Origin of the sequence: Delftia sp. RIT313, from assembly GCF_000632165.1 — a bacterium.
Lineage (GTDB): Bacteria > Pseudomonadota > Gammaproteobacteria > Burkholderiales > Burkholderiaceae_C > Comamonas > Comamonas acidovorans.
In genome coordinates, this window is sequence record NZ_JFYT01000112.1 from 111,941 (window position 1) to 153,780 (window position 41,840).

The 41,840-nt window shown below is 68.6% G+C and carries 38 protein-coding genes (1 of these 38 cut by a window edge); 17 read left to right on the plus strand and 21 right to left on the minus strand.

Annotation, left to right across the window (positions count from 1 at the left end; translation table 11 throughout):
• Nucleotides 1-550, plus strand: the 3' portion of a protein-coding gene (locus tag BW39_RS29130; RefSeq protein WP_043825783.1) for a Bug family tripartite tricarboxylate transporter substrate binding protein. Its footprint begins 467 nt before the window's first position; only the last 550 of its 1,017 coding nucleotides appear in the window; its start codon lies beyond the left edge, outside the window; it ends in the stop codon at nt 548-550.
• On the plus strand, nt 550-1,758 hold the full coding sequence (locus BW39_RS29135; protein WP_043825785.1) for a CaiB/BaiF CoA transferase family protein: 1,209 nt from the start codon (nt 550-552) through the stop codon (nt 1,756-1,758). The genes BW39_RS29130 and BW39_RS29135 overlap by 1 nt, the downstream gene beginning before the upstream one ends.
• 28 nt (nt 1,759-1,786) lie before the next feature.
• Here BW39_RS29135 and BW39_RS29140 read toward each other — a convergent pair whose 3' ends face one another.
• The gene (locus BW39_RS29140) at nt 1,787-2,515 is read right to left on the minus strand and encodes a Crp/Fnr family transcriptional regulator (protein WP_012203091.1); all 729 of its coding nucleotides are present in this window, start codon (nt 2,513-2,515) and stop codon (nt 1,787-1,789) included.
• Between the two features lie 319 nt (nt 2,516-2,834).
• Here BW39_RS29140 and BW39_RS29145 point away from each other — a divergent pair, with 319 nt between their 5' ends.
• The 8 genes from BW39_RS29145 (at nt 2,835) to BW39_RS29180 (ending at nt 12,533) form a co-directional block, all read left to right on the plus strand.
• Entirely contained in the window at nt 2,835-4,772 is a 1,938-nt protein-coding gene (locus BW39_RS29145) for an AMP-dependent synthetase/ligase (protein ID WP_043825786.1), read from the plus strand.
• Between the two features lie 14 nt (nt 4,773-4,786).
• The gene (locus BW39_RS29150; RefSeq protein WP_012203089.1) at nt 4,787-5,572 is read left to right on the plus strand and encodes an ABC transporter ATP-binding protein; all 786 of its coding nucleotides are present in this window, start codon (nt 4,787-4,789) and stop codon (nt 5,570-5,572) included.
• A gap of 10 nt (nt 5,573-5,582) precedes the next feature.
• Nucleotides 5,583-6,512, plus strand: a complete 930-nt coding sequence (locus BW39_RS29155; protein ID WP_012203088.1) for a branched-chain amino acid ABC transporter permease — start codon at nt 5,583-5,585, stop codon at nt 6,510-6,512.
• A 21-nt stretch (nt 6,513-6,533) separates the two neighbouring features.
• Entirely contained in the window at nt 6,534-7,598 is a 1,065-nt protein-coding gene (locus BW39_RS29160; protein WP_012203087.1) for a branched-chain amino acid ABC transporter permease, read from the plus strand.
• A gap of 79 nt (nt 7,599-7,677) precedes the next feature.
• The gene (locus BW39_RS29165; protein WP_013804351.1) at nt 7,678-8,994 is read left to right on the plus strand and encodes an ABC transporter substrate-binding protein; all 1,317 of its coding nucleotides are present in this window, start codon (nt 7,678-7,680) and stop codon (nt 8,992-8,994) included.
• 173 nt (nt 8,995-9,167) lie between these two features.
• Nucleotides 9,168-10,001, plus strand: a complete 834-nt coding sequence (locus BW39_RS29170) for an ABC transporter ATP-binding protein (RefSeq protein WP_013804352.1) — start codon at nt 9,168-9,170, stop codon at nt 9,999-10,001.
• 53 nt (nt 10,002-10,054) lie between these two features.
• Entirely contained in the window at nt 10,055-11,302 is a 1,248-nt protein-coding gene (locus BW39_RS29175; protein WP_043825788.1) for a phenylacetate--CoA ligase family protein, read from the plus strand.
• 241 nt (nt 11,303-11,543) lie between these two features.
• The gene (locus tag BW39_RS29180; RefSeq protein WP_012203083.1) at nt 11,544-12,533 is read left to right on the plus strand and encodes a tripartite tricarboxylate transporter substrate-binding protein; all 990 of its coding nucleotides are present in this window, start codon (nt 11,544-11,546) and stop codon (nt 12,531-12,533) included.
• A 108-nt stretch (nt 12,534-12,641) separates the two neighbouring features.
• On the opposite strand, the gene BW39_RS29185 is transcribed toward BW39_RS29180, so the two are convergent.
• Together BW39_RS29185 and BW39_RS29190 are read right to left on the minus strand one after the other, a co-directional pair.
• Nucleotides 12,642-13,157: a hypothetical protein gene (locus BW39_RS29185; protein WP_043825789.1), complete on the minus strand. Its 516-nt coding sequence runs from the start codon at nt 13,155-13,157 to the stop codon at nt 12,642-12,644.
• Between the two features lie 64 nt (nt 13,158-13,221).
• Nucleotides 13,222-14,124, minus strand: coding sequence for a LysR family transcriptional regulator (locus BW39_RS29190; RefSeq protein ID WP_043825791.1), 903 nt, complete (start codon nt 14,122-14,124; stop codon nt 13,222-13,224).
• A gap of 148 nt (nt 14,125-14,272) precedes the next feature.
• On the opposite strand from BW39_RS29190, the gene BW39_RS29195 reads away from it, so the two are divergent.
• Entirely contained in the window at nt 14,273-15,256 is a 984-nt protein-coding gene (locus BW39_RS29195) for an aldo/keto reductase (RefSeq protein ID WP_043825793.1), read from the plus strand.
• A 21-nt stretch (nt 15,257-15,277) separates the two neighbouring features.
• Here the strand turns inward: BW39_RS29195 and BW39_RS29200 are convergent, their stop codons facing one another.
• The 3 genes from BW39_RS29200 to BW39_RS29210 are packed head-to-tail and all read right to left on the minus strand — an operon-like array spanning nt 15,278 to nt 17,602.
• Nucleotides 15,278-15,607, minus strand: coding sequence for a DUF1840 domain-containing protein (locus BW39_RS29200; protein WP_013804357.1), 330 nt, complete (start codon nt 15,605-15,607; stop codon nt 15,278-15,280).
• Nucleotides 15,608-15,640: 33 nt separating this feature from the next.
• Entirely contained in the window at nt 15,641-16,969 is a 1,329-nt protein-coding gene (locus tag BW39_RS29205; RefSeq protein WP_043825796.1) for a class I SAM-dependent methyltransferase, read from the minus strand.
• Nucleotides 16,970-16,993: 24 nt separating this feature from the next.
• A complete protein-coding gene (locus tag BW39_RS29210) occupies nt 16,994-17,602 on the minus strand; it encodes a hypothetical protein (RefSeq protein ID WP_043825798.1) in 609 nt (202 codons plus the stop codon).
• 22 nt (nt 17,603-17,624) lie between these two features.
• Between BW39_RS29210 and BW39_RS29215 the strand changes: the two genes are divergently transcribed.
• On the plus strand, nt 17,625-18,896 hold the full coding sequence (locus tag BW39_RS29215) for an aminopeptidase (RefSeq protein WP_043825800.1): 1,272 nt from the start codon (nt 17,625-17,627) through the stop codon (nt 18,894-18,896).
• Here the strand turns inward: BW39_RS29215 and BW39_RS29220 are convergent.
• On the minus strand, nt 18,848-20,275 hold the full coding sequence (locus BW39_RS29220) for an ATP-binding protein (protein ID WP_043825802.1): 1,428 nt from the start codon (nt 20,273-20,275) through the stop codon (nt 18,848-18,850). The genes BW39_RS29215 and BW39_RS29220 overlap by 49 nt on opposite strands.
• Nucleotides 20,268-20,942 (minus strand): response regulator, encoded by a 675-nt coding sequence (locus BW39_RS29225; protein WP_013804362.1) that lies wholly within the window; start codon nt 20,940-20,942, stop codon nt 20,268-20,270. The genes BW39_RS29220 and BW39_RS29225 overlap by 8 nt, the downstream gene beginning before the upstream one ends.
• Before the next feature lie 135 nt (nt 20,943-21,077).
• Between BW39_RS29225 and BW39_RS29230 the strand changes: the two genes are divergently transcribed.
• On the plus strand, nt 21,078-22,844 hold the full coding sequence (locus tag BW39_RS29230; protein ID WP_043825804.1) for a phosphoethanolamine transferase: 1,767 nt from the start codon (nt 21,078-21,080) through the stop codon (nt 22,842-22,844).
• Nucleotides 22,845-22,868: 24 nt separating this feature from the next.
• On the opposite strand, the gene BW39_RS29235 is transcribed toward BW39_RS29230, so the two are convergent.
• The 6 genes from BW39_RS29235 to BW39_RS29260 all read right to left on the minus strand — a co-directional run bounded on the left by BW39_RS29235 (nt 22,869) and on the right by BW39_RS29260 (nt 27,751).
• On the minus strand, nt 22,869-23,393 hold the full coding sequence (locus BW39_RS29235) for a nucleoside deaminase (protein WP_081816314.1): 525 nt from the start codon (nt 23,391-23,393) through the stop codon (nt 22,869-22,871).
• 14 nt (nt 23,394-23,407) lie between these two features.
• On the minus strand, nt 23,408-24,175 hold the full coding sequence (locus BW39_RS29240; RefSeq protein WP_012203071.1) for an ABC transporter permease: 768 nt from the start codon (nt 24,173-24,175) through the stop codon (nt 23,408-23,410).
• Between the two features lie 16 nt (nt 24,176-24,191).
• A complete protein-coding gene (locus tag BW39_RS29245) occupies nt 24,192-25,034 on the minus strand; it encodes an ABC transporter ATP-binding protein (RefSeq protein WP_012203070.1) in 843 nt (280 codons plus the stop codon).
• A 69-nt stretch (nt 25,035-25,103) separates the two neighbouring features.
• On the minus strand, nt 25,104-26,141 hold the full coding sequence (locus BW39_RS29250) for an ABC transporter substrate-binding protein (RefSeq protein ID WP_043825805.1): 1,038 nt from the start codon (nt 26,139-26,141) through the stop codon (nt 25,104-25,106).
• Nucleotides 26,142-26,196: 55 nt separating this feature from the next.
• A complete protein-coding gene (locus BW39_RS29255; RefSeq protein ID WP_043825807.1) occupies nt 26,197-26,712 on the minus strand; it encodes a nucleoside deaminase in 516 nt (171 codons plus the stop codon).
• A 10-nt stretch (nt 26,713-26,722) separates the two neighbouring features.
• A complete protein-coding gene (locus tag BW39_RS29260) occupies nt 26,723-27,751 on the minus strand; it encodes an ABC transporter substrate-binding protein (RefSeq protein ID WP_043780730.1) in 1,029 nt (342 codons plus the stop codon).
• A 597-nt stretch (nt 27,752-28,348) separates the two neighbouring features.
• Here BW39_RS29260 and BW39_RS29265 point away from each other — a divergent pair.
• A complete protein-coding gene (locus tag BW39_RS29265; protein ID WP_043825809.1) occupies nt 28,349-29,371 on the plus strand; it encodes an isopenicillin N synthase family dioxygenase in 1,023 nt (340 codons plus the stop codon).
• 227 nt (nt 29,372-29,598) lie between these two features.
• Here the strand turns inward: BW39_RS29265 and BW39_RS29270 are convergent, their stop codons facing one another.
• From BW39_RS29270 to BW39_RS29285, 4 genes are all read right to left on the minus strand, one after another.
• A complete protein-coding gene (locus BW39_RS29270) occupies nt 29,599-29,853 on the minus strand; it encodes an acyl-CoA-binding protein (RefSeq protein ID WP_012203065.1) in 255 nt (84 codons plus the stop codon).
• Nucleotides 29,854-29,968: 115 nt separating this feature from the next.
• The gene (locus BW39_RS29275; protein WP_043825812.1) at nt 29,969-30,748 is read right to left on the minus strand and encodes an ABC transporter ATP-binding protein; all 780 of its coding nucleotides are present in this window, start codon (nt 30,746-30,748) and stop codon (nt 29,969-29,971) included.
• A 61-nt stretch (nt 30,749-30,809) separates the two neighbouring features.
• Entirely contained in the window at nt 30,810-32,018 is a 1,209-nt protein-coding gene (locus tag BW39_RS29280) for a M20 aminoacylase family protein (RefSeq protein WP_043825815.1), read from the minus strand.
• A gap of 26 nt (nt 32,019-32,044) precedes the next feature.
• Nucleotides 32,045-33,202: an ABC transporter substrate-binding protein gene (locus BW39_RS29285; RefSeq protein WP_013804370.1), complete on the minus strand. Its 1,158-nt coding sequence runs from the start codon at nt 33,200-33,202 to the stop codon at nt 32,045-32,047.
• A 198-nt stretch (nt 33,203-33,400) separates the two neighbouring features.
• Between BW39_RS29285 and BW39_RS29290 the strand changes: the two genes are divergently transcribed.
• Complete coding sequence (locus BW39_RS29290) at nt 33,401-35,479, plus strand: molybdopterin-containing oxidoreductase family protein (protein WP_043825829.1); 2,079 nt, start codon at nt 33,401-33,403, stop codon at nt 35,477-35,479.
• Nucleotides 35,480-35,569: 90 nt separating this feature from the next.
• Complete coding sequence (locus tag BW39_RS29295; RefSeq protein ID WP_043825833.1) at nt 35,570-37,327, plus strand: ABC1 kinase family protein; 1,758 nt, start codon at nt 35,570-35,572, stop codon at nt 37,325-37,327.
• Nucleotides 37,328-37,566: 239 nt separating this feature from the next.
• Here the strand turns inward: BW39_RS29295 and BW39_RS29300 are convergent, their stop codons facing one another.
• The 3 genes from BW39_RS29300 to BW39_RS29310 form a co-directional block, all read right to left on the minus strand.
• Complete coding sequence (locus BW39_RS29300) at nt 37,567-38,541, minus strand: Bug family tripartite tricarboxylate transporter substrate binding protein (RefSeq protein WP_016446620.1); 975 nt, start codon at nt 38,539-38,541, stop codon at nt 37,567-37,569.
• Nucleotides 38,542-38,622: 81 nt separating this feature from the next.
• Complete coding sequence (locus BW39_RS29305; protein WP_043825818.1) at nt 38,623-39,636, minus strand: TraB/GumN family protein; 1,014 nt, start codon at nt 39,634-39,636, stop codon at nt 38,623-38,625.
• A complete protein-coding gene (locus tag BW39_RS29310; protein WP_034390060.1) occupies nt 39,633-40,655 on the minus strand; it encodes a fumarylacetoacetate hydrolase family protein in 1,023 nt (340 codons plus the stop codon). The genes BW39_RS29305 and BW39_RS29310 overlap by 4 nt, the downstream gene beginning before the upstream one ends.
• 126 nt (nt 40,656-40,781) lie before the next feature.
• Here BW39_RS29310 and BW39_RS29315 point away from each other — a divergent pair, with 126 nt between their 5' ends.
• Entirely contained in the window at nt 40,782-41,561 is a 780-nt protein-coding gene (locus BW39_RS29315; RefSeq protein ID WP_012203056.1) for an IclR family transcriptional regulator, read from the plus strand.
• Nucleotides 41,562-41,840 lie beyond the last annotated feature (279 nt).

The window sequence follows — 41,840 nt, forward strand, 5'->3', positions numbered from 1 at the left end:
ACTGGTGGCGGCCGACAAGGCCAGGCCCGGCACGCTGTCCTTCGGCTCGGCCGGCACGGCCACGCCCTCGCACCTGGTCTGCGAGATGGTCAACCACCGGCTCGGCACGAAGATGCAGCACCTGCCCTACAAGGGCAACGCCCCGGCCGTCAACGACCTCATGGCCGGCCACATCCCGGTGATGTGCAACAACCTGGGCGGCACCCTGCCCTACATGCAGGGCGGGCAGATCCGCATCCTGGCGCAGACCGGCAAGAGCCGCTCGCCCGCAGCGCCCGACATTCCCACCTTTGCCGAGCTGGGCGTGGCCGGGCTGGACACCGGCCTGTGGGTGGGCCTGGCCGCGCCCAAGGGCACGCCGCAGCAGATCGTGGCCACGCTCAACCAGGCGCTGGCCAAGACCATGGCCTTGCCCGAGACACGCGACAAGCTGGCGCGCCTGGGTGCCACGCCGCTGCCCACGCAGACTGCGGACTTCCACAAGCGCGTGGCCGAAGACCGCCGCGCCTGGGAGCCCGTGCTGAAGAACGTGGACCTGAAAGGCAACTGATGCAGCGCCAAGGCTATCCGCTGGAGGGTGTGCGCATCCTCGACATGGCCACGGTGCTGGCCGCCCCCTTCTCGGCCACCCTGTGCGGCGACCTGGGTGCCGACGTCGTCAAGCTGGAACTGCCCGGCGGCGGCGACACGCTGCGCAGCCTGGCCCCCGTGCACGACGGCCACGCCGTGTTCTGGAAAACCGCCAACCGGGGCAAGCAGGGCATCTCGCTGGACGTGCGCAAGGCCGAGGGCCGCATGCTGTTCCTGCGGCTGATCGAGGATTTCGACGTGCTCGTGGAGAACTTCCGCACCGGCACGCTGGACCGCTGGGGGCTGGACCTGGCCACCTTGCATGCCCGCAACCCGCGCCTCATCGTGCTGCGCCTGACGGGCTTCGGCCAGACCGGCCCCTATGCGCGCCGGCCGGGCTTTGCGCGCATCTTCGAGGCCATGAGCGGCTTCGCCCACCTCACGGGCGAGGCGGGCGGCCCGCCCCAGCACATGAACTACCCGCTGGGCGATGCCGTGGCCGGCCTGTTCGGCGCCTTCTCCATCGCGGCCGCACTGGCCGAGCGCAACGCGCAGCCGCATGGCGAACAGCGCGGCGTGGAGATCGACCTGTCGGCCACCGAAGCCATGCTGCGCCTGCTGGACCCGCTGGCGGCCGAGTACCAGCTGGGCGGACAGGCACGCAGCCGCACGGGATCGTGCGCGGGCTACACGGCGCCCTCCAACGTCTACCGCACGCGCGACGGCGCCTGGCTCACCGTGGTCGCCACGGGCGACGCCATCTTCGCGCGCCTGTGCCAGGCCATGGACCGCGCCGACCTGGCCGCCGACCCGCGCTTTGCGGACAACGCCGCGCGCATACGCCACCTGCAGGCGCTGGATGCGCTGATCGTGCAATGGTGCGCAGCCCTGGACTGCGCCCAGGCCATGGCCGCGCTGGCCGCGCACGACATCCCGTTCAGCAAGGTCTGCTCGGCCGAGGACGCGCTGCAGGACCCGCATTTCGTGGAGCGCGGCAGCTTCATCACCGTGCCCGACCCCGACCTGGGCCCCCTCACCGCCCCCGCGCCCGTGCCACGCTTCACCGGCCGCCAGGCCCCTTCGCCACGCAGCGGCCCGGCCACCGGCCAGGACAATGCATGCATCTATGCGGAGTTGGGGCTGGATGCGCAGCAGCAGGAGAGGCTGCGGCGCGAAGGCGTGATCTGAGGCCGCAAGTGGTTGGCAGTGGGCGGCGTCAGGCCGCCCGCCGCGCCGCCGCAAACAGACCGCTGCGCAGCGCTTCCAGGTCAAGCACGCGCAGGCCGCCGTACTCCACGACGATGGCATTTTCGCGCTGCAGCACGGACAGCGCCTCGTTGACACGCTGGCGCGACAGGCCCACCAGGTAGGCCAGTTCCTGCTGGGTGATGCGCAGCACCTCGCCCACGCCCGGGTACAGCAGCGGGTGAAAGAGCGCGGCCAGGCTGCGGGCCACGCGCAGGTCGGGGTTGGTGAGGCGGTCGATTTCGCGGGCCGAGATGAACTGGCCCAGGCGCTCGTTGAGCTGGCTCATGACGAAGCGGTTGAAGCCGATGGAGTGGTCCAGCAGCCAGTGGAAGGTTTCTATGGGCAGGCCGCCGACCACGCTGCGGCGTATGGCCTGCACGTTGTAGCGGTAGGGCTCGCGCTTGACGGCCGTGCCTTCGCCGAACCAGCCGCCCGGGGGCAGGCCGGCCAGGGTCATGCTGGCGCCATCGGCGCCGTCGGTGTTCATCTTGAGCAGGCCTTCGACCACGCCGAACCAGTAGGTGGGCGCGCGGCCGGTGCGGCAGACATAGTCGCCGGGCTGGGCGTCGCCGACGACCAGCGCCTTCTGGGCCCGTTCGCGCTCGGCGGGCTGGAGTACGGCCAGCCAGGGAATGCCTTCGAGTTCCTCGGGCCGGGGCGCGCGGCGGCGCTGGTGCAGTGACAGTTCTTGGCTCATGGAGTCGCGGCGAGGGTGCGCGGATCAATCATCAAAACCACCCAAGCATTGCCCGAGCCCGGTGGCTGGCGTGAGCGGGATTTCCAGAAGGACCGCGGCACGCGCACATTCCCGGATGCGCAAGCCCCCAAGCGGGACATGAGACCGTTTTGGCACCTTTTGTTACGGCGCGTTTTCCCGATGATGAGTTTCCCGCGGATTGTCGTCAAACAGACACCACGGCGTCAAAGCCAGTCCTAGGATGCAGTCCAAGCCGGTAGGTCACAGCCTGGGCATCTGCACCATGCGACCACCATTCACGAACATCCAAGGACATGGAATGACGACCACGTTCCCGCACCTGCTGCTCCAGCATGCCGCCCAGCGCCCCCAGGCGCCGGCGCTGCGCGAGAAGGAATACGGCATCTGGCAGACCTGGAGCTGGAGCGAGGCCGCCGAGACCGTGCGCCACATGGCCTGCGGCCTGGCGGCCCTGGGCCTGGCGCGCGGCCAGAATCTGGCCTTCATCAGCGACAACCGGCCCCATGTCTACATGGGCTTCATTGCCGTGCAGGCGCTGGGCGGCGTACCGATCCCGCTGTACCAGGATGCCGTTGCCGCCGAGATGCGCTTCGTCATCGAGGATGCCGAGATCGACTTCGCCTTTGCCGAGAACCAGGAGCAGGTCGACAAGCTGCTGGAGGTGCGCGAGAGCGTCTCCGGCCTCGGCCACATCATCTATGACGACCCGCGCGGCCTGCGCCACTACGACCAGCCCGGGCTGATCAGCACCGAGGCGCTGCTGCAAAAAGGCAAGGAGTGGGATGCCGCACACCCGGGCGCCTGGGATGCGATGCTGGCCGCGCTGTCGCCCGACGATGTCTCGGTCATCCTCTACACCTCGGGCACGACCGGCAAGCCCAAGGGCGTGTGCCAGACGCACCGCAGCTTTGGCGAGTCGGCACGCGGCGGCGTGCAGGTGGACCGCCTGGGCCCCGGCGACAACGTGATCTCCTACCTGCCTCCGGCCTGGGTGGGCGACCACCTGTTTTCCTTCGCGCAGTGGCTGGTGGCGGGCTTCACCATCAACTGCCCGGAGTCGGCCTCGACCGTGTCCATCGACCTGCGCGAGATCGGCCCCAGCTACTACTTCGCGCCACCGCGCATCTTCGAGGGCATGCTGACCTCGGTGTCCATCCGCATGGAGGATGCCGCGCCCTTCAAGCAATGGATGTACGGCCGCGCCATGGCCGTGGCGCGCCGTGTGGGCTCGGACATCCTGGACGGCAAGACGGTGGGCACGCTGGACCGCCTGAAGTACGCGCTGGGCGACCTGTGCATTTACGGGCCGCTGCGCAATGCCATGGGCCTGTCGCGCATCCGCGTGGCCTACACGGCGGGTGCGGCCATCGGGCCCGAGCTGTTCCGCTTCTTCCGCTCCATCGGCATCAACCTCAAGCAACTCTACGGCCAGACCGAGACCTGCGCCTATGTGTGCATACAGCGCGACGGGCAGGTGGAGCTGAGCAGCGTGGGCCAGGCCGCACCGGGCATCGAGCTGAAGATCGCCGACAACGGCGAGGTGCTGCTCAAGGGCGTGTCCGTGCTCAAGGAGTACTACAAGCGCCCCGACGCCACGGCCGAGGTGGTGGATGCCGACGGCTGGTTCCACACGGGCGATGCCGGCGTGATCGATGCCAGCGGCCAGCTGCGCATCATCGACCGCGCCAAGGACGTGGGCAAGACCAGCCGGGGCGCCATGTTCGCGCCCAACTACATCGAGAACAAGCTCAAGTTCTTCCCCCAGATCAAGGAGGCCGTGTGCTTCGGCCACGGCCGCGACCAGGTCTGCGCCTTCATCAACATCGACTACGAGGCCGTGGGCAACTGGGCCGAGCGCCAGGGCCTGCCCTATGGCGGCTATGTGGACCTGGCATCGAAGGCCAAGGTGCTGGAGATGGTGGCCGACTGCGTGGCCCAGGTGAACGCCGACCTGGCCGCCGAAGCCGGCATGGCCGACACGCAGGTGGCGCGCTTCCTGGTGCTGCACAAGGAGCTGGACCCCGACGACGACGAGCTGACCCGCACGCGCAAGGTGCGCCGCGGCTTCATTGCCGACAAGTACGGCGTGCTGGTCGATGCGCTGTACACGGGCAAGCGTGAGCAGTTCATCGAGACCCAGGTCAAGTTCGAGGACGGCCGCACCGGCAGCGTCAGCGCCACGCTGTCCATCATCGATGCCAAAACCCATTCGGTGGCTGCCACCGCCAGGGCCTGACCGGAGCCGCTGACATGACCCACAAGAAGATCGGCGATGTCATCCTCGACATCAAGAACATCAGCCTGCGCTTCGGCGGGGTGAAGGCGCTGACGGACATCTCGTTCGATGTGCGCGAGCACGAGATCCGCTCCATCATCGGCCCCAACGGCGCGGGCAAGAGCTCCATGCTCAACTGCATCAACGGCGTGTACACCCCTTCCGAGGGATCGATCACCTTCCGGGGCAAGACCTTCAGCCACATGAACAGCCGCCAGGTGGCCGAGATGGGCGTGGCGCGCACCTTCCAGAACCTGGCGCTGTTCAAGGGCATGAGCGTGATCGACAACATCATGACCGGCCGCAACCTGCAGATCAAAAGCGGCATCCTGATGCAGGCCCTGCGCCTGGGCCCGGCCCAGCGCGAGGAGATCCGCCACCGCGAGTTCGTCGAGCACATCATCGACTTCCTGGAGATCCAGGCCTACCGCAAGACCCCCGTGGGCCAGCTGCCCTACGGCCTGCAAAAGCGCGTGGACCTGGGCCGCGCCCTGGCCATGCAGCCGCAGGTGCTGCTGCTGGACGAGCCCATGGCCGGCATGAACGTGGAGGAAAAGCAGGACATGTGCCGCTTCATCCTCGATGTCAACGACGAGTTCGGCTCCACCATCGTGCTGATCGAGCACGACATGGGCGTGGTCATGGACATCAGCGACCGGGTCGTGGTGCTGGACTACGGCAAGAAGATCGGCGACGGCGCACCCGACGAGGTGCGCCAGAACGAAGACGTGATCCGCGCTTACCTTGGCACAGGCCATTGAGGGGACTGACATGGGATTTTTTCTGGAAACCTTGTTCGGCGGCCTCATGGTGGGCACGCTGTACGCGCTGATCGCCATCGGCTTCGTGCTGATCTTCAAGGCCTCGGGCGTGTTCAACTTCGCCCAGGGCGCGATGGTGCTGTTCTCGGCCCTGGCCATGGCGCGCTTTTCCGAGTGGATTCCGAAGTGGATCGGCATGGAGCCGGGCTGGTTCACCAACCTGCTGGCCATCTGCGTGTCGCTGGCCATCATGGTGGTCGTGGCCTGGGTGATCGAGCGGCTGGCGCTGCGCCATCTGGTCAACCAGGAGCCCATCACGCTCTTGATGGCCACGCTGGGCATCGCCTACCTGCTGGACGGCCTGGGCCCGATGATCTTCGGCAGCGCCGTCTACAGCATCAACGTGGGCATGCCCAAGGACCCCATGTTCATCCTCGAGGGCCTGTTCCAGGGCGGCGTGCTGCTGAGCCAGGAAGACCTGTACGCGGCCTGCATCGCCGCGCTGCTGGTGGCCGCGCTCAGCGTGTTCTTCCAGAAGACCAAGACCGGCCGCGCGCTGCGCGCCGTGGCCGACGACCACCAGGCGGCCCAGTCCATCGGCATCCCGCTGTCGCGCATCTGGGTCATCGTCTGGTCGGTGGCCGGCGGCGTGGCCCTGGTGGTGGGCATCATCTGGGGCTCCAAGCTGGGTGTGCAGTACTCGCTGTCGCTGGTGGCCCTGAAGGCCCTGCCCGTGGTGATCCTGGGCGGCCTGACCTCGCTGCCCGGCGCCATCATCGGCGGCCTGATCATCGGCGTGGGCGAGAAGCTCTCCGAGGTCTACCTGGGCCCCATGGTCGGCGGCGGCATCGAGACCTGGTTCGCCTACGGTCTGGCCCTGTGCTTCCTGCTCGTGCGGCCCCAAGGGCTGTTCGGCGACAAAATCATTGATCGCGTTTGACCGTTACGGAGAACTTGCACCATGTTTTATCGTGAGAACGGTCAATTCAAGACGACCTACGCATCCGACCAGCAGATCTTCGGCGTCGCCCAGGACCGCTGGGCCATCGTGGCGCTGCTGGCCGTTGCCTTCCTGGTGATTCCCTTCAGCGTCAGCGACTACACCTTCCAGGCCGTGCTGATCCCCTTCCTGATCATGTCGCTGGCGGCGCTGGGGCTGAACATCCTGGTCGGCTACTGCGGCCAGATCTCTCTGGGCACCGGCGCCTTCATGGCCGTGGGCGCCTACGCGGCCTACAACCTGCAGGTGCGCTTCGAGGGCATGCCGCTGCTGGTGGCCCTGATCGGCGGCGGCGTGCTGGCCATGGTCTTCGGCGTGATCTTCGGCCTGCCCAGCCTGCGCATCCGGGGCCTGTACCTGGCCGTGGCCACGCTGGCCGCCCAGTTCTTCGTGGACTGGCTGGCCAGCCGCGCGGCCTGGGTGACGAACAACTCTTCCTCGGGCTCGGTGAGCGCGGGTCCGCTGTCCATCATGGGCTGGAAGATCGACACGCCCATGGAGAAGTACCTGCTGTGCCTGGGCATCCTGTGCGTGCTGGGCCTGGCCGCCAAGAACCTGGTGCGCGGCGCCATCGGCCGCGAGTGGATGGCCATGCGCGACATGGACGTGGCCGCCAGCGTGATCGGCATCCGCCCGACCTACGCCAAGCTCAGCGCCTTTGCCGTGAGCAGCTTCATCGTCGGCGTGGCCGGCGCGCTGTGGGGCTTCGTTCACCTGGGCGCCTGGGAGCCCGCGGCCTTCAGCCTGGACCGCTCGCTGCAGCTGCTGTTCATGATCATCATCGGCGGCCTGGGTTCGGTGGTGGGAAGCATCTTCGGCGCGGCCTTCTTCGTGCTGCTGCCGCTGCTGCTCACCCAGGTGCCGCACTGGATGGGCCTGCCGCTGTCCACGGCCACGGCGACCTACCTGGAGCACATGATCTTCGGTGCGCTGATCGTGTTCTTCCTGATCGTGGAGCCGCATGGCCTGGCAAAACTGTGGGCCACAGCCCGCCAGAAGCTTCGCGTCTGGCCCTTCCCGCATTGAGTTGATCTGTATCGAGACAGGGCGCCACAGAGTGCCGGATAACCGGGGAATCTTCCCCAGCCAACTAGGAGACAACGTCATGATGTTCAAGAAAGTCGCCATCGCCGCCGCCACGGTCGCTGCTGGAATCGGCGCTCTCGTGGCCGCCCCTGCCGCACAGGCCCAGGACCAGTTCGTGCCGCTGCTGGTCTACCGCACGGGCCAGTTCGCGCCGCTGGGCATTCCATGGGCCGATGGCAAGCAGGACTACATCAAGCTGGTCAACGCCAAGGGCGGCATCAATGGCGTGAAGATCGCCTACGAGGAATGCGAGACGGCCTACGACACGGCCAAGGGCGTGGAATGCTATGAGCGCCTGAAGGGCAAGGGCGGCGGCGCTGCCGGGTTCGATCCGCAGTCCACCGGCATCACGTTCGCCGTGACGGACAAGGCGCCCGGCGACAAGATGCCCATCATCACCACGGGCTATGGCCTGTCGCAGTCGGCCGACGGCAAGGTCTTCGAGTGGAACTTCCCGCTGCTGGGCAACTACTGGACGGCGGCCGACTCCATCATCCAGGACATCCTCAAGAAGGAAAAGGGCAGCCTCAAGGGCAAGAAGATCGCCCTGGTCTACCACGACTCGCCCTACGGCAAGGAACCCATTCCGCTGCTGCAAAAGCGCGCCGCCAAGGAAGGCTTCGACCTGACCCTGCTGCCGGTGACGGCGCCCGGCGTGGAGCAGAAGTCCACCTGGCTGCAGATCCGCCAGCAGCGCCCCGACTACGTGCTGCTGTGGTCGGCCGGCGTGATGACGCCCACGGCCGTGCGCGAGGCGCAGGCCACCGGCTACCCGCGCGAGAAGATGTACGCCATCTGGTGGGCCGGCTCGGACCATGACGTGAAGGACATCGGCGCCGGCGCCAAGGGCTACAACACCGTGACCATCCACAACACGGCCGAGCACGACAAGGTGCACGACGAGGTCAAGGCCATGGTCTACGACAAGGGCCAGGGCACGGCCACCGACGCCAAGGAACTGGGCGCCATGGCCCACACGCGCGGCATGGTGATCTCCATGCTGCAGGTGGAGGCCATCCGCACGGCACAGGAAAAGTACGGCAAGGGCAAGGTCATGACCTCCGAGCAGGTGCGCTGGGGCCTGGAGAACCTGAACCTCACGCAGGAGCGCCTCAACGAGCTGGGCTTCGGCAAGATCATCCGCCCCGTCAAGACCAGCTGCGACAACCACCTGGGCACCGACTGGTCGCGCATTGCCCAGTGGGATGGCGCCAAGTGGAAGGTGGTCTCCGACTGGTACCAGGCCGACAAGTCCATGGTCGAACCGCTGGTCAAGGAGTACGCGGACAAGTACGCCAAGGAAAAGAACGTAAAAGCTAGAACTTGCACCCCCTGAGGCGCTTGCGCGCCTTCCCCCTCTCTACCCGCTTCGCGGGGGAGGGGGACGACACCCTCGGTGCGGGGCGGCCCTTCCTCGGTGTCCCTGAGTTGGGGCATGCCCCGCGCAGAGATGCTTCGAGAGTTGCGGCCCCGCACTCCGCTTTCGTATCAACGCCCATGGACGACGCCATGACCACCGCACCCACCTCCGCCCCGGCCCCCAGCGATCCGCTGCTCGTGGTCAATGGCATCGAAGTCATCTACAACCATGTGATCCTGGTGCTCAAGGGCGTTTCGCTCCAGGTGCCGCGCGAGAGCATCGTGGCCATTCTGGGCGGCAACGGCGCGGGCAAGACCACGACGCTGCGCGCCATCTCCAACCTGCTCAAGGGCGAGCGCGGCGAGGTGACCAAGGGCACGATCGAGCTGGAGGGCGAGCGCATCGAAAGCCTCACGCCCTCCGAGCTGGTGCAGCGCGGCGTGGTCCAGGTCATGGAGGGGCGGCACTGCTTCGCCCACCTGACCATCGAGGAAAACCTCATGACCGGCAGCTACACGCGCACTGACAAGGGCGAGATAGCAGCCAACCTCGAGAAGGTCTACAACTACTTTCCGCGCCTGAAGACGCGCCGTACCTCGCAGGCCGCCTACACCTCGGGCGGCGAGCAGCAGATGTGCGCCATCGGCCGCGCGCTGATGGCCAATCCGCGCATGGTGCTCCTGGACGAACCCTCGATGGGCCTGGCCCCGCAGATCGTCGAGGAGGTGTTCAACATCGTCCGCGACCTCAACAGCAAGGAAAAGGTCACCTTCCTGCTGGCCGAGCAGAACACCAACATGGCCCTCAAATACTCGGACTACGGCTACATCATGGAAAGCGGCCGCATCGTCATGGACGGCGCGGCCTCGGACCTGGCCAGCAACGAGGACGTCAAGGAGTTCTACCTGGGCGTGGGCGGCGGCGAGCGGAAAAGCTTCAAGGACGTCAAGAGCTACAAGCGCAGAAAACGTTGGCTGGCCTGACCGGCGGACATTTCCCAGCCCCTGCCCCAGACCCTTCTTCCACAGGACTAGCCATGAGTGCCTTCTACGACGCGCTGGAGACGCGCACCCCTGACGAACGCGAAGCGGCGCTGCTGTCCGCCCTGCCCCGGCAGATCGCCCATGCGCAGCAACACTCTGCTGCCTTCGCCCAGATCCTGGCCGGCGTCGATGCCACGCAGATCACCAGTCGCGCGGCCCTGGCCCGCCTGCCGGTGACGCGCAAGTACGAGCTGCTGCAGCGCCAGGCCGAGCAGCGGCCCGCGCAGATCTTCGGCGGCTTCAACGCCATCGGCCTGGGCCAGCCCATGCCGCGCCTGTTCTGCAGCCCCGGCCCCATCTACGAGCCCGAAAGCCGCCGCCCCGACTACTGGCGCATGGCGCGCGCGCTGCATGCCTCGGGCTTTCGGCCCGGCGAACTGGTGCACAACTGCTTCAGCTACCACTTCGTGCCCGCGGGCTCGATGATGGAAAGCGGCGCCCATGCGCTGGGCTGCACAGTGTTCGCAGGCGGCACGGGCCAGACCGAGCAGCAGGTGCAGGCCATGGCCGACCTGCGGCCCGCAGGCTACGTGGGCACGCCCAGCTTCCTCAAGATCATTGTGGAAAAGTCCCTGGAGATGGGCCTGCCCATTCCCTCCGTGACCAAGGCCATGGTCTCGGGCGAGGCCTTCCCGCCCTCGCTGCGCGACTGGCTGGCCGAGCGCGGCATCGCGGGCTACCAGTGCTACGCCACGGCCGACCTGGGCCTGATCGCCTACGAGACCGAGGCTCGCGAAGGCCTGGTGCTGGACGAGCAGGTCATCGTCGAGATCGTGCGCCCCGGCACGGGCGACCCGGTGGCCCCAGGCGAGGTGGGCGAGCTGGTGATCACCACGTTCAATCCCGACTACCCGCTGATCCGGTTCGGCACGGGCGACCTCTCTGCCGTGCTGCCCGGCCAGTGCCCCACGGGCCGCACCAATGCGCGCATCAAGGGCTGGATGGGACGCGCCGACCAGACCACCAAGGTGCGCGGCATGTTCGTGCACCCGGGCCAGATTGCCGACGTCGTGCGCCGCTTCCCCCAGGTGGGGCGCGCGCGGCTGGTGGTCACGGGCGAGATGGCCAACGACCAGATGCAGTTGCTGGTCGAAACCCGCGAAACCTCACCGGGCCTGGCCCAGCAACTGTCCGATGCCGTGCGCGAAGTCACCAAGCTGCGCGGCGATGTGCAGATGGTGCTGCCGGGCACCCTGCCCAATGACGGGAAGGTCATTGAAGACGCGAGGTCGTACAAGTAGCCACCGAGGCGCGGGTACGGCGGCCTCGCCGCCGAGCAGCATTCGCAGACCCTGAAAACATGACGCCTGTCAAGACTCCCAGGGTTTGCACTAGATCAATGGCAAGGGAATCTGCTGCGGCGCAATAGAAACAATTCTTAAAATCCGTCTCCTCGTGCATTCGGTTTCTCTTGCGTGTTTGCCCTCGAAGGCAAATGCGCATCGCCCCCTATCATTTGCACGCTATTTACTTGGAGACACTATGAAAGCATTGTTCAAGATCGCAGCCATTGCGCTGGCAGCCGGTGCAGCCCTTGGCGCCCACGCGCAGGACTATCCTGCCGCAGGCAAGACGATCACCCTCATCGTGCCGTTCACCGCAGGCGGCCCGACCGACAAGGTGGCCCGCGATCTGGCCGAGTCCATGCGCAAGCAGTTGAACAATGCCACCATCGTGGTGGACAACGCCGACGGCGCCGGCAGCACCATCGGCACGGCCAAGGCCGCACGTGCCCGTCCTGACGGCTACACGCTGCTGATCAACCACATCGGCATGTCCACGATCCCGTCGCTGTACCGCAAGCTGTCGTTCAACGTGCTCAACGACTTCGAGTACGCCGGCATCATCAACGACGTGCCCATGACCCTGATCGGCCGCCCCAGCCTGCCGGCCAAGAACTTCGCCGAGGTCAAGGACTGGATCGGCAAGAACCAGGGCAAGGTCAACCTGGCCAATGCCGGCATCGGTTCCGCCTCCCACCTGTGCGGCCTGATGCTGCAGGCGTCCATGAAGACGGAAATGACGCCCGTGCCCTACAAGGGCGCCGCCCCCGCGATTGCCGACCTGATCGGCAACCAGGTGGACCTGCTGTGCGACCAGACCACTAACACCACGGGCCAGATCACGGCCAAGAAGGTGCAGGCCTATGCCGTCACCACGCCCAAGCGCCTGACCATGCCCGCGCTCAAGGACCTGCCGACGCTGGCCGAAGTGGGCGTGCCCGACTTCCAGGTCACCATCTGGCACGGCCTGTACGCCCCCAAGGGCACGCCGGCCGACATCGTCAAGAAGGTCAACGAGGCCATGAAGGCCGCCCTGAAGGACCCCGAGTTCATCAAGCGCCAGGAAGCCCTGGGCGCCGTGATCGCCAGCGACGGCCGCATCGAGCCCGAAGGCCACAAGAAGTTCGTCCAGGCCGAGATCGAGAAGTGGGGCAAGGTCATCAAGGCAGCCGGCACCTACGCCGACTGATCCCGAGGACCACCACCGCGACGGATCGCCCGGTTGCAACCACGATCAAGCCCGGCTTCGGCCGGGCTTTTTCGTTGGCGGGAGCCGCGCGACAGCAGCGGTGCAGGCTCAGGGCGCCGGCCCGCGCAGCGCCATCACGGCCTGCCAGCTGCCGCCGCGCTGGCTTGCGTTGTAGAGGTTGCTCTGCGTGTTGCCGGGACCTTCGTAGTAGCTGCCGCGCATCAGGCATTGCGATCCCGAGGCCGTGCAGTGCACAAGCTCGACGCCGAACATCAGCGCCGGCCGGCCGCTGGCCCGGTCCAGCACCTGCTCGCCGCCCTTGCCCACGTCGCAGGCCGAAGCCGGCCGCACATGGCTCTGGCCACTGAACAGACCCAGCGTGCCCGCATCGGGGTCCAGCAGCGCCCAGCCTCGGCCGTTGCCTATGCAGTAGGCCGCCGCCTTGGGGCCGAGGTTGGAGGCGTTGTCCAGAAACAGCAGCGAATACACGGCAGCCGCCGCTCCCGGGGGTGCCTGCGGGCCGGTGGGCGCCTTGGGCCTGTCGGCACAGGCGGCCAGTGCCAGCGTGGCGGCCAGCGCGCCCAGCCAGGGCAGGAATCGGGAGGAATGACGGAGGCGGTGCATGGAAGTCCTTTCTTTCTCGCAATCTGCGTGCGTGTTTAACACGGCGCGCGGCCCCTGCTGCGGCTCAGGCCGGGCCTTCGAGTTCGGCATGCCGCCGCTCGAACAGTTCAATGAGGTGATCGGCCACGGCACGCACGCGCCGCGAATGGGCAAGGTCGGCATGCATGGCAAGCCAGATCGGCTGGTCGGCGCCCAGCTGCGGCTCCACGCAGACCAGCCCCGCCTGCCTCGCCAGGAAATGCGGCAGCACGGCCAGGCCCAGGCCCGCCTGGGCCGCGGCCAGCTGCGCGGACAGGGTATTGGTCTCCAGCCGGCAGGGCCGCCCGTGCAGGGCGCGCGCCATCCAGCGTGCGGCGGGCAGGTGGGCATGGCTGTCGTCCCAGCCGATGAAGGCATCGCCCTCGAACGGGTCCGAGCCGTGGGTGCCCGCGCTACCGTTTCCGCCTGTGCGGCCTTGCACATAGCCGGCCGATCCATACAGGCCGAAGCCCAGCGTGCCCAGGCGCCGTATCGTGAGGTGGCCGGCCTCGGGCTGGGTCATGCGCACGGCCAGGTCGGCGTCGCGCCGGTGCAGGTTCAGCGTCTGCACGCCGCTGACCAGCTGCACGCGCAGACCTGGATGGCGGGCGAACAGAGGGACCAGCGAGGGCGCGATCAGCGGGTTGGCCAGGTTCTCCGCCGTGGCCAGCCGCACCACGCCGGCGACCTGTGCCTGGCTTTGCGCGGCATCGCCCAGGGCCTGGGCCGCCTGCTCCAGCGCCTCGGCCGGGGCCAGCAGCGCCTGGCCGTCGGCGGTGAGCCGATAGCCGCTCTGGTGGCGGCTGAACAGCGGCATGGCCAGCGCAGACTCCAGCCGGTCCAGCCGGCGCGAGACCGTGGCCACGCCCAGCCCCAGCGCGGCCGAGGCACCGCTCAGGCTGCCTGCGCGGGCAATGGCCAGGAAGATGCGGGCGTCGTCCCACTGCAATGGAATGCTCCTTTGTTTTCGGGAATGTTTCTCGGGAATTTTCTCGGGAATGCTTTCCAAAAATGGAAGATCAAAGCGCGATTTTGTCAGTAGGCAAGGCCGCTTCGGAAAACCATACTGGCCCCTTGTTTCAGCAAGAGGATATGCAATGCAACAACGCAAACTCGGCCACGATCTGCAGGTATCCGCCCTGGGCCTGGGCTGCATGGGCATGAGCGAGTTCTATGGTCCGCGCGACGACGCCCTGGCGCTGCAGGCGCTGGACCATGCCGTGGAGTCCGGCATCGACTTCCTGGACACGGCCGATGTCTACGGGCCGCACCACAACGAGGAGCTGATCGGCCGCTTCCTGACCACGCGCCGGCCGCGCGTGAAGATCGCCACCAAGTTCGGCATCGTGCGCAGGGCCGGCGAGTACCGGCGCAGCATCGACAACAGCGCGCAGTACGCACGGCAAAGCTGCGAGGACTCGCTGCGGCGCCTGGGCGTGGAGCGCATCGACCTGTACTACGTGCACCGCGTCGATGCCACGCGCCCCATCGAAGAGACCATGCAAGGCCTGGCGCAGCTGGTGCAGGAGGGCAAGATCGCCCGCATCGGCCTGTGCGAAGTCAGCGCGGCCACGCTGCGCCGTGCCCATGCCGTGCACCCGGTGGCGGCGGTGCAGACCGAATATTCGCTGTGGACGCGCGAGGTGGAGGACGAAGTGCTGCCCGCCTGCCGCGAGCTGGGCGTGGGGCTGGTAGCCTATTCGCCGCTGGGGCGCGGCTTTCTCACGGGGCGCTTTCATGGCGGCACGGCCTTCGAGCAGGGCGATTTCCGCGCCAGCCTGCCGCGCTTTCAGCCCGGCAACATCGACACCAACCAGGCCCTGGTGGGCGCCGTATCGGCCCTGGCTCAGCGCAAGGGCAGCACGCCCGCGCAGATCGCCCTGGCCTGGCTGCTGGCCCAGGGGCCGGACGTGGTGCCCATTCCGGGCACCCGGCGCATCGCCCATCTGCAGGACAACCTGGGCGCGCTGTCCGTGGCACTGACCCCCGCCGAGCTGGACGAGCTGCGGCGCGCCAGCGACGAGCTGCCCGTGGCCGGGCAGCGCTATACGGAGGAAGGCATGAAGGGCATCAACGCCTGAAGGGACAGCGGGAGGCGCCGGCTACCAGGTGACGTCGCTGTTCTCGGCGGCGCTGCGGCGCAGCATGTCGATCATGGGCGCGGCGCGCTGGCGCAGGCTGACGGCGTCGCGCGCGCCCGCTGCGGCGCTGTCCTGCTCGCCGTCCTGGGACTCGTCTTCATGGCTGGCCTTGCGGCGGGCGTCGTCGTCGGCGACGGCGGCCTCCAGCGCCTCGATGGCAGCGGGAATCTGCTGCACCGTGATGATGCCGCTGGCGCCGGGCGTCTTGCCGACGATCTCCAGGACCTGGCGGCCGTTGGATTCGAGCATGATGACGTCGGCCGTGGCACGGGACTTGAACTTGTAGAGCATGGCTATCCTTTTTCTGTGTGGCGTGTCATGCACTCAGCGGTACATGTACTCGCGGTTGAAAGCATAGTCCGATTGAGCCCCCACCATGGGTCCCGACTGGAGCCGTCCGTCGGGATGCGTGCACAGCATCTGGTGCAGGGCGATCCAGCCGCGCTCGAATCCCATGGCGCAACCCGCCAGATAGAGCCGGTAGGCGCGCAGCACCTTGGCGGCACCTTCGGCATCGGCATGCTGCTCAAGGATACGCTGCGCCTGCGGCAGCCGGGCTTCCAGTGCGTCGGACCAGTTCCACAGCGTGCGTGCGTAGTGGGGCCGCAGGTTCTCCGTGTCCACCATTTCCAGCCCGCTGTGGCCCATGTCGTGCAGCACGCGGCTCACATGCATGAGCTCGCCGCCGGGGAAGATGTAGCGGTCGATGAACTCGCCCATGCCCGCGCCCAGCTCGGTGTTGTCCACGCCGCCCGCCGTGATGCCGTGGATCAGCGCCATGCCGCCCGGGCGCAGCAGGCGGTGCACGGTCTGGAAGTACTCGGGCAGCTGGGCCTGGCCCACATGCTCGAACATGCCCACCGAGCCTATCTTGTCGAAGGGCTGGCCGGGCGCCAGCGCGCGGTAGTCCAGCAGTTGCATGTCCACCTTGCCCTGCAGGCCGCGCTCGGCAATCAGCTGCTGCACGTAGCGGTGCTGGTTGTGCGAGAGCGTGATGCCCGTGGCCGTGACGCCGTAGTGCTCGGCCGCCCACACCAGCAGCGCGCCCCAGCCCGCGCCGATGTCCAGGAAGCGCTCGCCGGGCCGCAGGTCCAGCTTGCGGCAGATGTGGTCCAGCTTGGCCTCCTGGGCCTGGGCCAGCGTCATCTGCGGATCGCGGAAGTAGGCGCAGGAATAGACGCGGCGCGGGTCCAGCCACAGGCCGTAGAAGTCGTCGGAGATGTCGTAGTGGAACTGGATCTGCTGGGCGTCGCGCGCCAGCGTGTGCGCGGCCATGGAGCGCATGCGGGCCATGGCATGCCCCCACCAGTGCGAGGTGCCGCGCACCGGATCGGACTGCAGCAGGCTGGCGGCCACCGCCATCACGTCGCGCATGCGGCCATCGATGCGCACCAGCCCTTCCACGATGGCACTGCCCAGTGTCCCTATCTGCCCGGCCGCCAGGCTGGCGATGGCCGACATGGTCTGGAAATGCAGCACCACCTGCGCATCCGCAGGACCAGCGCGCTGGCCGGACGGCAGGATCACGGCCACGGGGACAGGGAGAGACGCCAGCCGCGCCTCGATGGAGCTCAGCACTTGTGTCATGGCGTTCATTTTTGACAGCAAGGCGCACTGCGTCAATCGCAGCCTGGGCTGTGCATGGCGGGGCATTGCGCCCCGCCACGGCGGGAGTGATCAGGCGATCAGCTGCCTGTAGTCGCGCCGTGTCTGATCCGTCACCGAAGCAAGCACTTGCTCGAAGGGCGTCTTGTGCCGTGCGACCAGCCGCAGGGATGCCACGGCGCGCGATTTGCAAAACCAATGACAGGTGTACTGCATGAGCAACAGCTCGGCCGTCATCGTGAAGGCGCGCGCACGGCGTTCGTCCTCGTTGCGGCTGTCGGCCACGCGCACGGAGGCAATGCCGCGCGCATGCAGCTGCATGGCGTCGCGCAGATCGAAGGACGACGAGGGAAAGAGCCGGTCCAGATAGGGCAGCGCCACGGGCAGCGTGCTCACGCGCGTGAGCTGCGGATCGGCCGTGGCCATCTCCTTGGCAAAGCGCTGGAACTGCTCGGCCAGGTTGGCCTCGGTGTTGTCCAGCACGGTCCAGATCTGGGCACGGCGCTGCTCGTCGCTCTCACCCAGGACGCGCAGATAGCCTTCGATCAGGCCGCCCATCAGCTTCTCGATCTGGAATCGTCCCAGATACTGGGCCAGCAGCAGGGTATGCCGGCGCTGTTGCTGCGTCTTGAGCAGGTAGATTGCGATGAAGACAATGATCGCCAGCGTGAAGAAGTCCATGAAAGCAGCAAGGGGGCCAAGGGTGCGAGAAGGCTTGAGTGTAGTCAGGCGCGGCCTGCCCGCGATTTTGGTGGGCATAGGCCTGCTGCTGGGCGGCTGTGCCAGCCGGGGGGCCGGTGGCGACGGACTGGGCTATTACTGGCAAAGCCTGCGCGGGCAAATGCACCTGCTGCAGGCCAGCCGCCCGATTGACGACTGGCTGCAGGACGAGAACCTTGCGCCCGCACTGCGCGAGCGCCTGCTGTCGGCCCGGCGCATGCGCGCCTTTGCCGTGGAGCGCCTGGGCCTGCCCGACAACGCCAGCTACCGCCGCTATGCCGATCTGCAGCGGCCGTTTGCCGTATGGAACGTGGTGGCCGCGCCGCCCGACAGCCTGGAGCTGCACCGCTGGTGCTTTCCGGTGGCCGGCTGCGTGGGCTACCGGGGCTACTTTGCCGAGGCCGACGCCATGGCCCAGGCACGGCAACTGACCGACCAGGGCCTGGAGTCCGGCAGCTACGGCGTGCCCGCCTATTCCACGCTGGGCTACCTGAACTGGCTGGGCGGCGATCCGCTGCTCAACACCTTCATCGGCTGGGGCGAGGGCGAGTTCGCCGGCCTGCTGTTCCACGAACTGGCCCACCAGGTGGTCTATGTGGCCGGCGACACGGCCTTCAACGAATCCTTTGCCACCACCGTGGAGCGCCTGGGCACGCCGCTGTGGCTGGCCACCGAGGCCGGCCCCGCCGCCCGCGCACGCTGGGATGCAGGCCAGCTGCGGCGCGCGCAGTGGCGGGCGCTGACCGGCCACACGCGCCAGGCGCTGCAGCAGCTCTACCAGGACCCGCAGCAGCGCGGCCCCGCCATGGCGCAGGCCAAGGCGCAGATCTACCAGCAGTTCCGCAGCGACTACGCTGCGCTGCGCGCGCAATGGCGCAGCGCCGATGCGGCCCTGCTGACCACCGATGCACAGCGCCAGCTCTACGACCGCAACCAGGCGCGGCTGGACCAGTGGGTGGCCGATGCCAACAACGCCAGCTTTGGCGCGCTGGCCGCCTACGACGACTGGGTGCCTGCCTTCACCGCGCTGTGGAAAAAGGCGCAGACCCAGGCGCCGGCCCAGGCCGGCGGCGAGGCCGCCCAGGGCTGGCAGCGTTTCTATGCCGAGGTAGAAAAACTGGCCGCCCTGCCTGCCTTGCAGCGCAACACAAGGCTGTGCGGGCTCATGCCCGCCGATGCGTCCCTGCCGCCTGCCTGCACCCCGGATCAGGCTGGGGCGTCGGAATCCGCGGACGGATCGCGCCCCGGCAACTGAATGCGTGCCAGCAGGCCGCTGGAGCTGCCAGGCAGCGGCGACTGCAGCTCCAGGCTGCCGCCATGCTGGGCCACGATCATGGACACGATGGACAGGCCCAGGCCGTAGCCCGGCGACGCCAGCTCCCGCACGGTGCCCTGGGGCAGGCGCAGGTCGTCCACATGGCGCACATGGCGCTCGCGCGCGGTGCTCAGCGCCGCCGCATCCATGCCCGGCCCCTCGTCGCGCACCTGGACGGTGTGGCTGTCGCAGACTTCGAGCAGCACCTCCGAGCCATCGCTGTAGCGCAGCGCGTTCTCCACCAGGTTGCGCAAGGCAATGGCCAGCGTGTCCACATCGCCCGCCACCGGACCGCAGGGCTGCTCGGGCAGCACCACGTCCAGCCGCAGCTGGGTGGATTCGTCCTGCTGCCAGAACTCGGAGGCCACCATGCTGGCCAGCGCGTCCAGCCTCACCTCGTCCTGCGCCAGCGCCGAGCCCGAGGCCGCGCGCGACAGCTGCAGCAGCTTTTCCGTGCGCTGGCGCAGCCGCTCCAGCGCCTCATAGGCCGCGCGCACATCGGTGTTGTCCACGCCCCTGTCCAGGGCCGTCTGCAGGCGCAGCGTGGCCACGGCCAGCGGCGTGCGCAGCTCGTGGGCCGCATTGGCAGCCATGGAGCGCTCCACCTGCAGCGCATGCGACAGGCGCTGCATCAGGTGGTTGATGCCCCGGCCCAGCCGCCACAGCTCGCGCGGCATGGCGTCCAGGTCCAGCGGCTCCAGGTTGGAGCCGCCGCGCTCGCTCAGCTGCAGCTGCATGTCGCGCAGCACGCGCAGGCGCCGCCGCGCGGTCACGCGCAGCGCCCAGCCCATGAGGGCGAGCATGACCAGCATCACCGCGCCCAGCGCCAGCAGCGCCCGCTGCAGCGCCTCGCTGCGCTCGACCATGGGATCGGCCAGCATCAGGAACAGCGGCTGCCGGGGATGGGCCACCACATAGATGCGCCAGCCCTCGCGCTCGTAGAAGCCCTCGCGCATGGGCACGGCAAAGGCTGCCACGGGGGCGGCCTGGGTGCGCAGCAGCACGTTGCCGCGGCCGTCCTGCAGCTGGTAGACCAGATCCTCGGCCTCGTCGCCCGGCTGCGAGGCCACATGCGGGCGCTGCACGCCCTCTCGCGAGTGGTCCTCCTGTTCCAGCTGGTGCACGGCCACCTCCAGCAGGCGGTGGCCGCTGTCGATCATTTCCTGGTCGAAGTTGTGGTGCACGATGTGGCTGACATACCAGGCCAGCGCCAGCACGCAGGCCAGCCAGACGGCGGCCAGGGCCAGTGTCAGCTCGCGGGCCAGCTGGTCGGCCAGACGGGGCGGCAGCGCCAGGCTGTAGCGCTGCGGCTCATCCATGCTCGAGGGCCAGGCGGTAGCCGGTACCGCGCACGGTCAGGATGCGGTCGCGCCCGAGCTTGCGGCGCAGCCGGCTGATGAATACTTCCAGCGTGTTGCTGTCGGCCTCGGCATCGAAGCCGTAGAGCGCATCGAGCAGATGCTCGCGCGCGTGCACACGCTGCGGCTGGGCCGTGAGCACGCGCAGCAGCGCCCATTCCTTGGGCGTGAGCAGCAGGGTGCGGCCGGCATCGCGCACCATTTCGCGGGCCAGGTCGATCTCCAGCGTGCCCATGCGCAGCACGGCGTCCTGCCCGGCCTGCATGCCGCCGCCGCGCCGGCTCACGGCGCGCAGGCGGGCCAGCAGTTCCTCGGGGTCGTAGGGCTTGACCAGATAGTCGTCGGCCCCCGCGTCCAGCCCGCGGATGCGGTCGCTGACCTGGTCGCGGGCCGTCAGCACGATGGTGACGGGAGGCTGCTCCAGCCGGCGCAGCGTGGGCATGAGCGCCAGGCCGTCGCCGTCGGACAGGTGCAGATCCAGCAGCACGGCCGCGTAGCTGGCACCGGCCAGGCAGGCGCGCGCCTGGGCCAAAGAAGGCACGCTGTCGATCAGAAAGGCCTTGGAGCGCAGATAGCTGCCCACCGCCTGGGCCAGTGCCTCATCGTCTTCGACCAGCAGGATTCGCATGGGAGGCTGGGCCTTCGCACATCAGGGTGTGCACCGGGTACGGGCGCAACAGAGGGGACGGGAGGGGTTCAAGCTGAACGGAGTCTGAACGCGGGGTTCAGATGTTCTTAAGCTGCGAATTCTACGCTCGCGGCCATGTCAGAACGCCTGCTCGCCCGCCCCCCCTTTGCCGGCTCCTCCGGCACCGGCCAAGCCCCGGCCCCATCTTCTGCCCAGCCTGCCCAGGCGGCCCCCGCCAGCCTCCCGGCACGGCTGCGCACGGCCTGGAGCGCCCCGCGCTCGGCCCAGGCCGTGGCCGTGGTGCTGGCGCTGTGGCTGCTGGCCACCGCGAACTGGGCGCTGTGGCTGCGCCTGCCCCACCTCGAAGGCTATGACGGCAGCCTGGCCACCCTGGTGCTGCGCCTGCTGCCCCTGGGCCTGGGCGGCATTCTGCTGCTGCTGTCGCTGACGGCCTGGCCACGCGGCATGAAGCCGCTGTGGATCGCCCTGCCCTGGATTGCCGGCTCGGCCCAGTACTTCATGACCGCCTACGGCACGGTGATGGACGGCGGCATGATCAACAACATCCTGCAGACCGACCTGCGCGAAAGCAGCGACCTGTTCAACCCCCAGCTGCTGCTGCAACTGCTGCTGGTGGCCGGCCTGCCCACGGCCTGGCTGCTGCGGCTGCGCATCATCCGCCCGCGCCGCAGCACGCAGACGGTGCTGCGCACGCTGGGGCTGCTGGCCGCCTCGGTGGTGCTGCTGGCGGCCTCGGTCTTTGTCTCGTACCGCGAGCTGGCCCCCGTGATCCGCAACAACCTGTGGATGCGCCACATGCTCAACCCCGTGAGCCCCGTGCTGGCCTCGCTGGACGCGGTGCTCAAGCCCATCCTGCGGCCCAAGCGCCCGTTTGCCAGCATTGCGGCCGGCGCCACGCTGGGCGCCACCTACGCGGCCGAGCGCAAGCCGCCGCTGTTCGTCATCGTGGTGGGCGAGACGGCGCGCGCCGCCAACTGGGGCCTGAACGGCTATGCCCGCGACACCACGCCCGAGCTGGCCAGGCGCAAGGTGCTCAACTGGAGCAACGTGACCTCCTGCGGCACCAGCACGCGCGAATCCGTGCCCTGCATGTTCTCGCACCTGGGCCGCACGGGCTTCTACAAGAGCAAGGTGGACTACGACAACCTGGTGGACGTGCTGTACAACGCCGGCCTGGCCGTGCTGTGGGTGGACAACCAGGCCGGCTGCAAGGGCGTGTGCGAACGCATTCCCAACGCCAGCACGGCCGACCGCCTGAACACGCCCGACGGCAAGGCCCTGTGCTCCAGCGACGGCGAATGCCTGGACGGCATCCTGCTCAGCGGCATCGACGAACGCATCGCCGCCCTGCCGCGCGAGCGCCGCGAGCGCGGCGTGGTGCTGGTCATGCACGAGATGGGCAGCCACGGCCCGGCCTACTACAAGCGCTCCACGCCCGAGACCAAGGTCTTCCAGCCCGAATGCCTGACCAACGCGCTGTCCAGCTGCACGCGCGAGCAGGTGGTCAACGTCTACGACAACTCCATCCGCTACAACGACCATTTCCTGTCGCAGACCATCGACTGGCTGGCAAGCCAGCAGTCGCGCTACCAGACCGGCATGGTCTACATGTCGGACCATGGCGAGTCGCTGGGCGAGATGGGCATCTACCTGCACGGCATGCCCTACGCCATGGCGCCCGACGAGCAAAAGCACATTCCCATGATTGCCTGGCTGGGCAACCTGGGCGAGCGCACCGGCGTGTCCGAGCGCTGCGTGCGCGGCCAGCTGGACGCGCCGCTGTCGCACGACAACCTCTACCACACCACCCTGGGCCTGCTGGACGTGACCAGCCCCACCTACCAGAAGCCCCTGGACGCGCTGGCCGGCTGCCGCAGTTGAGCGGGCGCGGGGCGCAGCCGCCGTTCAGCGCTGCTGCCAGAAGCCCCGGTGCGGCTCCAGCATCTCCTCGTGCAGCGCAGGCACCGGGCCGATGACCTGCACGGCGCGCTGCCCGCGCGCGAAGACCTCGCGGCAAGGCAGGGACAGCGTGGGGTTCTCGGGATGGTCGCCCGTCAGCGCCAGCAGCGCCGTTTCCTCGGCGCCGTAGAGCACACGGCCTATGCCGGCCCAGTAGATGGTTCCGGCGCACATGGCGCAGGGCTCGAAGGTGGTGACCAGGGTGCACTGCGCCAGGTAGGCGCCCGGATAGTTGGCGGCGGCCGTGCGCGCCAGCGTGGACTCGGCATGGTTCACCGTGTCGATGTTGCCCTGCTCGGCCAGCACGGTCTCGCCGTCGGGCGCCAGCAGCAGCGCGCCAAAGGGGTGGCGACCCATGGCCATGGCCCGCCCGGCCACGGCGCCTGCGCGGCGCAGCTGGCGAGCGGCCTGTTCGTCGGTCAGGGGCGTCATGGGCGTCATGGAAGGCGGCGTCGTGGGTGCGGGCATCATGGCCGGATTCTCCTTCACTCGCCCTGCGAGCCGCGCCGTGCCCAGCCGGTGGTGCGCTTTTCGATGGCGCTGAACAGCTCGTACATCACCATGGCCATGGCGCCCACCACGATCAGGCCGGCAAAGGCCAGGCCCATCTGCATGGACGAGCCGGCCGACACAAGCAGGTAGCCGATGCCTTCGTTGGCCGCCGTCATCTCGCTGACCGTGGTGCCCACGAAGGCCAGCGTGATCGCCACCTTCAGCGAGCCGTAGAAGTAGGGCATGGAGCGCGGCAGGCCGACCTTGATCAGCACGTCCCAGCGCCGGGCGCCCAGCACGCGCAGCACATCCTCCAGCTCGGGCTCCAGCGTGGCCAGGCCGGTGGCGATGTTGACCATGATGGGAAAGAAGCTGATCAGGAAGGCCGTGAGGATGGCCGGTCCCGCGCCGATGCCGAACCAGACCACCAGGATGGGCACGAAGGCCGCCTTGGGCAAGGCGTTGAAGGCCGTCATCAGCGGATAGAACGCCGCATAGGCCAGGCGCGAGGAGCCGATCAGAAAGCCCAGCAGCACGCCCACCACGATGGCGATGCCAAAGCCCGCCATCGTCACCCAGTAGGTGCGCCAGGCGTGGGCGGCGATGATGCCGCTGAACTCGGCCAGCTGCCGGCCGATGGCCCAGGGGCTGGGGAAGATGAACTCCGAGACCTCGAAGGCCGAGCAGATGACCTGCCACAGCAGGATGACCGCCAGCAGCAGCACCCAGGGCGCCCAGCGTTCCGCATATTTCTTGTGCATGTGAATCTCCCCCGTTCTATTGTTGGATGGCCGCGCCGGTCTTGCGCATGGCGCCGATGTGGCCGCGCAGCTCGTGCACGATGTCGGTGAATTCGCGCGTGTAGGTCAGCTCCAGCTCGCGCGGGCGCGGCAGCTCGATGTCGCGGCGCACCACGAAGCGGCCCGGGCTCTTGCTCATCACGTACACGGTGTCGGCCAGGAAGACGCTCTCGCGCAGGTCGTGCGTGACCAGGATGACGTTGAAGCGCTGCTCGGCCTGCAGGTCGCGCAGCACGCACCACAGCTCCTCGCGCGTGAAGGCGTCGAGCGCGCCGAAGGGTTCGTCCAGCAGCAGCATCTGGGGCTCGTGGATCAGCGCGCGGCAGATGCTGGCGCGCTGCTGCATGCCGCCCGACAGCTGCCAGGGGTACTTGTCCTCGTAGCCGCCCAGGCCCACCTTCTGCAGCAGGGCGCGCGCCCGCGCCTCGTACTCCTTGCGCTTTTGGCGGAACAGCGAGCGGTGCGGCTCCACGATCTCCAGCGGCAGCAGCACGTTGTCCACCGTGGTGCGCCAGGGCAGCAGCGAAGGCGCCTGGAAGGCCATGCCCGAGATCTTCAGCGGCCCGGTCACGCGCTCGCCGTTGACCATGACGCGGCCCATGGACGGCATCTTCAGCCCCGTGGTCAGCTTCATGAAGGTGGACTTGCCGCAGCCCGAGGGGCCGACGATGGCGATGAACTCGCCGCGCCGCACCTGCAGGTCGATGGCCTCGACCGCGAAGTGGTTGGCGCGCAGCAGCTCCTCGTTGTAGGCAAGCCAGACGTCGCGGAACTCGACGAAGAAGGCGTCGTCATCGCCGTGGGATGTGGAGGAATTCATGGCAGGCAGCAGGCAAGGGCCGTGCGCGCCACCCGCTGGCGCACGCGCACGGTGTCAATCACTTTGTCGTCACTTCTTGGGCAGGATGTTCAGCTCGGCCGCAGACGGCAGGAAGCTGCCGTTCCAGACCTCGGCCGGGTTCACGCGCGTCTTGGTGGCGTAGACATCGGAGACCTGCGACGCCATCAGCGACAGGCGTGTGGGCACGACCTGGCCAAAGCCCTCGGCACGCGCGTCGGCGCTGTTGACCACGGTGTCGATGGCCAGCTGCAGGCGGCGCGTCTCCAGCTGGGTGTTGACGATGCCGTCGCGCTCCTTCACGTAGGCAATGGCCGCGCCCGGGTTGGCGATGACTTCCTTGGCCCCCTTGGCGAAGGCCTGCAGGAAGGCCTTGATGGCGGCCGGGTTCTCCTTGATCAGCTTCGGGCTGGCGATGATGGCGTTGCCGTACAGCTTCACGCCGAAGTCCGCATAGGGCATGACCACCACATCGGCGGCCTTGATGCCGCGCGCCTCCAGGTTCAGCAGCGAGGTGAAGGTGAAGCCCGTGATGGCATCCACATCGCCGCGCACCAGCATGGTCTCGCGCAGCGGCGGGTCCATGGCCGTCCACTGCACGGTGCCGACCTGGTTGGCCTTGGCGAACAGCGGGAAGGCGCGGCGGCCCGCATCGAACACGGGCGCGCCCAGCTTCTTGCCGGTGAGGTCGGCCGTCTTGGCGATGCCGCTTTTCTTGAGCGCCATCACCGAGGCCGGCGTGTTGTTGTAGACCATCATCACGGCCACGGGCTTGTTGGGCATGTCCGGGTTGTTGGCCTGGAACTCCATCAGCGCCGCGATGTCGGCAAAGCCCAGGTCATAGGCGCCCGAGGCCACGCGCTGCACCACGCCGCCCGAGCCGCTGCCGGCATCGACCGTGACATCCAGGCCCGCGTCCTTGAAGTAGCCCTTGGCCACCGGCTGCAGGAAGAAGGCGGCCGGCCCCTCGAAGCGCCAGTCCAGCTGGAACTTCAGCGGCGTGGCCGCGTGGGCCTGTGTATGGGCCGTTGCCAGGCCCGCGCTGGCGGACAGGGCCAGGACGGTGTGCAGGAACAGTCGTTTTTGCATGGTGGGCTTCCTCTCTGATGGTCAAAAGAAACGGTGGGAACGGAACGGGGCCGGGTCAGCTGTTCCAGGCGCCCTGGTGCGATGCGGCGGCCTCGCCGATCAGCGCCGGGCCTATGCATTCGATGGCGTGGGACGAGGCGGCGAACACATCGCGGCAGGACAGCTCGGCATCCTTCTGGTCCAGGCGCTCGCCGCGGAATTCGCGCAGGCGCACCGCGTCGATGCCGTAGACCACGCGGCCTATGGCCGACCAGAAGATGGCGCCCGCGCACATCACGCAGGGCTCGGCTGATGAATACAAGGTGGCTGCGGACAGCTCCTCGCGGTCATGCAGCGGGCTGGCCAGGCGGATGGCCGACAGCTCGGCATGGGCCGTGCAGTCGCCGCTCTCGCCATTGGCGTTGGAGGCCTCGGCCAGCACGCGGCCATCGGCGGCCACGATGAGCGCGCCGAAAGGGCGGTTGCCGCGCTTGCGCGCGCGGTCGGCCATGGCGATGGCGCGGCGCAGGTACAGGCCGTCGCGCTCGTCGAGCGAGGCCTCAAGGGGCAGTGAAACGGTGGCGTGGTCCATGTGCGATCCCTCAGGCCTTGGCCATGCGCGCGGCCAGCGGCGGCAGCAGGCTGCGGTTGAACAGCGCATCGGCCGACACGGGTGCCTTCAGGCCGAAGGCCTGGCTGACCTGCTCGGCCTGGCGGGCCAGCAGCTGCGGGTCGATGTCGCCCAGGCCGTGGCGCTGCGTATCGGGCGCGGCCAGGTACTGCGAGGTGATGGCCCAGCGCGCCAGTTCCAGCTTTTCATCCAGGATGGGCTCGCGCTGGCGCACGGCGGCCACGGCCAGCGCGGGCTGGGCCAGGCATTCGATGAGGGCGCGGTTGCTGGCGCGCAGGAATCCCGCCACCAGCGCCGGCTGCTCGGCCACCAGCGCGCTGGAAGCCAGGATGGCGTTGCCATACAGCTGCACGCCCGCATCGGTATAGCGCAGCACCGACAGCTCCTCGGGCTTGATGCGTGCAAACAGCGACACGGCCGAGTCATGGAAATAGGTGGCCGCATCCACATCGCCGCGCACCACCACGTTGTCGCGCGCCGAGAACTCCGTCGTGGTCCAGGCGAACAGGTCGGCCGGCAGGTTCTGTCGCTGCGCGACCAGGGGCCAGACGCGGCGCGTGGACTCCACGGCGGCGGCGGCCACCTTCTTGCCCTTGAGGCTGGCGAACTCGCCCGTGATGCCCCGGTCCTTGCGGCCGATGATGGCGAACGGCGCGCGGTTGTAGTACTGGTAGACGGCCTGCACGCGCGCGGCACCCGCGTTCTGCGCCTGGAACTCGATCAGCGAGCTGATGTCGCCCAGGCCCAGCTGGTAGGCGCCACTGGCCACCCGCGTGATGGATGCCACCGAGCCCGAGCCCACGTCGATGCTCACGTCCAGCCCCTCGTCGCGGTAGTAGCCCTTTTGCAGCGCCACGAAAAAGGGCGCGGTCTGCGAGGTCACGCGAAAGTCCAGCGTGAACTTCAGCGGTGTCAGCGCCTTGCCCTGGGCGAAGGCACCGGGCATCACGGCACTGGCAGCGGGAAGGGCGGCGGCGGCAAGGAAATGGCGGCGTTGCATGGTGGAACTCTCAGTCGCTATCAACATGGGGACCGGCCGCTGGCATGGGGCCGGGCGGCTGGCGTGACATGAGCAATTTCCGGGCAACGCGCACTGGGCGCGTGCTGAACGCTTCTACTCAACGATGCTTGTATGCAAAGTGCGTACCACCCCCTGAGTCGCTTCGCGCCTTCCCCCTCTCTCGCTGCGCGGGAGGGGGACGACACCCTCGGTGCGGGGCGGCCCTTCCTCGGTGTCACTGGGCTGGGCCGCGCCGGTTTTCGACGCGGCGGGCATGCATCAGATTGGTGCCAGACGGTTCCGATGCGGCGCGTGCACCAAGCTGCCCGGCCCTCTTGCACCACGATGGAACGCAGGTGGCCTTGAACAGGCCTGCGCGGGCTGGCGCGCTGTTTGCTTGGGTGGTTGGCAAGAGTAGAAGCGTTCAGCTTGCCGGCCTGTGCCGGCGCGGGTCATTGCTCTTGAAGCGGGTGCGGGAGCGGCGTGGCTGCGACCTGTGCCCTGTCAGCCACTTCAAGAGCGACGGGCGGGATCGGTGTCTTTTTGCGCCGGCCGCCGCGTGCCTTGCCACTGCCTTTGCGGCAAAGGAAACAGACCATGAACATGCTTGCCAACCCCACCCTGCCTTCGGCACCGGCTTCAGATTACGCGCTGGGTGAACTCGCCAAGGAGGCCCGCATGGGCGGCCAGGGGCAGGAGACGCGCGCACGGGAGGTGCGGGTGATCGATATTTCCGACTTTGACCGCCGCAAGGCCGAGATTGCCGATGCGATCTGGCAGGCCTCGGTGGAGATCGGCTTCTTCCAGGTGTCGGGCCACGGCATTCCCCAGCCCGATATCGATGCGGCCTTCGGGCGTGCCGAGCAGTTGTTCGCCCTGCCGCGCGAGGTGAAGGCGCAGTGGCCGCTGTCGCGCAATGCGGGCTGGGAGCACAAGGCGCAGATCCGGCCTTCCACGCGCACGCCCGACCAGAAGGAGTCCTACCAGATGACGCGCCCGCGCATGGCCGGCCTGTGGCCCACGGAGCAGGAGCTGCCGGGCTTTCAGCAGGCCACGCTGGGCTTCGAGCGCCAGTGCTGGCAGGTGGGCATGCAGCTGCTGTCGTGCTTTGCGCACAAGCTGGGCTTTGATGCGGACTTCTTCACGCGCGCCCACGACCCTTCGGTGCCCGCCTACCAGAGCACGCTGCGCATGCTGCACTACTTCGCGGTCGATCCCGCGCTCAAGGACGAGCTGGGCCTGTGGCGCGCAGGCGCCCACACCGACTTCGACTGCCTGACCCTGCTGTTCCAGCGCGCAGGCCAGGGCGGCCTGCAGGTGCTGCCGGGCAAGGAGATGGAAGGCCAGCAATGGACGCCCGTGGACCCGGTGGAAGGCGTGATCACCTGCAACATCGGCGACATGCTCACGCGCTGGAGCGACGACCAGTTGCCCAGCAACTTCCACCGCGTGCGCAACCCCCTGCCCCATGAATACCAGGGCGCGCGCTACAGCCTGGCCTTCTTCTGCCAGGCCAACGAGGACGCGGTGATCGAAGGGCCGCAAAAGAAGTACCCGCCGATCACGGGCGCGGAGTACCTGCGCCAGCGCATCAGCGCGAACTTCTCGAACAAATATTGATCCCCCTGAGCGGCTGCGCCGCTTCCCCCTTCTCGCTTCGCGGAGGGGGACGACGCCTTCGGCTGGGCGCCCCCGCCGCGAGGCGGCTCTTGCTCGGCGTCCCTGAGTTGGGCCGCGCCAGTTTCCAGCGCTCCACTCTTTGACATAGTGTGGTGTGGCCTGGCCGGAAACGACAAGGCCCCGGATTCCGGGGCCTTGTCTGTGTCTGCGATCGGTGGTGGCGCGGATCAGCGCAGCGATTCGATCAGGTCGATGTACTGCTGCTTGGCGTCGTCGGCCGAGGTGTCCTTGAGCTTTTCCCAGGCGTCCCACTTGGCGCGGCCGACCATGTCGGTGAAGCTGGGCTTCTTGGCCTCGTTGTCGCCTTCGGTGGCCTGCTTGTACAGCGCGTAGAGCTTGAGCAGCGTGGCGTTGTCGGGGCGCTCGCTGATCGAGGTGGAGTTCTTGACGGCGGCCTCGAAGGCGGCATTCAGATCGGACATGGCGGGTCTCCTGGTGGGCGGTTCGTGTAGCGGCACAGTGTAGCCAAAAAAGCAGGAATTTAGAACGACCGTGCTTTTTTCACCGTCATCCGAACCGAGACCGGCCATGCCGCTCCTAAGCTGCGCTGCACAGGTGCCCGGCCACGGGCCATCGGTCGGCCTCGCAAGGCGTGGGGGCCGGCGCCTGGCACCGGGCGCTGCCCGGTTGCAGGATGCGGTCGTGCTCCATCACGACCACGCGGTCGGCGATGGCGAAGGCCTGCTGGCGGTCCTGGGTCGCATAGACGGCCGTACAACCCAGGCTGCGCAGCAGCCGGGGAATTTCCTCGCACAGGCGCTCGCGCAGGTTGCCGTCGAGGCCGGACAGGGGTTCGTCCAGCAGCACCAGGCGCGGGCGCTCCACCACGGCGCAGGCCAGCGCCGCGCGCTGCTGCTGGCCGCCCGACAGGCTGCCGGGAAGACGCTCGCCCATGCCCTGCAGCCCGACCAGGCCCAGGGTCTGCTGCACCCGCTCGTGGATCTGCGCGCGAGGCAGGCCGCGCATTTCCAGCGCGAAGGCCACGTTGGCCTGCAGGCTCATATGGGGCCAGAGCGCACGGTCCTGGAGCACCATGCCCAGCTCGCGCCGCTCGGGCGGCAGGGACTGCGAGGCGCTGGCCACGCACTGCCCGCCCATCCAGACTTCGCCGCGGCTGGGCTGCTCCAGCCCGGCCAGAATCTTGAGCAGGGTGGTCTTGCCGCAGCCCGAAGGACCCAGCAGGGCCAGCACCTCGCCGGGGGCGATCCGCAGGCTGATGTCCTGAAGCACGGCGCGCTCGCCGTAGATGCGCTTGAGCTGCCGGGCTTGGACGGCCACGCCCTGCGCGGCGGCCGTGGAGGATTCGGTGGAGATCACAGGGACCGCATGCTAGGTGCGGTGTGTGACATGCCGGTGTCGGCCGGCCCCTGCAAGGGCCTCAGCGCGTGGGCTCGCTCAGCCAGCGCTGGGCCAGCTTCACCCAGAACGTGGCGCCCTGCGGGATCAGCTGGTCGTTGAAGTCGTAGCTGGGGTTGTGCAGCGTGCAGGGACCGCCGCCGTGGCCGATGGCGCGGTGGTCGCCGTCGCCATTGGCGATGAAGCAGTAGGCGCCGGGCTTTTCCAGCAGCATGAAGGCGAAGTCCTCGGCGCCCATGGACGGCTCCTGGGGCAGCACGTTGGCCTCGCCCACGACCTCGGCCATGACGCGGCGCGCGAACTCGGCCTCGGGCGCGGAGTTGATGGTGGGCGGGTAGTTGCGCACGAACTCGAACTCGCAGCGCGTGTCATGCGCGGCGCAGATGCTCTCGGCCAGGGTCTTCATGCGCCGCTCGATCAGGTCCAGCACCTCCAGCGTGAAGGTGCGCACCGTGCCCTGCAGCTCCACGCTGTCGGGCACCACGTTCGTGGCCTCGCCCGCATGGACCATGGTGACCGAGACCACGCCCGCCTCGATGGGCTTGACGTTGCGGCTGACGATGGTCTGCAGGCCCAGGATGAGCTGGGCCGCCACGGGCAGCGGGTCGATCACCATGTGCGGCATGGCCGCGTGGCCGCCCTTGCCGCGCACGACGATGCGGAACTCGTTGCTCGACGCCATGGCCGGGCCCGGGCCCACGGCCATGGTGCCGGCCTTCATGCCCGGCCAGTTGTGCATGCCGAACACGGCCTGCATGGGGAACTGGGTGAACAGGCCGTCCTCGACCATCTCGCGCGCCCCGCCGCCGCCCTCTTCGGCCGGCTGGAAGATCAGGTGCACCGTGCCCTCGAAGCTGTCGCGGTGCGCGGCTAGGTACTGCGCGGCGGCCAGCAGCATGGCGACATGGCCGTCATGCCCGCAGGCATGCATTTTTCCGGCGTGGCGGCTGGCGTGTTCGAAGGTGTTGAACTCCTGCATGGGCAGGGCATCCATGTCGGCGCGCAGGCCGACGGCGCGGCCGCTGGCGCCGCCGTCACGGCCGTGGATGGTGCCCACCACGCCCGTGCGGCCCAGGCCGCGGTGCACGGCAATGCCCCATCCCTCCAGTTGCCGGGCCACGAGGTCGGCGGTGCGGATCTCCTCGAAACACAGTTCGGGATGGGCATGTATGTCGCGGCGCAGCGCGGTGATCTCGGGTGCGCGGTCCAGCAGTTCCTGCAGCAAGGCCATGGGGTTCTCCTTCTAGAGCTGCAAGCCTACACCCGGACCTTGCCGTCGCCGGTCAGCATGGACAACTCCACGAAGCGCGGCTTGCCGGACTGCGGCTTGAAGACCAGCGGGAAGCCGGCCACCTGCTGGCCGTGCATGGCGTCGAGCGCGGCCACCAGGCCGTCGCGCGTGGGCTTGCCCGAGGCCGATGCCTGGCGCAGCGCATCGGCGAACACGCGCGCCGCCAGATAGCCTTCCATGCTGGAATAGTTGGGCGTCAGCTTGCCGCCGCCCTTTTGGATGGCCGCCAGGAAATCGCGCGTGATCTGGCGCGAGGTCTGGAAGGGCGAGGGCACGACCTGGGTGACCACCACGCCTTCGGCATCCTTGCCCAGCGTCTCCGACAGCGCCTGGGCACCCACGAAGGACACGTTGTAGAACTGCCCGCCAAAGCCTGCCTGGCGCGCCGCGCGCACAAAGGCCGCGCTGGCCGAGTAGGTGACGATCTGCACGATCACATCGGCGCCCAGCGGCACCAGCGTCTTGACGGCCGCCGCCACGTTGTTCGAGTTGCGCTCCACCGTGGCCGCGCCCACGGGCTCCAGCCCCTTGGCGGCCAGCGCCGCCTTGACACCGGCCAGGCCCGACTCGCCATAGGCATCGTTCTGGTGCAGCACAGCCACCTTCTTCAGGCCCAGGCCCGTGAGGTGGCGCACCATCAGCGCCGTCTCGTCGGCATAGGAGGCGCGCACATTGAAGACCAGGTGGGCCAGCTGGGGCTGGCGCAGCGCGTCGGCGCCCGTCAGCGGTGCGAACAGGGGCACGCGCGCCTTTTGCAGCAGCGGCAGCGCGGCCATGCTGGTGGAGGTGCCCACGTAGCCGAACAGGGCGAACACGTCGTCGGACAGGAAGCGCTGGGTATTGGCCGCGCAGCGCTCGGGCTCGTAGCCGTCGTCCATCACGCGCAGTTCGATGTTGCGCCGGGCAATGCCCCCCTGCGCGTTGAGCTGTTCGAAGTACAGCTTGGCGCCTTCATGGAAGGGCTGGCCGATCTGCGCTGCAGAACCGGTCAACGGGCAGGACTGGCCCAGCACGATGGTGCCTCCCGCGTCCTGGGCGCGCACTGCGCCGGTCCAGGTGGCGGCAGCAGCCGTGCTGGCTGCGATGAACTGTCTGCGGCTGAACGCCGTCTTGGGTCGGAGCATGAACTTGCCTGTTTTTGTCACTGGAATCGGCGCCGTTGCTGCGTGCAGCCGGCTGCAAGGGTCCGCATAATAAAGACAAGCGGCGATTGCGGCATGCAAGACCGGCACCGCCCCTTGCCCGTGACGGCCTTTTCCCGTTTCCCCGGCTTTTCACGGTTTTTTCGCAAAGTACCCACCCTGTCCGAGACCGCTGCCACCATGTCCTCCGCCACGCCCCCACTCCAGGCCACCTCACAGGTGCTGGGCGCCTGCCCCCATGACTGCCCCGATACCTGCTCGCTGGTGACCACGGTCGAAGACGGCATCGCCAAGAGAGTCCAGGGCAACCCCGCCCATCCGCACACGGGCGGCGTGCTCTGCGCCAAGGTCAGCAAATACACCGAGCGCAGCTACCACCCCGAGCGCGTGCTCACCCCGCTGCGCCGCGTGGGGCCCAAGGGTTCCGGGCAGTTCGAGCCCGTGGGCTGGGACGAGGCGCTGGCCGACATCGCCGCCCGGCTGCACGCGCTGGCGGCGCGCGATCCCGAAACCATCCTGCCCTACAGCTACGCAGGCACCATGGGCCTGGTGCAGGGCGAGAGCATGGACCGGCGCTTCTTCCACCAGCTCGGCGCCTCGCTGCTGGACCGCACCATCTGCTCCAGCGCCGGGGGCGAGGCCCTGAACCTGACCTATGGCGGCAAGCTGGGCATGCGCGTGGAGCATTTCACCGAAAGCCGGCTCATCCTCATCTGGGGCAGCAACAGCATCGGCAGCAGCCTGCATTTCTGGCGCTATGCGCTGGAGGCCAAGCGCAACGGCGCACGCCTGGTGTGCATCGACCCGCGCAAGACCGAGACCGCCGACAAATGCCACGAGCACCTGCAGCTGCTGCCCGGCACCGATGCCGCCCTGGCACTGGCCCTGATGCACGAGCTGATCACGCACGGCTGGCTGGACCACGACTACATTGCGCGCCACACGCTGGGCTGGGAGGAACTCAAGGCCCGCGCCCTGCAGTGGCCGCCCGAGCGCGCGGCCCAGGTCTGCGGCCTGCCCGTGGAGCAGATCCGCCAGCTGGCGCGCGACTACGGCACCACCACGCCCGCCGCCATCCGCTTGAACTATGGCGTGCAGCGCGCGCGCGGCGGCGGCAATGCCGTGCGCGCCATCGCCTGCCTGCCGGCCCTGGTGGGCGCCTGGCGCCACCGTGCGGGCGGCCTGCTGCTGTCCGCCTCGGGCGCCCTGCCCGCGCAGCGCGCCCGACTGCAGATGCCGCACCTGCTGGGCGAGCGCCGCCCGCGCACCATCAACATGAGCACCATCGGCGACGCCTTGCTGCACGAAGGCGGCACTGGCTTCGGCCCGCGCGTGGACGCCATCGTGGTCTACAACAGCAATCCCGTGGCCGTGGCGCCCGAGTCGGCCAAGGTCGTGGCCGGCTTTGCGCGCGAGAACCTGTTCACCGTCGTGCTGGAGCAGTTCATGACCGACACGGCCGACCTGGCCGACTACGTGCTGCCGGCCACCACGCAGATCGAGCACTGGGACATCCACGGCAGCTACGGCCATACCGACGTGCTGCTCAACCGCCCCGCCATCGCGCCGCTGGGCCAGGCGCGCAGCAACGGCCAGATCTTCCGCGACCTGGCCGCGCACATGGCGCGGCATGACGACGCCTTTGCCGCTGCCCATTTCCAGACGGGAGACGAGCAACTGTGCCGCGAAGCCTTCGAGGGGCGCGGCGTGGACTTCAACGAGCTGATGGACAAGGGCTTTGCCACCCTGGCCCTGCCCGAGGCCCCCTTTGCCGAGGGCGGCTTCGCCACGCCCTCGGGCCGCTGCGAATTCACCAGCGCCGAGCTGGCGCGGCGCGGCATGGACCCGCTGCCCGACTACCTGCCCAACTACGAAACCGCCGAAACGGATGCGCGCTACCCGCTGGCCATGATCTCGCCGCCGGCACGCAACTTTCTCAACAGCAGCTTCGTCAACGTCAAGAGCCTGCGCACCATGGAAGGCCGACCGCTGGTGGAACTGCACCCCGACGACGCCGCCCCGCGCGGCGTGGCCGAGGGCGACCGCGTGCGCGTCTTCAACGACCGGGGCAGCTACGAATGCCACGCCACCCTCAACGGCCGCGCGCGCCGTGGCGTGGTCAACGGCCTGGGCATCTGGTGGCGCAAGCATGGCGACAACGGCACCAACGTCAACGAGCTCACCCACCAGCGCCTGACCGACCTGGGCCGCGCGCCCAGCTTCTACGACTGCGCGGTGCAGGTGCAGCGGCTGGCCTGAGCCCCGCCCCGGAGACGGGCGATTCCTGCGCAATGGCGTCTGGCGCATCGGCACAATGGACCGCATTGCCACCACCGACAGGAGATGCCCATGCTGCAAACCGCCGTGGTCGCCGTGCGCGACCGTGCCCGGCTGCAGGAAATCGTCGGCGTGCTGCTGCGCTTCGGGCTGGCCGACCTGGTCGACACGCTGGGCCTGGCCCGCTTCGCGCCACGCGGCAGCCAGCCCCATCCCGAGCATCCGCTGGATGCCAGCCGCCCCGAGCGCCTGCGCATGGCCCTCGAACACCTGGGTCCCAGCTTCGTCAAGCTGGGCCAGATCATGGCCACGCGCTCGGACCTGCTCGCGCCCGAATGGACGGCCGCCCTGCAGCAACTGCACAGCCACGCCGCCCCGCTGCCCTGGGAGACGGCCCAGCCGCTGATCGAGCAGTCGCTGGGCCTGCCCGTGGAGCAGGTGTTCACGCATTTCGATCCCGTGCCGCTGGCCTCGGCCTCCATGGCCCAGGTGTACCGCGCGCGGCTGCCTGCGGCCGAAGACCGGGATGACCGGCAAGACCAGGAGGACGGCAGCGGCAGCGATAGCACCCCTGCGGCCAGCGCTGCCGACATCGAAGTCGTGGTCAAGGTCCAGCGCCCCGGGCTGCGCCCCCAGATCGAAGCCGACCTGCGCCTGCTCGAGCACCTGGCGCTGCTGGCCCAGGAACAATGGCCGCAGCTGGCACGCTACCGCCCGCGCGAGGTCACGCGCCAGCTGGGCCAGGCGCTGCGCGAGGAACTGGATTTCACCGTCGAAGCCCACAACGGCGACGCCGTGGCGCGGCACTTCGCGGCCCAGCCCGAGATCGTCGTGCCGGCCATCCACTGGGCATTGAGCGGGCCGCGCCTGCTGGTGCAGGACTTCGTGCCGGGCGTGCCAGCCTCGGCCGTGGGTGCGGACCCCGCGCTGGACGGCCCGCTGCTGGCGCGCCGTGGCGCCTGCGCGTTTTTGCAGATGGTGCTGCGCGACGGCCTGTTCCACGCCGACCCGCACCCTGGCAACCTGCTGGCCCTGCCCGGCAACCGCGTGGGCTTCATCGACTTCGGCATGGTCGGGCGGCTGTCGCCCCAGCGCCGCCGCCAGGTGCTGGGCCTGATGCGCGCCCTGGTCGAGGGACAGGGCCGCAGCCTCTCGGGCGTGCTGCTGGAATGGGCTGCCGAAAGCGAAATGCCCGGCCGCGCCCCGCCCTCGGCCGCGCGCATCGAGGCCGCCGTGGACCGCTTCGTGACCCGCCATGGCCCCGGCGCCAGCAACGGCCGCCTGGTCATGTCCCGCGCACTGCAGGACTTCATGGCCCTGGCCCGCGAAACCGGCGTGGCCCTGCCCGCCGACATGGCGCTGCTGCTCAAGGCCCTGATCACGGCCGACCAGGTGCTGCTGCAGCTGGACCCGCAATTCGACGTGGTGCAGACGGCCACGCCCCTGGTCAAGGCCCAGCTGCTGCAGCGCTACTCCCTGCGCAGCCTGGCGCGCCAGCGCCGCGCCGCCATGGCGCAGTGGCTGGAACTGGCCGACGACGCGCCGCACACCCTGCGGCTGGTGATGCAAAGACTGCGCTCGGGCCGGCTGCAGGCCGACCTGGACATACGCCACATCGACCGGCTTTCACTGGCACTGGAACGCGCCGCCACCCGCCTGGCCCTGGCGGTGGTCTCCGGCGCCTTCATCCTGGGCCTGGCCCCCGGCCTGCTGACCATGGGCCCGCGCCTGTGGGGCATCCCCCTCTTCGCCGCCCTGGGCGTGGCCGGCGCCGCCGCCAGCCTGGCCGTTCTTTTCACCACCATGCGCAGGCAGAAGGCGCTGGATTGATCGCTGGATTGGCGATCAGGAACGCCAAAAAAAGCAGCACCAGCGCATCAGATCAAAGCCGGGCGCCGCCCCCAAAACCGCCACGGCCCAACCCAAAGACACCGAGGAAGGGCCTACGCCGGCCGCGCCGCCCCGCACCGAGGGTGTCGCCGGCTGCCCGTACGCCCCCTCCGCGAAGCGAGAAGGGGCGCCGTGCAACGGGCGACGTGCAACGGGAAGCGGCGCAGCCGCTCAGGGGGTCAGTCCAATTTGACGCCAGCGCTCTTGATGATCGCCCCCCAGCGCTTGGATTCCGCGCGCGACATGGCCAGGAACTGCTCGGGCGTGCCGGGCAGCGCCTCCATGCCGAAGTCCTGCATGCGCTTGACCACGGCGGGGTTGGCCAGGGCCTTGTTGAGTTCGGCGTTCAGGCGCTGCACCACGGCGGGGGGCATCTTGGCCGGGCCCAGGATGCCCTGGAAGGCATAGACCTCGGTATCGGGCACGCCGACCTCGGCCAGCGTGGGCAGCTCGGGCAGGCTGGGCACGCGCTTGCCCGTGCCGATGGCCAGGGCGCGCACCTTGCCCGACTGGATCACGGGCAGGCCAGAGGCCAGGTCCAGGAACATGCAGGGCACCTGGCCGCCCATTACGTCGGCCAGCGCAGGCGCCGCGCCGCGGTAGGGGATGTGCGTCAGGAAGGTGCCCGTGCGGTTCTTGAACATCTCCATGGCCAGGTGGTGGGGCGAGCCGTTGCCGGGCGAGGCGTAGTTGACCTGGCCCGGATGCGCCTTCACGTAGGCCAGGAATTCCTTGAAGGTCTTGGCCTCGAAGTTCGGGTTCACCACCAGCGCCATCGGGAAGCGGCTGATGCCGCCGATGTAGGTGAAGTCCTTTTCGGGGTTGAAGGACAGCTTGCTGAACAGGTGCTCGTTGTAGGCCAGCACGGCGTTGTCGGCCGACATGATGGTGTAGCCGTCGGGCTTGGCCGTGGCCACGATCTGGGCGCCGATGTTGGTGGAGGCGCCGGGGCGGTTGTCCACCACGATGGTCTGGTTCAGCGTCTGGCGCATGGCCTCGGCCACGGTGCGCGCCAGCACGTCGGTGCCGCCGCCGGGCGGATAGGGCACGACCCAGCGGATGTTGCTGGCGGGCCAGTCCTGCGCCTGTGCAAAAGGCGCGGCCATGCCGGCGGATGAGGCCGCCACGGCGGCCAGGAATTGTCTACGGTCCATTGTTGTCTCCTGTGGGATGGGTGTGGATGGGTCCTGGCCGCGCCCTGTTGCTCTTGTTCATGGAGGCGGCGGCCGTGTGTTTCAGGGCGGGCTGGCTGCGGGGAACTCCACGCGCTGCACCTTGAAGCCCTGGGCCGCCAGCAGCGCCGGCAGGCCGCGCGTGCCCACCATGTGCAGGGCGCCCACGGCGGCGAACACGCTGCGGCCGGAACGGATCTGCCGCGCCACTTCGCGCGCCAGGCCGGGGTTGCGGCCATAGACCATGCGGTCGTAGTCGGCACGCTCGGCGGCATTGGCCATGCAGTCGCACCAGTCGGGCAGGCTCTCCAGCAGGTGGATGCGGCCATCGGCCCAGACCTTCGCGATCAGTCCCAGCTTCTGGGAGGCGATGCCGCTTTCCAGCTGGCGCAGGCCGGACTCCACCGTTTCGGCCACGCGCGCGGGGTCGTCCGAGACCAGTTCGCGCAGTTGCAGCTCGGGCGTCTCCAGCGACAGCACGGGCTTGCCCAGGGCCAGCGCCACGCCGGCCAACGAGAAATCGATGCCATAGGACGCGTCCAGCCCCTCGCTGCGGCCGGCCAGCGACAACAGGGAGATCACCTGGGCGTCGGGGCGCAGCAGGGCCAGCTCGGGGCCGGCGCAGGCCAGGCGCCTTTGCTCCTCAAGCCGGCGCTGGAGATCGCCGCGCAGCGGCGGCGCATCGGGCCGCGCCTGCATGCCTGCGAACAAGACCTTCATGACCTCGGGATCGAGGATGTTCAGCTCCAGCGCCAGGCTGTCGGCGGCCCGCAGCGCGTCCGCCACCGTGGGGCCGGGCACGCTCCAGTCGAGCTTGGCCGCGTGCATGGTCCCGTAGAGCCAGCTGGTGCGGCCCCGGTGCTCGATGCGCCACAGCAGTCCACGGTCCTGCGCCTTGCGCTGCAGGGCGCGGATCTCGTCCGGGCCGGGCATGCGCGCCTCGGGCGGGCAGGTGACGGGATCCGCGGCCGGGGGCGCCGCGAATGCCGCGGCCAGCGGCGACAGCGCCAGCGCGGCCAGGCCGGCGCGCAGCGACGTGCCCGCCAGGCGCCACCAGGGTGCGCAGACGCGGCTCATTCGGCAGGCTCGACGATGTTCTGGTCGATGGCGCCGAAGATGCTCTGGCCGTCCTTGCCCTTCATCTCGATGCGGATGGTGTCGCCAAAGCGCATGAACTCGGTCTTGGGCGCGCCGTCCTGGATGGTCTCTATGCAGCGCTTCTCCGCAATGCAGCTGTAGCCCTTGGGCCACTCCATGCGCCGGTTCTTGCCCTTGCCGCTTTCCACGCCCTTGTTGCTCACGGTGCCGCTGCCCACGATGGAGCCGGCGCGCACATTGCGCGTCTTGCAGATATGGGCGATGAGCTGGCCGAAATGAAAGCTCATGTCCTCGCCCGCATCGCACATGCCGACCTTGCGGCCGTTCCAGGTGGACTGCAGCGTCAGGTGCAGGCGGCCGCCCTTCCAGGCGTCGCCCAGCTCGTCCAGCGTCACGGCCACGGGGCTGAAGGAGGTGGCGGGCTTGGACTGGAAGAAGCCGAAGCCCTTGGACAGCTCATTGGGGATCAGGTTGCGCAGGCTCACGTCGTTGGCCAGCATGACCAGGCGCACGCCGCCCAGCGCACGCTCGGGCGTGGCGCCCATGGGCACGTCGGCGGTGATGACGGCGATCTCGGCCTCGAAGTCGATGCCCATGGACTCGCTGGGCACCACCACGTCGTCGCAAGGGCCCAGGAAATCGTCGCTGCCGCCCTGGTACATCAGCGGGTCGGTGTAGAAATTGGCAGGCACCTCGGCGCCGCGCGCCTGGCGCACCAGCTCCACATGGTTGATGTAGGCCGAGCCATCGGCCCACTGGTAGGCGCGTGGCAGCGGCGCCATGCACTGGCGCGGATCGAAGGCAAAGGCATGGACCGCCTTGCCGCTGTTGAGCAGGTGGTACAGGTCCTGCAGCTGGGGCGCCATGTAGCTCCAGTCGTCGAGCACCTGCTGCAGGCGGCTCGCTATGCCGGTCGCATAATGGGCCTGGCTCAGGTCGCGTGACACCACGACCAGTTGCCCGTCCCGCGATCCGTCCTTGTATGTGGCAAGTTTCATGCTGCTCCCCCGTGCCGCCGCCGCGCGCCACGGCATCCGGGCAGCGGCCTGGATACCCATGGCGACGCAGCCACGAATTACGATAAGTTAAATTGATTTAACTAAACAAAACCAAATTCTATTGCAATGGACAAGGAACGCGCAGGGATTCAATCGGTCGAGGTCGGTTTTACATTGCTGGAGGCGCTGACGCGCGCCCGGGGCCCGCAGATGCTCAAGGACCTGGCGTCCGACGCCGGCATGAGCGCCGCCAAGGCGCACCGCTACCTCGTGAGCTTCCAGCGCATCGGCCTGGTCACCCAGGACGCGCGCACCTCCCGCTACGACCTGGGCCCGGCCTCGCTCAAGCTGGGCCTGGCCTCGCTGGCGCGGCTGGACCCCGTGCGGCTGGCGCGCGAACGCATGCCCGCACTCATGGAGCGCATCCACCACACGGCGGCCATCGCCGTCTGGGGCAACCACGGGCCGACCATCGTGCACTGGGAGGAAAGCGCCCAGTCGGTCACCGCCAACCTGCGCCTGGGCGATGTCATGCCCATGCTGGCCTCGGCCACCGGGCGCTGCTTCGCGGCCTGGCTGCCGCGCGAGGTCACGGCCCCGCTGCTGGAGCCCGAAGTGGACAAGGCCCGCCGCATCCAGCGCAAGGACCTGCCGCTCACCCCCGAGGCCATAGACGCCATGCTGGCCGAGGTGCGCGAGCGCGGCACCGCCCGCGTGGTCGATACCGTGCTGCCCGGCATCGTGGCCTTTTGCACGCCGGTCTTCGACTCCTCGGGCCATATCGTGCTGGGCCTGACCACGCTGGGCTCGATTGCCACTTTCGACCCCGAATACGGCGGCGCCATCGACGCGCCGCTGCGCGAGGCCTGCGTGCAGCTGTCCCAGGACCTGGGCTGGAATGCCTGAGATGAAGCTACACCCCCTGAGTCGCTTCGCGCCTTCCCCCTGGAAGGGGGACGACAGCCTCGCTGCGGGGCGGCGCGGCCGGCGTAGGCCCTTGCTCGCTGTCCCTGGCCTTGGGCCGCGCCGGTTTCATGGGCTGTGGGTGGCGCGCAGCACTATGGATAACTGACATGAGTCTACGCCAGCGCGCCCTGCCCGCCCTCACCGCCGTGGTGCTGGGCGTGCACGCCCTGGCCCTGCTGGGCCTGCCGCTGTGGAGCCAGGTATCGGCGCCGCACACCG

Bases quoted from the DNA above. Each gene is read 5' to 3' on its own strand.
- BW39_RS29295 (WP_043825833.1), top strand. From the start codon at position 35,570: ATGCTGCAAACCGCCGTGGTCGCCGTGCGCGACCGTGCCCGGCTGCAG.
- BW39_RS29310 (WP_034390060.1), bottom strand. From the start codon at position 40,655: ATGAAACTTGCCACATACAAGGACGGATCGCGGGACGGGCAACTGGTC.
- BW39_RS29305 (WP_043825818.1), bottom strand. From the start codon at position 39,636: ATGAGCCGCGTCTGCGCACCCTGGTGGCGCCTGGCGGGCACGTCGCTG.
- BW39_RS29290 (WP_043825829.1), top strand. From the start codon at position 33,401: ATGTCCTCCGCCACGCCCCCACTCCAGGCCACCTCACAGGTGCTGGGC.
- BW39_RS29180 (WP_012203083.1), top strand. From the start codon at position 11,544: ATGAAAGCATTGTTCAAGATCGCAGCCATTGCGCTGGCAGCCGGTGCA.
- BW39_RS29165 (WP_013804351.1), top strand. From the start codon at position 7,678: ATGATGTTCAAGAAAGTCGCCATCGCCGCCGCCACGGTCGCTGCTGGA.
- BW39_RS29255 (WP_043825807.1), bottom strand. From the start codon at position 26,712: ATGGACCACGCCACCGTTTCACTGCCCCTTGAGGCCTCGCTCGACGAG.
- BW39_RS29170 (WP_013804352.1), top strand. From the start codon at position 9,168: ATGACCACCGCACCCACCTCCGCCCCGGCCCCCAGCGATCCGCTGCTC.
- BW39_RS29270 (WP_012203065.1), bottom strand. From the start codon at position 29,853: ATGTCCGATCTGAATGCCGCCTTCGAGGCCGCCGTCAAGAACTCCACC.
- BW39_RS29200 (WP_013804357.1), bottom strand. From the start codon at position 15,607: ATGCTCTACAAGTTCAAGTCCCGTGCCACGGCCGACGTCATCATGCTC.
- BW39_RS29145 (WP_043825786.1), top strand. From the start codon at position 2,835: ATGACGACCACGTTCCCGCACCTGCTGCTCCAGCATGCCGCCCAGCGC.
- BW39_RS29205 (WP_043825796.1), bottom strand. From the start codon at position 16,969: ATGCCCCGCCATGCACAGCCCAGGCTGCGATTGACGCAGTGCGCCTTG.
- BW39_RS29210 (WP_043825798.1), bottom strand. From the start codon at position 17,602: ATGGACTTCTTCACGCTGGCGATCATTGTCTTCATCGCAATCTACCTG.
- BW39_RS29285 (WP_013804370.1), bottom strand. From the start codon at position 33,202: ATGCTCCGACCCAAGACGGCGTTCAGCCGCAGACAGTTCATCGCAGCC.
- BW39_RS29265 (WP_043825809.1), top strand. From the start codon at position 28,349: ATGAACATGCTTGCCAACCCCACCCTGCCTTCGGCACCGGCTTCAGAT.
- BW39_RS29140 (WP_012203091.1), bottom strand. From the start codon at position 2,515: ATGAGCCAAGAACTGTCACTGCACCAGCGCCGCCGCGCGCCCCGGCCC.
- BW39_RS29240 (WP_012203071.1), bottom strand. From the start codon at position 24,175: ATGCACAAGAAATATGCGGAACGCTGGGCGCCCTGGGTGCTGCTGCTG.
- BW39_RS29235 (WP_081816314.1), bottom strand. From the start codon at position 23,393: ATGATGCCCGCACCCACGACGCCGCCTTCCATGACGCCCATGACGCCC.
- BW39_RS29150 (WP_012203089.1), top strand. From the start codon at position 4,787: ATGACCCACAAGAAGATCGGCGATGTCATCCTCGACATCAAGAACATC.
- BW39_RS29250 (WP_043825805.1), bottom strand. From the start codon at position 26,141: ATGCAAAAACGACTGTTCCTGCACACCGTCCTGGCCCTGTCCGCCAGC.
- BW39_RS29160 (WP_012203087.1), top strand. From the start codon at position 6,534: ATGTTTTATCGTGAGAACGGTCAATTCAAGACGACCTACGCATCCGAC.
- BW39_RS29225 (WP_013804362.1), bottom strand. From the start codon at position 20,942: ATGCGAATCCTGCTGGTCGAAGACGATGAGGCACTGGCCCAGGCGGTG.
- BW39_RS29315 (WP_012203056.1), top strand. From the start codon at position 40,782: ATGGACAAGGAACGCGCAGGGATTCAATCGGTCGAGGTCGGTTTTACA.
- BW39_RS29185 (WP_043825789.1), bottom strand. From the start codon at position 13,157: ATGCACCGCCTCCGTCATTCCTCCCGATTCCTGCCCTGGCTGGGCGCG.
- BW39_RS29280 (WP_043825815.1), bottom strand. From the start codon at position 32,018: ATGGCCTTGCTGCAGGAACTGCTGGACCGCGCACCCGAGATCACCGCG.
- BW39_RS29155 (WP_012203088.1), top strand. From the start codon at position 5,583: ATGGGATTTTTTCTGGAAACCTTGTTCGGCGGCCTCATGGTGGGCACG.
- BW39_RS29175 (WP_043825788.1), top strand. From the start codon at position 10,055: ATGAGTGCCTTCTACGACGCGCTGGAGACGCGCACCCCTGACGAACGC.
- BW39_RS29300 (WP_016446620.1), bottom strand. From the start codon at position 38,541: ATGGACCGTAGACAATTCCTGGCCGCCGTGGCGGCCTCATCCGCCGGC.
- BW39_RS29245 (WP_012203070.1), bottom strand. From the start codon at position 25,034: ATGAATTCCTCCACATCCCACGGCGATGACGACGCCTTCTTCGTCGAG.
- BW39_RS29260 (WP_043780730.1), bottom strand. From the start codon at position 27,751: ATGCAACGCCGCCATTTCCTTGCCGCCGCCGCCCTTCCCGCTGCCAGT.
- BW39_RS29195 (WP_043825793.1), top strand. From the start codon at position 14,273: ATGCAACAACGCAAACTCGGCCACGATCTGCAGGTATCCGCCCTGGGC.
- BW39_RS29220 (WP_043825802.1), bottom strand. From the start codon at position 20,275: ATGGATGAGCCGCAGCGCTACAGCCTGGCGCTGCCGCCCCGTCTGGCC.
- BW39_RS29230 (WP_043825804.1), top strand. From the start codon at position 21,078: ATGTCAGAACGCCTGCTCGCCCGCCCCCCCTTTGCCGGCTCCTCCGGC.
- BW39_RS29135 (WP_043825785.1), top strand. From the start codon at position 550: ATGCAGCGCCAAGGCTATCCGCTGGAGGGTGTGCGCATCCTCGACATG.